The organism is Ruegeria sp. C8, assembly GCF_056537565.1.
On the sequence record NZ_JBQFRV010000009.1, the window covers coordinates 57672 to 113347 of the forward strand.

The 55676-nt window shown below is 58.4% G+C and carries 58 protein-coding genes and 1 riboswitch (2 of these 59 cut by a window edge); of the genes, 32 read left to right on the forward strand and 26 right to left on the reverse strand.

Going from position 1 to position 55676, the window contains the following annotated elements; genetic code table 11:
• Both ACR0KL_RS13155 and ACR0KL_RS13160 read right to left on the reverse strand, forming a co-directional pair.
• Positions 1–416 carry the 5' portion of an SDR family NAD(P)-dependent oxidoreductase gene (locus ACR0KL_RS13155; RefSeq protein ID WP_170680288.1) on the reverse strand. 343 nt of this gene lie to the left of the window's left edge, so the window shows 416 of its 759 coding nt (coding positions 1–416); it begins with the start codon at positions 414–416; its stop codon lies off the left edge, out of view.
• A gap of 132 nt (positions 417–548) precedes the next feature.
• Positions 549–743 carry a SlyX family protein gene (locus ACR0KL_RS13160; protein ID WP_170680290.1) on the reverse strand — a complete coding sequence of 65 codons (195 nt, stop codon included), beginning with the start codon at positions 741–743 and terminating at the stop codon, positions 549–551.
• Between the two features lie 125 nt (positions 744–868).
• Here ACR0KL_RS13160 and hisS point away from each other — a divergent pair, with 125 nt between their 5' ends.
• Genes hisS through hisG form a run of 3 tightly spaced genes read left to right on the forward strand, consistent with a single transcriptional unit; the run spans position 869 to position 4134 of the window.
• The gene (gene hisS / locus ACR0KL_RS13165) at positions 869–2356 is read left to right on the forward strand and encodes a histidine--tRNA ligase (RefSeq protein ID WP_170680292.1); all 1488 of its coding nucleotides are present in this window, start codon (positions 869–871) and stop codon (positions 2354–2356) included.
• Positions 2357–2359: 3 nt separating this feature from the next.
• Positions 2360–3448, forward strand: coding sequence for an ATP phosphoribosyltransferase regulatory subunit (locus tag ACR0KL_RS13170; RefSeq protein ID WP_480777132.1), 1089 nt, complete (start codon positions 2360–2362; stop codon positions 3446–3448).
• Positions 3445–4134, forward strand: coding sequence for an ATP phosphoribosyltransferase (hisG, locus tag ACR0KL_RS13175; RefSeq protein WP_170374507.1), 690 nt, complete (start codon positions 3445–3447; stop codon positions 4132–4134). Before ACR0KL_RS13170 ends, hisG begins: the two co-directional genes overlap by 4 nt.
• Here the strand turns inward: hisG and ACR0KL_RS13180 are convergent, their stop codons facing one another.
• A complete protein-coding gene (locus tag ACR0KL_RS13180; protein WP_480777133.1) occupies positions 4135–4566 on the reverse strand; it encodes a DUF1489 family protein in 432 nt (143 codons plus the stop codon).
• 134 nt (positions 4567–4700) lie between these two features.
• Here ACR0KL_RS13180 and ACR0KL_RS13185 point away from each other — a divergent pair, with 134 nt between their 5' ends.
• On the forward strand, positions 4701–6983 hold the full coding sequence (locus tag ACR0KL_RS13185) for an adenosylcobalamin-dependent ribonucleoside-diphosphate reductase (RefSeq protein WP_480777134.1): 2283 nt from the start codon (positions 4701–4703) through the stop codon (positions 6981–6983).
• A 385-nt stretch (positions 6984–7368) separates the two neighbouring features.
• Here ACR0KL_RS13185 and ACR0KL_RS13190 read toward each other — a convergent pair whose 3' ends face one another.
• Entirely contained in the window at positions 7369–8316 is a 948-nt protein-coding gene (locus tag ACR0KL_RS13190) for an alpha/beta hydrolase (RefSeq protein WP_480777135.1), read from the reverse strand.
• 119 nt (positions 8317–8435) lie between these two features.
• On the opposite strand from ACR0KL_RS13190, the gene ACR0KL_RS13195 reads away from it, so the two are divergent.
• A complete protein-coding gene (locus ACR0KL_RS13195; RefSeq protein ID WP_170680302.1) occupies positions 8436–9026 on the forward strand; it encodes a TetR/AcrR family transcriptional regulator in 591 nt (196 codons plus the stop codon).
• A gap of 159 nt (positions 9027–9185) precedes the next feature.
• Here ACR0KL_RS13195 and ACR0KL_RS13200 read toward each other — a convergent pair whose 3' ends face one another.
• Genes ACR0KL_RS13200 through ACR0KL_RS13235 form a run of 8 tightly spaced genes read right to left on the reverse strand, consistent with a single transcriptional unit; the run spans position 9186 to position 16095 of the window.
• Positions 9186–10124 carry an acetamidase/formamidase family protein gene (locus ACR0KL_RS13200; protein ID WP_170680304.1) on the reverse strand — a complete coding sequence of 313 codons (939 nt, stop codon included), beginning with the start codon at positions 10122–10124 and terminating at the stop codon, positions 9186–9188.
• A gap of 3 nt (positions 10125–10127) precedes the next feature.
• The gene (locus ACR0KL_RS13205) at positions 10128–11156 is read right to left on the reverse strand and encodes a branched-chain amino acid ABC transporter permease (RefSeq protein ID WP_170680306.1); all 1029 of its coding nucleotides are present in this window, start codon (positions 11154–11156) and stop codon (positions 10128–10130) included.
• Complete coding sequence (locus tag ACR0KL_RS13210) at positions 11153–12049, reverse strand: branched-chain amino acid ABC transporter permease (protein WP_170643166.1); 897 nt, start codon at positions 12047–12049, stop codon at positions 11153–11155. The genes ACR0KL_RS13205 and ACR0KL_RS13210 overlap by 4 nt, the downstream gene beginning before the upstream one ends.
• A gap of 1 nt (position 12050) precedes the next feature.
• A complete protein-coding gene (locus ACR0KL_RS13215) occupies positions 12051–12755 on the reverse strand; it encodes an ABC transporter ATP-binding protein (RefSeq protein ID WP_170680308.1) in 705 nt (234 codons plus the stop codon).
• A gap of 41 nt (positions 12756–12796) precedes the next feature.
• The gene (locus ACR0KL_RS13220) at positions 12797–13951 is read right to left on the reverse strand and encodes an ABC transporter substrate-binding protein (protein ID WP_170680310.1); all 1155 of its coding nucleotides are present in this window, start codon (positions 13949–13951) and stop codon (positions 12797–12799) included.
• Positions 13952–13980: 29 nt separating this feature from the next.
• The gene (locus ACR0KL_RS13225) at positions 13981–14691 is read right to left on the reverse strand and encodes an ABC transporter ATP-binding protein (protein ID WP_170374558.1); all 711 of its coding nucleotides are present in this window, start codon (positions 14689–14691) and stop codon (positions 13981–13983) included.
• The gene (locus ACR0KL_RS13230) at positions 14684–15325 is read right to left on the reverse strand and encodes a cysteine hydrolase family protein (RefSeq protein WP_170680312.1); all 642 of its coding nucleotides are present in this window, start codon (positions 15323–15325) and stop codon (positions 14684–14686) included. The genes ACR0KL_RS13225 and ACR0KL_RS13230 overlap by 8 nt, the downstream gene beginning before the upstream one ends.
• Positions 15322–16095, reverse strand: coding sequence for an N-formylglutamate amidohydrolase (locus tag ACR0KL_RS13235; protein WP_170680314.1), 774 nt, complete (start codon positions 16093–16095; stop codon positions 15322–15324). Before ACR0KL_RS13235 ends, ACR0KL_RS13230 begins: the two co-directional genes overlap by 4 nt.
• A 68-nt stretch (positions 16096–16163) precedes the next feature.
• Here ACR0KL_RS13235 and ACR0KL_RS13240 point away from each other — a divergent pair, with 68 nt between their 5' ends.
• The 7 genes from ACR0KL_RS13240 (at position 16164) to rpsD (ending at position 23389) form a co-directional block, all read left to right on the forward strand.
• Positions 16164–17042 carry a MurR/RpiR family transcriptional regulator gene (locus tag ACR0KL_RS13240; RefSeq protein ID WP_480777136.1) on the forward strand — a complete coding sequence of 293 codons (879 nt, stop codon included), beginning with the start codon at positions 16164–16166 and terminating at the stop codon, positions 17040–17042.
• The gene (locus ACR0KL_RS13245) at positions 17039–18352 is read left to right on the forward strand and encodes a type I glutamate--ammonia ligase (protein ID WP_480777137.1); all 1314 of its coding nucleotides are present in this window, start codon (positions 17039–17041) and stop codon (positions 18350–18352) included. Before ACR0KL_RS13240 ends, ACR0KL_RS13245 begins: the two co-directional genes overlap by 4 nt.
• Positions 18353–18466: 114 nt before the next feature.
• Entirely contained in the window at positions 18467–18988 is a 522-nt protein-coding gene (locus ACR0KL_RS13250; RefSeq protein WP_480777138.1) for a GNAT family N-acetyltransferase, read from the forward strand.
• Between the two features lie 119 nt (positions 18989–19107).
• A riboswitch (cobalamin riboswitch) is annotated at positions 19108–19311 on the forward strand.
• A 64-nt stretch (positions 19312–19375) separates the two neighbouring features.
• Positions 19376–20647, forward strand: a complete 1272-nt coding sequence (locus tag ACR0KL_RS13255) for an aromatic ring-hydroxylating oxygenase subunit alpha (protein ID WP_480777139.1) — start codon at positions 19376–19378, stop codon at positions 20645–20647.
• A gap of 5 nt (positions 20648–20652) precedes the next feature.
• Positions 20653–21732 (forward strand): hybrid-cluster NAD(P)-dependent oxidoreductase, encoded by a 1080-nt coding sequence (locus ACR0KL_RS13260; protein WP_170680319.1) that lies wholly within the window; start codon positions 20653–20655, stop codon positions 21730–21732.
• A gap of 261 nt (positions 21733–21993) precedes the next feature.
• Positions 21994–22461: a hypothetical protein gene (locus tag ACR0KL_RS13265; RefSeq protein WP_480777140.1), complete on the forward strand. Its 468-nt coding sequence runs from the start codon at positions 21994–21996 to the stop codon at positions 22459–22461.
• A gap of 307 nt (positions 22462–22768) precedes the next feature.
• Positions 22769–23389 carry a 30S ribosomal protein S4 gene (gene rpsD, locus ACR0KL_RS13270; protein ID WP_170374584.1) on the forward strand — a complete coding sequence of 207 codons (621 nt, stop codon included), beginning with the start codon at positions 22769–22771 and terminating at the stop codon, positions 23387–23389.
• Between the two features lie 36 nt (positions 23390–23425).
• Here the strand turns inward: rpsD and ACR0KL_RS13275 are convergent, their stop codons facing one another.
• Positions 23426–24334, reverse strand: coding sequence for an AraC family transcriptional regulator (locus tag ACR0KL_RS13275; protein ID WP_480777141.1), 909 nt, complete (start codon positions 24332–24334; stop codon positions 23426–23428).
• Between the two features lie 155 nt (positions 24335–24489).
• Between ACR0KL_RS13275 and ACR0KL_RS13280 the strand changes: the two genes are divergently transcribed.
• Positions 24490–25320: an SDR family oxidoreductase gene (locus ACR0KL_RS13280; RefSeq protein WP_480777142.1), complete on the forward strand. Its 831-nt coding sequence runs from the start codon at positions 24490–24492 to the stop codon at positions 25318–25320.
• A gap of 2 nt (positions 25321–25322) precedes the next feature.
• Here the strand turns inward: ACR0KL_RS13280 and ACR0KL_RS13285 are convergent, their stop codons facing one another.
• The gene (locus ACR0KL_RS13285) at positions 25323–25784 is read right to left on the reverse strand and encodes an Lrp/AsnC family transcriptional regulator (protein WP_170374590.1); all 462 of its coding nucleotides are present in this window, start codon (positions 25782–25784) and stop codon (positions 25323–25325) included.
• Positions 25785–25886: 102 nt separating this feature from the next.
• Here ACR0KL_RS13285 and ACR0KL_RS13290 point away from each other — a divergent pair, with 102 nt between their 5' ends.
• The 4 genes from ACR0KL_RS13290 (at position 25887) to ACR0KL_RS13305 (ending at position 30214) form a co-directional block, all read left to right on the forward strand.
• Positions 25887–27302 (forward strand): aminotransferase class V-fold PLP-dependent enzyme, encoded by a 1416-nt coding sequence (locus tag ACR0KL_RS13290; protein WP_170680328.1) that lies wholly within the window; start codon positions 25887–25889, stop codon positions 27300–27302.
• A 64-nt stretch (positions 27303–27366) separates the two neighbouring features.
• Positions 27367–28452, forward strand: a complete 1086-nt coding sequence (gene hisC / locus ACR0KL_RS13295) for a histidinol-phosphate transaminase (protein ID WP_170680330.1) — start codon at positions 27367–27369, stop codon at positions 28450–28452.
• Positions 28449–29369 carry a prephenate/arogenate dehydrogenase family protein gene (locus tag ACR0KL_RS13300; RefSeq protein WP_170680332.1) on the forward strand — a complete coding sequence of 307 codons (921 nt, stop codon included), beginning with the start codon at positions 28449–28451 and terminating at the stop codon, positions 29367–29369. Before hisC ends, ACR0KL_RS13300 begins: the two co-directional genes overlap by 4 nt.
• Positions 29366–30214: an extensin family protein gene (locus ACR0KL_RS13305; protein WP_170680334.1), complete on the forward strand. Its 849-nt coding sequence runs from the start codon at positions 29366–29368 to the stop codon at positions 30212–30214. The genes ACR0KL_RS13300 and ACR0KL_RS13305 overlap by 4 nt, the downstream gene beginning before the upstream one ends.
• Here ACR0KL_RS13305 and ACR0KL_RS13310 read toward each other — a convergent pair.
• A complete protein-coding gene (locus ACR0KL_RS13310) occupies positions 30211–31212 on the reverse strand; it encodes a DUF2125 domain-containing protein (protein ID WP_480777143.1) in 1002 nt (333 codons plus the stop codon). The two genes, ACR0KL_RS13305 and ACR0KL_RS13310, sit on opposite strands and share 4 nt — an antisense overlap.
• Before the next feature lie 67 nt (positions 31213–31279).
• On the opposite strand from ACR0KL_RS13310, the gene ACR0KL_RS13315 reads away from it, so the two are divergent.
• The 4 genes from ACR0KL_RS13315 (at position 31280) to ACR0KL_RS13330 (ending at position 35493) form a co-directional block, all read left to right on the forward strand.
• Positions 31280–31810: a gamma-glutamylcyclotransferase gene (locus ACR0KL_RS13315; protein ID WP_170643156.1), complete on the forward strand. Its 531-nt coding sequence runs from the start codon at positions 31280–31282 to the stop codon at positions 31808–31810.
• Between the two features lie 68 nt (positions 31811–31878).
• Positions 31879–33057 (forward strand): biopolymer transporter ExbB, encoded by a 1179-nt coding sequence (locus ACR0KL_RS13320; RefSeq protein ID WP_170680336.1) that lies wholly within the window; start codon positions 31879–31881, stop codon positions 33055–33057.
• A 3-nt stretch (positions 33058–33060) separates the two neighbouring features.
• Positions 33061–34740, forward strand: coding sequence for a peptidoglycan -binding protein (locus ACR0KL_RS13325; protein WP_170680338.1), 1680 nt, complete (start codon positions 33061–33063; stop codon positions 34738–34740).
• A gap of 111 nt (positions 34741–34851) precedes the next feature.
• Positions 34852–35493: a phosphotransferase gene (locus ACR0KL_RS13330; RefSeq protein WP_170680340.1), complete on the forward strand. Its 642-nt coding sequence runs from the start codon at positions 34852–34854 to the stop codon at positions 35491–35493.
• Between the two features lie 83 nt (positions 35494–35576).
• Here the strand turns inward: ACR0KL_RS13330 and clpA are convergent, their stop codons facing one another.
• Together clpA and gloB are read right to left on the reverse strand one after the other, a co-directional pair.
• Positions 35577–37901 carry an ATP-dependent Clp protease ATP-binding subunit ClpA gene (gene clpA, locus ACR0KL_RS13335; protein WP_170460457.1) on the reverse strand — a complete coding sequence of 775 codons (2325 nt, stop codon included), beginning with the start codon at positions 37899–37901 and terminating at the stop codon, positions 35577–35579.
• Positions 37902–38075: 174 nt separating this feature from the next.
• Positions 38076–38843, reverse strand: a complete 768-nt coding sequence (gene gloB / locus ACR0KL_RS13340; protein ID WP_170680342.1) for a hydroxyacylglutathione hydrolase — start codon at positions 38841–38843, stop codon at positions 38076–38078.
• 62 nt (positions 38844–38905) lie between these two features.
• Between gloB and ACR0KL_RS13345 the strand changes: the two genes are divergently transcribed.
• The 7 genes from ACR0KL_RS13345 (at position 38906) to ACR0KL_RS13375 (ending at position 45264) form a co-directional block, all read left to right on the forward strand.
• A complete protein-coding gene (locus ACR0KL_RS13345) occupies positions 38906–39640 on the forward strand; it encodes a methyltransferase domain-containing protein (RefSeq protein WP_170680344.1) in 735 nt (244 codons plus the stop codon).
• A gap of 300 nt (positions 39641–39940) precedes the next feature.
• Positions 39941–40501 (forward strand): F0F1 ATP synthase subunit delta, encoded by a 561-nt coding sequence (locus tag ACR0KL_RS13350; RefSeq protein ID WP_170374616.1) that lies wholly within the window; start codon positions 39941–39943, stop codon positions 40499–40501.
• The gene (gene atpA, locus ACR0KL_RS13355; RefSeq protein WP_170680346.1) at positions 40502–42040 is read left to right on the forward strand and encodes a F0F1 ATP synthase subunit alpha; all 1539 of its coding nucleotides are present in this window, start codon (positions 40502–40504) and stop codon (positions 42038–42040) included. It abuts the gene before it with no gap.
• 12 nt (positions 42041–42052) lie between these two features.
• The gene (locus ACR0KL_RS13360; RefSeq protein WP_480777144.1) at positions 42053–42931 is read left to right on the forward strand and encodes a F0F1 ATP synthase subunit gamma; all 879 of its coding nucleotides are present in this window, start codon (positions 42053–42055) and stop codon (positions 42929–42931) included.
• 18 nt (positions 42932–42949) lie between these two features.
• Positions 42950–44374, forward strand: coding sequence for a F0F1 ATP synthase subunit beta (gene atpD, locus ACR0KL_RS13365; protein WP_170460468.1), 1425 nt, complete (start codon positions 42950–42952; stop codon positions 44372–44374).
• Positions 44375–44386: 12 nt separating this feature from the next.
• The gene (locus tag ACR0KL_RS13370) at positions 44387–44797 is read left to right on the forward strand and encodes a F0F1 ATP synthase subunit epsilon (protein ID WP_170374624.1); all 411 of its coding nucleotides are present in this window, start codon (positions 44387–44389) and stop codon (positions 44795–44797) included.
• 116 nt (positions 44798–44913) lie between these two features.
• The gene (locus tag ACR0KL_RS13375) at positions 44914–45264 is read left to right on the forward strand and encodes an H-type lectin domain-containing protein (protein ID WP_170374626.1); all 351 of its coding nucleotides are present in this window, start codon (positions 44914–44916) and stop codon (positions 45262–45264) included.
• Positions 45265–45307: 43 nt separating this feature from the next.
• On the opposite strand, the gene rpiB is transcribed toward ACR0KL_RS13375, so the two are convergent.
• Positions 45308–45748 carry a ribose 5-phosphate isomerase B gene (rpiB, locus tag ACR0KL_RS13380; protein WP_170680348.1) on the reverse strand — a complete coding sequence of 147 codons (441 nt, stop codon included), beginning with the start codon at positions 45746–45748 and terminating at the stop codon, positions 45308–45310.
• A 102-nt stretch (positions 45749–45850) separates the two neighbouring features.
• Positions 45851–46870, reverse strand: coding sequence for a ribose-phosphate pyrophosphokinase (locus tag ACR0KL_RS13385; protein ID WP_170637503.1), 1020 nt, complete (start codon positions 46868–46870; stop codon positions 45851–45853).
• A 107-nt stretch (positions 46871–46977) separates the two neighbouring features.
• Between ACR0KL_RS13385 and ACR0KL_RS13390 the strand changes: the two genes are divergently transcribed.
• Entirely contained in the window at positions 46978–47580 is a 603-nt protein-coding gene (locus ACR0KL_RS13390) for a 2-hydroxychromene-2-carboxylate isomerase (protein ID WP_170662254.1), read from the forward strand.
• Positions 47581–47582: 2 nt separating this feature from the next.
• Here the strand turns inward: ACR0KL_RS13390 and ACR0KL_RS13395 are convergent, their stop codons facing one another.
• The 7 genes from ACR0KL_RS13395 to ACR0KL_RS13425 all read right to left on the reverse strand — a co-directional run bounded on the left by ACR0KL_RS13395 (position 47583) and on the right by ACR0KL_RS13425 (position 53857).
• Positions 47583–48617 carry a threonine aldolase family protein gene (locus tag ACR0KL_RS13395; protein WP_170680350.1) on the reverse strand — a complete coding sequence of 345 codons (1035 nt, stop codon included), beginning with the start codon at positions 48615–48617 and terminating at the stop codon, positions 47583–47585.
• Positions 48617–49090, reverse strand: coding sequence for a YcgN family cysteine cluster protein (locus ACR0KL_RS13400; RefSeq protein WP_170680352.1), 474 nt, complete (start codon positions 49088–49090; stop codon positions 48617–48619). Before ACR0KL_RS13400 ends, ACR0KL_RS13395 begins: the two co-directional genes overlap by 1 nt.
• On the reverse strand, positions 49087–50019 hold the full coding sequence (locus ACR0KL_RS13405) for a bifunctional riboflavin kinase/FAD synthetase (protein WP_170680354.1): 933 nt from the start codon (positions 50017–50019) through the stop codon (positions 49087–49089). Before ACR0KL_RS13405 ends, ACR0KL_RS13400 begins: the two co-directional genes overlap by 4 nt.
• A gap of 181 nt (positions 50020–50200) precedes the next feature.
• Positions 50201–50644, reverse strand: coding sequence for a MaoC family dehydratase (locus tag ACR0KL_RS13410; RefSeq protein WP_074736482.1), 444 nt, complete (start codon positions 50642–50644; stop codon positions 50201–50203).
• 101 nt (positions 50645–50745) lie between these two features.
• Entirely contained in the window at positions 50746–51621 is an 876-nt protein-coding gene (locus ACR0KL_RS13415) for a TIGR01459 family HAD-type hydrolase (RefSeq protein ID WP_170680356.1), read from the reverse strand.
• Positions 51622–51850: 229 nt separating this feature from the next.
• On the reverse strand, positions 51851–52771 hold the full coding sequence (locus ACR0KL_RS13420; RefSeq protein WP_170680358.1) for a manganese-dependent inorganic pyrophosphatase: 921 nt from the start codon (positions 52769–52771) through the stop codon (positions 51851–51853).
• A 105-nt stretch (positions 52772–52876) separates the two neighbouring features.
• Positions 52877–53857 (reverse strand): TraB/GumN family protein, encoded by a 981-nt coding sequence (locus ACR0KL_RS13425; protein ID WP_170680360.1) that lies wholly within the window; start codon positions 53855–53857, stop codon positions 52877–52879.
• Between the two features lie 113 nt (positions 53858–53970).
• Here ACR0KL_RS13425 and ACR0KL_RS13430 point away from each other — a divergent pair, with 113 nt between their 5' ends.
• The 3 genes from ACR0KL_RS13430 to groL form a co-directional block, all read left to right on the forward strand.
• The gene (locus ACR0KL_RS13430; RefSeq protein ID WP_170680362.1) at positions 53971–54645 is read left to right on the forward strand and encodes a DUF2161 family putative PD-(D/E)XK-type phosphodiesterase; all 675 of its coding nucleotides are present in this window, start codon (positions 53971–53973) and stop codon (positions 54643–54645) included.
• Positions 54646–54799: 154 nt separating this feature from the next.
• On the forward strand, positions 54800–55087 hold the full coding sequence (groES, locus tag ACR0KL_RS13435; RefSeq protein ID WP_170352338.1) for a co-chaperone GroES: 288 nt from the start codon (positions 54800–54802) through the stop codon (positions 55085–55087).
• 56 nt (positions 55088–55143) lie between these two features.
• Positions 55144–55676, forward strand: partial view of a chaperonin GroEL gene (gene groL, locus ACR0KL_RS13440; RefSeq protein ID WP_170374649.1) — the 5' portion only. 1111 nt of this gene lie beyond the right edge of the window; only the first 533 of its 1644 coding nucleotides appear in the window; the start codon lies at positions 55144–55146; the stop codon falls past the right edge of the window.

Sequence of the window (55676 nt, forward strand, 5' to 3'; positions counted from 1 at the left end):
CTCAGTCCCGAAATCGATGCGATGTTGACGATAGCACCGCGGCTTTTGCGAAGGGCCGGTATAGTCGCCTGGGATACCAGAAACACGCCATCAAGGTTGGTTTCCATAACGCGACGCCACACCTCGAAATCGTGTTCTTCAATTGGTCCGAAATCTGCGACACCCGCGTTGTTCACCACAGCATCAATGCGATTGAACTCGGTGAGAACGGCCTTGACCAGGCTAACAACCTGATTTTGATCTGAAACGTCCGCGACGAACGCAACCGCACCGTCTAGATCCTTTGCGGCAAGAGAAAGCGCCTCAGAGTCACGATCGATCATCGCAACGTTCCAGCCGTTTTGTAGAAACAGTTTTGTTGTCGCCAGCCCGATGCCACGCGCGGCACCTGTGACAAGAGCAAGTTTGTCGGCCAATGAACGTCTCCTGCCAGTGAACTGATGTTAAAGTATTAGCCTACCAACAAGATTTCGGAAGGTAACCCAGTGATTAGTATTGGATGTGACCAGCAAGAACCGGAAAAGCAGGCAGCAACATCGAAATCTGTCTCAATAATGCGGCGGGCGTTCGTCTCCAAACACGACCCCGCCCGAGCCTTCCTGCGGCCGTTCGGCCTCGCGCTGCAGCAGCATTTCGACGCGGCGGGTCAGGCGGTCGATCTCGGATTGCTGGCGTGTGACGACGGTGTTCAGCTCTTCGACCGTGCGGGTCATATGGGCGATCTGTTCTTCCAGATGCTGCATTGGGGTCTCCTTCAGGGACGGTCATAGCGGGTCAGCAAAGCCAAGACCAGCGAAAGCGCGCCTTGCCCCGATGCGGGCCATGGGATAGACCGCGCGCGGAACATGACCCGTGAAGGACGCCCCCGATGGCCAAGCCCAAGAAACAGCCCCGCCCCAAGGCCGTAACGCCGAAAGGGTTCCGAGACTATTTCGGCGAGGAAGTCACGCAGCGCACCGAGATGCTGCGGACGATTGCGGGCGTCTATCATCGGTATGGGTTCGACGCTTTGGAGAGCAGCGCGGTCGAGACCGTCGAGGCGCTGGGCAAGTTCCTGCCCGACGTGGATCGCCCGAACGAAGGCGTGTTCGCATGGCAGGAATTTGACGAAGGCGGCAACGGAGATTGGATGGCCTTGCGCTATGACCTGACCGCGCCTCTGGCCCGCGTCTATGCGCAGCACCGCAACGACCTGCCGACGCCTTACCGCCGCTACGCGATGGGTCCGGTCTGGCGCAACGAAAAGCCGGGTCCGGGGCGGTATCGTCAATTCTATCAGTGCGATGCGGACACTGTCGGCACCGCCTCGATGGCTGCGGATGCCGAGATCTGCGCGATGCTGTCAGACACGCTGGAGACCGTCGGCATTCCGCGCGGCGATTACCTTGTGCGCGTCAACAACCGCAAGGTTCTGAACGGTGTGCTTGAAGCGATGGGTCTGGGCGAAGACGCCGCCGCCCGCGACAACGTTCTGCGCACCATCGACAAGTTCGACAAGGTCGGTGAGGCCGGTGTCCGAGAGCTGTTGACCAAGGGCCGTCTGGATGCCTCGGGTGCGTTTATCGACGGTGTGGGCCTGAGCGAAGATCAGGCCGAACCGGTGCTTGCTTTCCTGACCTCCAAAGCTGCTGATACCGCCGGAACGCTCGCGAACCTGCGTGCTGCGGTTGGCGACAGCAAGATCGGTGCAGACGGCATTGCAGAACTGGAACAGATCGGTTCGCTGCTGGATGCGGGCGGCTACGGTTCGGACCGGATCGAGATCGACCCGTCGGTAGTACGCGGTCTCGGCTACTACACCGGCCCGGTTTATGAAGCCGAGTTGACCTTTGAGATTTTCGACGAAAAAGGCCGCAAGCGGCAGTTCGGTTCCGTCTCAGGTGGTGGTCGTTACGACGATCTGGTCAAGCGCTTCACCGGGCAGGAGGTGCCTGCAACTGGTGTCTCCATCGGTGTCGATCGCCTGTTGGCCGCTCTGCGCGAGAAGGGGCGTCTCAGCGCGCAGGCAACAGGTCCTGTGGTCGTCACTGTCATGGATCGCGACCGTATGGCTGACTATCAGGCGATGGTGGCTGAGCTGCGGAATGCCGGTATCCGGGCCGAAGTCTACCTGGGCAATCCGAAGAACTTCGGCAATCAGCTGAAATATGCGGACAAACGGAATTCTCCCATCGCGGTGATCGAAGGGGGTGACGAGAAGGCCAATGGCATCGTTCAGATCAAAGACCTGATCCTTGGCGCCAAAATCGCCGAAAGTGCCACGCTGGAGGAATGGAAAGAACGTCCCAGCCAATTCGAAGTGCCGCGCGGTGATCTGATCGCAAAGGTCCGTGAAATTCTGGACAGTCAGGACTGAGCCATGGCCAACCGTTCCAAGATACAGGCCCGCGCCGCGATGATGCGCGTCCGGTTCGAGGCGGCAGGTGCGCAGGTGGTCGATACGCCTCTGCTGCAACCGGCCGAGACACTGCTGGACCTCTACGGCGAAGACATCCGCGGACGTGCTTATGTCACGTCGGACGCCCTGCGGGGCGAGCAGATGCTGCGCCCGGATTTCACTCTGCCGGTGGTGCAGATGCACATGAGCGACGGCGCAGAACCCGCGCGCTATACCTATTCCGGAGAGGTCTTTCGCCGTCAGGAGCATGACCCGGACCGGTCGAATGAATATATCCAGGTGGGCTATGAGGTCTTTGATCGCGACGATCCATCCGGCGCGGACGCCGAGGTGTTCTCGCTGTTTGCGTTGCAGTTGCGGGGTCTGCCTTTGCGGGCGGCGACCGGGGATATCGGAATTCTGACCGCAGCCGTCGAGGGCCTTCGCACGACCGAGCGTCGCAAGACCGCTCTGATGCGGCATCTGTGGCGCCCCCGCCGGTTCCGCATTCTTCTGGATCGGTTTGCAGGTCGCAAACCCGGCCCCGAAGGGCGCGACGAGTTGCTGAATGCCGCAGACCCTTTGGACAACGACATTCCGATGATCGGTAAGCGCCGTGCCTCCGAGATCGAGGCGCGGATCGAAGCTTTACGTGAAGATCGCGACACGCCGCCCATCTCAGACAACGAACTGGCCGGGTTGGAGACGCTTTTGAATGTGCGCGAGACCATGCCATTTGCGCTGGAACAGCTGCGCGATGTGGCGGTCGACCTGCCGCAGATCACGCAAGCGCTTGATCGGCTTGAAGCCCGGATCTCAGCGATGCAGGCGCGGGGTGTGGATGTTGAGCGGTTGGATTTTGAGGCTGCGTATGGCCGGACCTCGATGGAGTACTACGACGGGTTCGTCTTTGGCTTCTACGCCGAAGGCCGCCCTGATCTGCCTCCGATCGCGACTGGCGGGCGCTATGATGCGCTGACCCGGCAGTTGGGCAATGGCGAAGAAATTCCGGCTGTTGGCGGTGTCATCCGCCCCGACCTGATGCTCGAGATCGAGGAGGACGCACAATGAGCCTGAAACTGGGCGTGCCCTCGAAGGGCCGGTTGATGGAGAAGACTTTCTCGTGGTTCGAAAAGCGCGGCATCACTCTGTCGCGCAGTGGGTCGGACCGGGAATATGCGGGCAAGGTTGAGGGGATCGATGATGTCTCGTTGATCCTGCTGTCAGCGGGTGAAATCCCGCGTGAGCTGGCCGCGGGTCGTATTCACCTGGGGGTCACGGGTGTTGACCTTGTGCAGGAAAAGCTGCCGCGCTGGGAACAGCAAGTTGAAGAGGTTGCCGCGCTTGGTTTTGGCAAGGCGGATCTGATCATCGCCACGCCTGCTTGTTGGGTGGATGTGGATACGCTGGACGATCTGGATGCAGCCGCCGCTGCGTTCCGCAGAACACATGGTCACCGGCTGCGGATTGCGACCAAGTACCACCGTTTGGTTCGTGAGTTTCTGACCGATGCCGGGGTGGCCGACTATGCTCTGGTTGACAGCCAGGGCGCGACTGAAGGCACCGTGATGAACGAAACGGCCGAGGCCGTTGCCGATATCACCTCGACCGGTGAAACACTGCGGGCCAATCACCTGAAGATCCTCTCGGACGGTCTCATCCTGCAATCGCAAGCGACCCTGTGGCGCAGCCGTGTGGCGAGCTACGATGCTGGCGACAAAGCGGTTCTGTCCGAGCTTTTGGATCGCCTGCGCTGACTACAATATGCCGATTTCGGCCAGAGCGCGGTTCAGATCGTCAGGCAGGGCGTCGTCCTGCTCACGCGATTTTGGAAGATCGGCTGGGGTGTCTTCGGGCTTCAGATAGCGCCATCCCTGAAAGGGGCGCTTAAGAGCGTTCTGGGTGCGATGCAACTCGGGGTCGAGAACAATGGCGCAGCGACGGATGCCGTCCTCACCGCGTACCTCATCAAGGCGCAGGATGCGCTGGCGGCATTGGATCACGCCTTTGATCACCCAATAGATCGAACCTCCGTCCAGGATCTCGGCCTCGCGCTTGGGCCACATGCGCGTCACGTGGCGCGGGCAACCATCTGCATAAAGCGGCTTGCGGCTGTCCTGCCACGCCATCAGCGTGTCAACGCTCTCTGACCCGACCGAAAGTTTGACGAGGTTTACGAATTTATCCACAGTTTACCCACAGAGTCGCCACAAAGGAATTGCTTAAGAAGGTAGGGTTAACGGCCTATTGCATCAAGTCATAGTAGCGCTAGGTGACCAATTTGGTCTATCTTGTATGCCTCGCAGCTGAATAGGAATCACCAATGAGCCGCTTTGCCGCCCCCATCGCCGAGCAGATCTGGGACATGAAATACCGCTTTAAACAGGCGGATGGCACGCCCATCGACCAGACGGTCGAGGACAGCTGGAGACGTATCGCGCGCGATCTGGCGCGGGTTGAGGCTGACCCGACGCATTGGGAAGAAAAGTTCTACGTCGCGCTGGAGGATTTCAAATACCTGCCCGCTGGACGCATCACCGCAGGCGCGGGCACCGCGCGGCAGGTGACCCTGTTCAACTGCTTCGTCATGGGCACCGTGCCCGACAGCATGGGCGGCATTTTCGATATGCTGAAAGAGGCCGCGCTGACCATGCAGCAGGGTGGGGGGATCGGCTATGATTTCTCGACCATCCGTCCCCGCGGGGCGGATGTGAAAGGGGTCGCTGCGGATGCATCGGGGCCTTTGTCGTTCATGGATGTCTGGGACGCAATGTGCCGCACGATCATGTCCGCAGGCTCGCGCAGGGGCGCGATGATGGCGACGATGCGCTGCGATCACCCGGATATCGAACAGTTCATCACTGCCAAGTCTGACCCGGCGCGTCTGCGCATGTTTAACATGTCGGTGCTGGTTACTGACCCGTTCATGGAGGCCGTCAAGGCCGACGGCCCGTGGGAGCTGGTGTTCGGTGGCAAGGTCTATCACACCGTTCAAGCGCGGGACCTGTGGAACAAGATCATGCAGGCGACCTATGACTATGCCGAGCCGGGCGTGATCTTCATCGACCGCATCAACGCGGCCAACAACCTGAGCTATGTCGAAACGATTGCCGCGACTAACCCCTGTGGCGAGCAACCTCTGCCGCCTTATGGCGCATGCCTGTTGGGGTCGATCAATCTGGCCCGGTTGGTGGCCGAGCCTTTCGATGACGCCGCGCATCTGGACGAGGATGCTTTGAAAGAGTTGGTCTCCACTGCTGTGCGCATGATGGACAATGTGGTGGACGCGTCAAAATTCCCTCTGCCCGAGCAGGAGGCTGAGGCGCAGGCTAAGCGCCGCATCGGGCTGGGTGTGACAGGTCTGGCAGATGCGCTGTTGATGTTGGGCCTGCGCTATGGCTCTGACGAGGCGGCGCGTCAGACCGAGCGCTGGTTGCACGCGATCGCCCGCGCCGCGTATCTGGCCTCGGTGCAGTTGGCGAAGGAGAAGGGGGCGTTTCCCTTGTTCGATGCCGAGAAGTTCCTCGCCAGCGGTACGATGCAGCAGATGGATGACGATGTGCGCGATGAAATCCGCGCGCATGGGATCCGTAACGCTTTGCTGACCTCGATCGCGCCGACGGGCACGATCTCTCTCTATGCTGGGAACGTGTCGTCGGGGATCGAGCCGGTTTTTGCCTACGCCTACACGCGTAAGGTGTTGCAGAAGGATGGCTCGCGTACCGAAGAAGAAGTCGTGGACTATGCCGTGCAGATGTGGCGCGACAAGTTTGGCGACAAGGACCTGCCGGAGTTTTTCGTGAATGCGCAGACGCTGTCCCCGTCGGATCACGTCAAGATGCAGGCCGCAGCACAGAAATGGATCGACAGTTCGATTTCGAAAACGATCAACTGCCCTGAGGACATCAGTTTTGACGCGTTCAAAGATGTCTACATGCAGGCCTGGGATCAGGGGTGCAAAGGCTGCACCACCTATCGCCCCAATGACGTGACCGGATCGGTCCTTACCGTTTCCGAGAGTGCGGATACCGCACCGGGCGAAAGCGCCGCCGCCCCGCATGAGGTCGATGGCGGCGACGTCGTCTACATGTCCGAGCCGCTGGACCGCCCGCAGTCGCTGGAGGGGTCGACCTACAAGTTGAAATGGCCCGACAGTGAGCATGCGATCTATCTGACGATCAACGATATTGTCATCGGGGGCCGCCGCCGTCCGTTCGAGGTGTTCATCAATTCGAAGAACATGGAGCATTACGCCTGGACACTGGCGCTGACCCGTATGATCTCGGCCGTGTTCCGGCGAGGCGGGGATGTTTCGTTCGTGGTCGAAGAGCTCAAGGCCGTGTTCGACCCGCGCGGGGGTGCCTGGGTGAAGGGCAAATATATCCCGTCGATCTTGGCAGCGATTGGCGGGGTGATCGAGCAGCACATGGTCAATATCGGCTTTCTCGAGGGAGAGGGGATGGGGCTAAAGTCCGACCCTCAGGCGCAGGTCGTCAACATGGATGCACCACGGGGCAAAGCATGCCCGTCATGTGGGCAGTATGACATGGTGATGATCGAAGGCTGCATGACGTGCAGAAGCTGCGGTCACTCGAAATGTGGCTGAGGTGAGGGCGCGAAACCCGTTGTGAACCGCAAGGCAATAAGAACCCATCTCGTCAGTATTGTCGCCCATACGCAAGGTCATTTGCGCCCACAATCCGAAACTCTTGGGTTTCTAGGGAAGAAATGGCGCCGGGTCTTTGATCGCCGAGACCTTTATGTGCGAGTTGGGAAGTACACACCGAAATCTCGCGAGTTTTGTACCAACAACAGAACATTGGCCAGCTGCTCGGATCGCATCTGTAGGCATCATTCCCTGACGGACTAGCACGTCAACTTGCGGCAGCTTCTGAACTATTTCCTCTTGCTTGTGTCTCTTGTTCGACATTCGCGGTCCACCGTTTCTCAAACAGAACGGTGGACCAAATCAAACGAAGCACTCCATCGCGTCAATTGTTGAAGAACTCTGCCACTGCATCGGTCGACGCTTTCACGGCCTCGGGCTTATAGTAAAAGTCTACGTGGCTGAATTCATCGAATGCCAACTCTTTGTGGTCATTGGTCAGTTTTTCGACAAATGCGGTCGAGCAGATCGCTGTGGAGGCATTTGTGCCGTAGATGGTCAGCGACGGCTGCACGATTTTGTCTGCATAGGCTTCACAAATTGAGAACAAAGACTGCATTGCCTGATCAGCAATGTGCATGTTGGTATAGTTGGGAACTGCAACCGGCCCCTTAGCACCATCACGGCCGTAATAGTCATAGGTTTCGCCAGCCATGTCTGGGTAGGCGGCCGCTTCCGTGAACTCTTCACGAGACATTTCGTCGTTCAAGCCGAACGGTGCAACGTAGTCTGGCTCGCCGGTTTCATATTGCTTCTGCATCGAGGCATTTGCTGCGTCGATCATCTGATTGGCCATATCGCGATCGGTCCACTGGAACGCGTCCGAGGCCATCATACCCGACACCATGGCGATTTTCTTGATACGGTGGTCTGTCACCGCTGCCGATGCGATGGTCTGACCGCCCTGACAGACGCCAAGGCCATAGATTTCTTCGACGAAGGGTAGCGTACCCAGGTACGAAACCGCGTCCCAGGTGTTTTCGATCAGGCGGAAATTGTAGCGCGATTGTTTGAATTCGCCGGGCAGTGCGGGGCTATCGCCCATGCCCAGATAGTCGAAGCCGAGATAGATGAAGCCGCGTGCCGCCATTTCGGGGCCGTAGGTCGCTGGTATTTGATCCTTAACCTGCGGGAACGGGCTGGCTCCCACGATGGCCTTGTAGGTTTTGGTCTCATCAAAACCTTCGGGCAGGTAGAGATCACCGGCCAAATCCACGCCAAAAGATTTAAAGGTCACTGCGTTTTTGCCAGCGATGAAAGTTTGGGGGGTCATGGTTTGGGTCCTTTCGAGGTCGAGCAGGATTGCACCTTGCTAAAGTAAATCGCTTTGTTTACTTATGTTGAGGAGGTGAATTTTGTAAACGCAATTTTTTACTTTTTGAGGCGAAATCCGTGAAACGTACTGAAAAGAAAAGAAAAGATATCATCGATGCAGCAATCGATGAGTTTCGGGAACAAGGATTTCTAGGGGCTAGGACGACCTCAATCGCCCAAAAAGCAAATGTTTCGAGCCGCACGCTCTACAACCACTTCGAAAGCAAAGAGGCCCTCTTCGAAGCAATCTCAGAAATCATGTTGGAGCAGAACCGGAGTATGCAGCCGGTTGCCTATGACCCAAGTCGTGACTTCGTTGAGCAGCTGAAAGACGCTCTTTGGGGGTACATCTCGATCATAACGGAAGAGACAGCAATTGGTCTAAACCGCATGGTCCTTTCAGAGCTGATCCGCGACCTCGATCGTTCTCGGAAATTCTTCACGGAGACAGAAGCGCACGACTACCCAATGACGCAGTTGATCGGTGAAGCCATGGACGCGGGCGTAATCCGAAAAGCCGATCCGGTCTTCGCGACCAACCAGCTCTTGGGGCTTGTCAAAAACTTCTTCTTCTGGCCGGAGTTTTTCCTGGGCGAGAACCCGATCCCCAATGGCGTAATGGACGATTGCATCGCCATGTTTATGGCGCACTACAAAATGGGCAAGTGAACCGCTGGTGAAGCGCTAAGTGCTGGTCGTCACGATGGCAAACAATCGAAGCCGAAGGTCACCCACCGAAAAGATCGCTTATGCGCGGACCTTCTTTAAACGGCTGACGGCTTCCGACATCGATCGCATACCTCCGGTATTCAGAAGTTGCAGCGTTCTTCAGTCCAGAACTGTCTTTGGAAAGTAGAATGAGACCGTCCAGTTTGGGATATCCACGATCTCACTGATGCGCAGATCGCCGCAGACCGAGCAGAGCATGTAGGCATCAAGCGCGGACATCCCCGTCGTGGCCGAGATCCAGTCGACCATGCCCGCCACCGCATCGCGGGCGGCCTGCATGAGATCCTCACCGATGCCTGTCGTCGCCTTGTAGCCGGAGGTATCGAAATGGCGGGTGACGGGACCGTCGGTTTCAAACCGGGGATAGGGCAAGTTCTCGCCTTTGAGAAGGTCGATTTTGATGGCCACGTCCATAGGGCTTTCGATGGCTGTGCCGCAAATCTCGCCATCGCCTTGCGCCGCATGGGTGTCCCCCAGAGACAGCATCCCGCCCGCTACTTCAACCGGGAGGTAAAGCGTTGTCCCTACGCAATTGTCGCGGATGTCCAGGTTGCCCCCAACTCGGCGTGGAGGCACGACGGAATGCAGACCCGGCTCGGCCAGCGCCAGCCCGATTGTGCCGACGAACGGCTTCAGCGGTACCTTCCCGCCGGGGCCGAACAGGGCAGGGGTCATCGCGTTGGCGTCATAGTTCCAGATATGCAGGGCTGCGTCGGGAAACTGATCGGTCAGCAGGCCAAACCCGGGGATGTTGGCGGTCCAACCCCAGCCCGAAGGTTTGAAATCAAGAAAGGTCACGGCAACGGTATCACCGGGCTCGGCCCCTTTGATGTGGATCGGTCCTGTGACCGGATTGACCGCGTCAAAGGACAGCGCACCCAGGTCAGCCACGGTCGAGGAGGCGTTCAACTGCCCGCCCGAGCTGTCGATGGTTTCGACCTCGACGGTCTCGCCGGGGTCGACGCTCAGGACGGGTTCGATGGAGTTGTCCCAGCCGAAATGGTGGTTGTGTTTGTGAATAGTGTGGTTGCAACCCATGACTTACTCCTGTTTTTTCAGAACCAGGTCTTCGATTTCTTGATCACCCATGATACCTCCGGGACGCAGGGCCATAGTCAGTACGATGACAGTTCCCAGTGCAATACCCGACAAGCCGAGCACTTCGGGCAGGTCGATGCCCAGCAAGACCGGGCCGGTTTCCAGCCATCGCACGCATTCCAACCCGAACGAGATCAGAAGCGTGCCCAGAACCGCACCTGTGACTGTCCGCATTCCCCCAAGGATCAGCATGGCGAGTGTCAGAAAGACGTGGTTGAAATAGAAGGGCCGTGCGCTGATCGTGCCAAGGAAATAGGCGTAAGCAATCCCGGCGACCGCAAGCAGGATGGCTGACAGGACCCAGGCAATCAGGCGTAACCGGCGAATATTCACGCCCATTGCGGCGGCTCCGACCTCATCATCGGCGCAGGCGCGTAGTTGGATGCCCCAACGGCTTTCGCGAAACAGGCGCACTACGAAGACAACGAACACGGACAAGATCACGATTGACGTCAGTGAAAACACCTGCGGAATGCCGAAAAACGCTTGGTTTCCTTTGAAAATGTCGGTGCGGTACAGGAATACCGAGTGCACGATGACTAGGACGGCAAGGGAAAAGATGGTCACGCCAGATCCCGTCAGGCGCACGACAAACAGCCCAACGATCAGGGCCAGAACGGCGGTGATCACAATGGCAAGCAGGGCCGAACTGACCGGATCCAGCGAAAAGGCATTCAACCCCCAAGGCGCATCCGGAAGAGAGATGGATTTGACCGTTACCGGCGTCACGCAGATCGCGGCCACATAGGCACCGATCCCCATAAAGGCACTGTGGCTGAGGTTGGTCAGGCGCGCATTGCCCATGAATATCTGCATGGCCAGAACAACCAGTAGGTTCACGTAGGCGCTGTAGACCAGCCGAAGCTGATAGCGAGAGCCGAAATAGGTCACGATCAGCCCAATCGCGATCAATACGGCGGCCAGGATCGCAGCGCCCACCAGCCCGCGTCTCTGACTAGGGTTCAGGATCATATCTTGTCCCCCTTCTCAGTCGGGGGTGACAGGATGCCATCCGGCCTCCAAACCAGAACAAGGGCTATGATTCCAAAGACAAAGGCGTCTTTCATGCCGCCATATTCCTGCGGCAGAAGGACCAGCATCGCGACCTCGATGGCGCCGAGAAGGAAGCCGCCCAGCACGGCTCCGGGCAGGCTGCCGAACCCTCCGACGACGCAGGCCACAAAGGCCTTGAGGACCGGGTTGAACCCTAGGTGCGGATCAACAGACCCGCGCCGCGCCATGATGAAGATACAAGCTAGCCCGGCTAGAAGGCCCGACACCATGAAGGCCACTGCAAACACTCTGTTGGATTTGACGCCAACCATCCGGACCATCTCAAAATCCAGCGAGGCGGCGCGCATGGCCAGACCCAGTGTTGTGCGTTTGAGAAACAGCATCAGTCCGACGATCACCAGCACAGTCGTCACCGCCTCGAACACCTGAAGGGAGGATACCTGAACGCCGAAAAGCTGCACTGGCCAGTCGAGGAAATACAGCGACGTCACAGCCACGGGGCGTGGTGAGACCGCAAGCAAGAACACGTTCTGCAAAATGATTGAGACACCAAAGGCGGTCAGCAGACCCGTTGTTGGATCTGCGTATCGCACGGGTCGGAACGCCACTCGTTCCAGCAACAAGGACATCAGGATCGCAGCGGCGATAGCTCCGCCTATAACGATAAAGGGGTTGTTCAGCGCCAGTGCAGCAAAGGCCACCATCGTGTAGCCACCGACCGCGATCACCTCACCATGGGCAAAGTTCACCAGCCCCATGATCGAAAAGACAATCGCCAGGCCGAGTGCAATCAGCGCATATTCCGCACCAAAGGCGAGCGCGTTCATCATCTGCTGGGCCACATATTCCATGTCAGGCGATCCCCGTCAGTTCCGCCATAAGCGCGCTGCTTTGGCCCAGCGTTTCCTTGGTGCCCTCGGCCACGATCCGCCCGTTATTCAGAAGGTAGGCGTAGTCCGACAGGCGAAGCGCCTGCGTTGCGTTCTGTTCTACCAGCATGATCGTCATTCCCTGCGCCTTCAGCTGTTCGATCATCTTGAAAATCTGGCCTACGATCTTGGGGGCCAGACCCAGGCTAGGTTCATCCAGTAGCAGGATCTTGGGGCGAGTCATCAAGGCGCGGGAAATGGCCAGCATCTGCTGCTCTCCGCCCGACAAGGTGCCTGCGGGTTGGTCTCTGCGTTCGCCAAGGATCGGAAAGGTCTCAAGCCAGTGGGCGATGTCGGCGTCTTTGGCCGCGCGGTCAGATCGCGTGGCACCGCCCAGAACCAGATTTTCTTCGACGCTCAGGTTCGAGAAGATGCGGCGTCCTTCGGGGGCCACGGACATACCCGCCTGTACGCGGGCTTCCACAGGCAACGCAGAGATATCGGCACCGTCAAAGGTGATCCGGCCCGAGGACTTGACCACACCCATCAGTGCCGAGATAGTCGAGGTCTTGCCCGCGCCATTGGGGCCCAGCAAGGACACACAGCGGCCCTTGTCCACGGCGAAAGAGATGCCGTGCACGGCCTCGATCGGACCGTGAGAAACTATTAGGTTTTCAACATTCAGCATGGGATTGGAAACGGGGGCTGGAACCGCCCCCGTCTTTTGGCTCAGTTCCAGTCTTTCGGTGTGTTTTCGGGAATTTCGTTCGAGATCAGAACCCGCTTGCCATCTTTATAGCCAATCACAGGGATTGTGCGCTGGGCGTAGGTTTTCGTGTCTTTGAACGAAATGCTGTCGACTGTCAGCACTGGGATCGAGTCGGCTGTACGGATTGTCTCTGCAATCACCGCCGGATCGCTGCTGCCAGAGGTTTCGACCGCCCAGGCAACGGCCTTGACCGTATCAGCGCCGGTGGCCGGGAACAGGCCGGGCACATCGTGGCCCAATTCCTTGCAGTCCGCCATGAACTTAACCACGGCGCTTTCGTCATGGCTGGGGGCCAGTGTGGCAAAGAACACCTTGTCGAGGATTGCAGGATCATCAGCTGCGACAGCATCCAGGGATGGATCGTCAAACCCATCCGAGCCGACCACCCACGCGTCAATACCTGCGCTGCGTAGCTGTCGGACCAACACACCGATATCGGGCATGATCGAAGAAATATAAACGGCGTCGATCTCTTCACCCAGTGCTTTCATGTCGGCGATCTGAGGTGACCAGTCCGATGTGCCAAAGCTGAAATTCATCTTGGCCAGCACCTTGCCGCCGCCTTCCTCGATCACTTGACCGAACCAAAGCGGGGTACGCGCGGACCACGACCCGCCTTCGTCTGAGGTCAACAGAACCACATTCTTGACCCCTTCGCTAAGCGCGTGGTTGGCAGCTGCCGTTGCCGTGAACGGGTCAGGCGAGACGCCGGTAAAGAAGTTGTCCACGATGCCCGCATGCATCTCGACCTGCGTGGATTGTGGCTGGAAGATGGAAACGCCGTAAGGTTGGGCGATCTGAGCAACCGGGATCATCGTGTCAGAGAACGGCGTGGTCCCCAGCATCACAACGCCTTCGTCCAGAAACTTTTGCGCCAACGAGATCGCCGCCTGCGTATCACCTGCGGAATCCTGAACCAGAACTTCGATCTTCTTGCCGCCAGCACCGCCGTCGGCGTTGATCATATCGGCCATACAGCGCGCGCCCAGGTATTCGGAATAGATGGCCAGATCACCCGTCATCGGTACGCCCAGCCCGATCTTAATTGTATCTTCAGCGACCGCGGGTAGGGCGAGGCTCATGGCGGTCAGAGTCGTAAGGGTCAACTTCTTCATACTTGTTCTCCTGTTGAAAGCCGCCTGCGTCACGCGGCACGTTCATCGGTTTCGCCAAGATAAGCGTCGATAACCTCTTGGTTCTTGGTTATTTCTTCGGGTGCGCCTTCGGCAATGATGGCACCCATGTTCAAAACAGTGATCTTGTCGCAGAGCGACATGATGAATTTAAGATCGTGGTCGATCACCAAAATCGCGCAGTCCGAATGTGTCCGCACCCATGTCAGTGACCGGCCCAGAGCGTCCGTTTCCTGTTCGTTCATCCCCGCGGCGGGTTCGTCCAGCATCAGGACACGCGGGTTCAGGGCCAGCGCGCGAACGATCTCCAGCCGCCGAAGCTGCCCATATGCCAACGACCCGGCATTGTGGTTGAGCTTGTCCGACAGGCCGAACTCGGGGATCGCGGCGTCGACGATTTCGGCGCCGCGGCCAGAATAGCGGGCGACGTCGATGTTTTGCGCGACGCTGAGGCTTGGAAAGACCCGCAGGTTCTGGAACGTCCGCGCCACACCGCGCGCCGCGCGTTCGTGGGCGCGCAGGTTGTCCAGTGGCTCGCCATCCAGCGAAAGGCTGCCTGCCGAGTGGGTCAGCAGGCCAGAGATCAGGTTGACCAGCGTCGTCTTGCCTGCGCCATTGGGGCCGATCAGACCGCGCACCTCGCCCGGTGCGACGGACATGGTCACATCCTCGACGGCGTGGACCCCGCCAAAGGTCTTGGTGATGCCGTTCAGATCAAGCACCGGCCAATTCCTCGACCAGTTCTTTTGTGGTGACCTGTCGGCAATAGCCTTTGATCGCGCGCAGAGAATTGTCGTGCCGGTCCTGCGTATGAGTCAGGCAGGCATCTTCGACCTGAGTGACAAGGTAGCCCAGATCACATGCGTCCCGGATGGCGCTTTCGACGCATTGATCCGTCAAAAGGCCGGACAAAACGACCTGACGAACGCCAAGATTGCGCAGGATGTAGTCAACATGCGTGGACACAAACACTGAAGAGGACGTCTTCGGCAGCACGATCTCATCGCCTTGGGGCGCGATCTGGTCAATGACCTTTCCGTCCCAGCTGCCCTTGGGAACATGAAAACCCGTTATCTTGTAGTCCAGTGACCGGTCCCGCCCGTCGAGCGTCAGGCTTTCGATATTGGTGTACATGACCTCGACGCCGGCAGTGCGGCAGGCGGCCTGTATGGCCTGCATGTTCGGGATCACGCGGGTGTCCAGCTGATCGAAAAACCAGCCGTATTTCTCATTGAATTCGGCCTCAGGCAGTTCTTTGAATTCGGCTCCTTCCCGGTGTGCCGAATAGTTCTGCACGTCGATGAACAACAGCGCGGATTGCGATGGGATAAGTGGAACATTTCGGGTCAAACTCACGTCTTGGTCTCCAATATCCGGGTAAAGGCCTCGGCGAGAAGATGCGCCCAATCCTCAACGCCTTTTGCATCGCGGATCAGGTCATTGCGGATCTCGACCAGCGAATGTGCCAGTCCACGCGGTTCGGCGAAACGCGGTATGAACCAGTCGCTTTCACTGTCGATCTGATAGGGCTGGTTCAACGCCATATGCAGATCGGGACGCAGGGCCGAGATATGGTCGATAGCGGCCTGCCCCGTGGTCGGGTCAACGCGGGTTAGAAATCCGGCGTGCCAAGGCCGCGCCTCACCATCGACCTGTGCGGCGAAGGAATGGATCGACACCGCAAGCACGCGCGGTGCCCGGTCCAGCATATCTTCAATGGCACCGTTCAGTGGGGCCATAATCTCGCGCTGGCGTACAGCGCGATCCGCAGCGGTCAAGTTCAGATTGGCTGGGATCTGCTCTCCAAAGCTGTTTGGCGGAATCGAATCTGGGGCTTCGATCGGGCGGTTGCAATCAATCACAAGGCGGGAATAGCGCTGCAAGACCAAAGGAGCCCGTAGGAGGTCAGCCAATTGCCGGGCCACGGCCTCGGCCCCGATGTCCCAACCGCGATGGCTGGCCTGCACCTCTTCCGAGACACCAAGATCACCGAGCTTTTGCGGGATCGCGCGCCCGGCGTGTTCGCAGAGCAGCGCGATCTTTGCATCACTGTCACGATTCACCCATTCCACCGGGGCGGGATCCCCGGCGACCAGCAATTCTTGGGTTGCGGTTGATGTATTCATGTGGCCCACGTTAGAGAACAAGTTTTTTCAGAGTCAATAAAAAATAGATTGACTGAAATTTTTATTCCATGCGATCCATTCAGATTAGGAGGTGCCGCTTGCTGGTTAGGCAGAGAATTGAAGCGAAGGCGGAAAACATGACGGCGAGCGAGCGCAAGCTGGCCGCTGCCTTGCTCAGCGACTACCCCTATGCGGGTCTGGTCACGATTCAGGAACTCGCGCGCCGGGCCGAGGTCTCGGCCCCGTCGATCTCTCGGTTTGTCACCAAGATCGGACTGGGCGGCTATCAGGAATTCCAACGTGCTCTCTTGTCGGAATTGAAAGAAGGCCAACGCTCGCCCACCGATCTGCACGGGGAAGGGCGCAGTGTTGATGGAGGGTTCTTACGTGATTTCATCGCGCGCGCCTCGTCCCAGATGGCGCTGTCGGCAGAAGGCATCACCGAGGCGCAGTTTCAGCGCATATGCTCGGTACTGAGCCAGCCTAAAAGCGATGTCTATATTTTGGGCGGTCGGATCAGTGATACCATCGCGCAGCACCTGTCTTTTCACCTGCGCCAAACCCGCAGCGGCGTGTATCATCTTCCGGCCAACAATGAGATCTGGCCGGAATACCTGCTGCGGATGAAGCCTGCCGATATCCTGTTTCTCGTCGATTTTCGCCGCTACCAACCTGCGCTGGCGCGATTGGCCGCGACATCCGTGCAGGACCGAGGAGTTCGTGTTGTCCTCATGACAGACAAATGGTTGTCTCCCATATCCCGCCATGCGGCGGAAATCTTGCCAGTTCCGATCGAAAGCGGCACGCTCTGGGATACGTACACAGCGGCCCTTGCCGTCACCGAGGCGCTGGTGACGCGTATTGCCGAAGACAACTGGGACCAGACGAAATCCCGCATCGAAGCCTGGGATGCCATGCGATCCCACAATCAGGACCCCAACCCATGATGCCAAAAACCCCCTTGATGTTTGTCGCCACCTCTGACCTTGCCGGGAAATTGCGAGGCAAGGCCTTTCCGGCGGATCAACTGAACAAGCGGTTGCAGCGTGGGGTCGGGTGGACACCCACGAATGTTCAGATCAACTGCTTTGACGGAATTGCCGAAAGCCCGTTTGGCGCGCTGGGCGATCTTCTTCTGATCCCGGACGCCACGGCCGAGGCAAAGGTCGAGTTCGGCGAAGACTCCGGCCTGCACTTTCTTATGGGCGATATCGTCACTCTGGTCGGAGACCCTTGGGACTTCTGCACGCGCAGTTTGTTGAGGGCGGCGCTGGAGCGGCTGCACGAAGTCTCAGGAGCAAATTTGCTGGCCGCCTTTGAGCATGAGTTCCAGCTGAAAGATCCGCCAAGCCAGGCCAACGAAGCTTATGGCTACCGGGGCTTTGGCCTGCAGCGTGATCTGTGCGAGACCTTGATCAACACGATTTCTCAGGTCGGTCTGAAGCCGGATTCGATCATGAAGGAATATGGCCCAAACCAATATGAGGTCGTCATCGGCCCCGAGCTGGGTGTTCGCGCCGCGGACGCGGCGATCATGGTGCGCGAACTAACCTATGCGACTGCGCAGGCCTATGGCGAGCGGGCCACCTATACCCCTATTCGCGATGTCGCGAGCGTTGGGAATGGAGTCCATATCCACATGAGCCTTGTGGATGATCAGGGAACGCCGCTTACCTACAACGAAGACGGGCCCTGCGGCATGTCGGACCTGACGAGCGCTTTCGCCGCCGGAGTTCTGAAATATCTTGATGCGATCCTGGCTCTGACTGCGCCTTCGGTGATTTCGTATGAACGCCTGACACCGCATCGTTGGTCTGCGGCTTTCAACAATCTGGGTTTCCGTGATCGCGAGGCTTCCTTGCGGATTTGTCCGGTAACCGCAAAAGACCCGACCTCGATCGCGCGGCAGTTCAATGTCGAATACCGTGCGGCGGATGCTGCAGCTTCGCCTTATCTGGCGCTTGCGGCGGTTGTCATGGCCGGGACACAAGGGATCGAAGAGGGGCTACCCGCGCCAATTCCAACCGAGGAAGATCTTTCGCTGTTGGACGTCGCAGAACTGAACCAAAGGGGGCTGGTGCGCTTGCCTCAGACTTTGGAAGATGCGCTCGACCGGTTCGTAAACAACTCAGTCGTGACCCGCTGGTTCCCCGAGGGCTTCGCCGAGGTGTACCAAGCCCACAAACAATCTGAGATCGCGACAACCGCACATCTGGACACAGACGCACGCTGCCGATTGTACGAAGAAACATATTGACCTGGGCGGCTGGTCTTGCCGAAGCTCGCCCAATGCAACCTCTGGTGCGTCGGTCGGGTAATCTCGCGCAGTATGTCGCGGCGCAGGCTGTCTAGCTCAGGATAGGGATGGATAATGAAACGTTCAGAAACCGATGCCATCTTGAATGTGCATAGGCTGGCTTTTGGCGAAGCAGAAGGTAACGAAATCGCTCAACTCGCCGAAGATCTCCTTGAGCATCCGGAAACGATTTCTATCAGTGTGAGGCGTGACGGGCAGATCGCGGGCAATGTCATGTTCACCCCGTTTGTCTTCCAGGATCACCCGGACGTTAAATGCTATCTTCTGGCGCCCTTCGGTGTCTCGCCAGAACATCAAGGTCTCGGAATTGGCAGAGAGATGATGGAGACCAGCATCAACCACTTGAGGTCCATTGGAACAGACGCGGTCTTTGTGTTGGGCGTGCCGACATTCTACCCCTTATTCGGGTTTGTTCCGACCGACAAAGAGACGCCATATCCGAACCTTCTGACGATCCCAGAGGCATGGATGGTGCTTGAGCTCATTGCAGGATCGGTTGAAAAGCTGGGGGGTAAAACACTTGCGATTGCGCCCTTCATGCACGCGCATTTGTGGGACACATCACAACACGGGTGAATTCCGTTTTTTTGTTCTTGCCTCAAGCTGTAGCCCTGTTTCAGGTTTCCATTTCTGCTGGGCATGTCTGTTTTGTTTCTGGAAATGTCGCAAGGCTTTCAGCCGCGAATTCATCCCCGCGTAGGTTGCGCGTGTGAGGTGCTGCTGTCTGATTCTCGGGCGGCAGAGAATTGGGAAGCCGGTGCAATTCCGGCGCTGCCCCCGCAACGGTAAGAAAGGTCAGGTTCGACAGGTAACCACTGGGACGAGGATCCCGGGAAGGTGTCGAAACCGGGCGTAAGCCCCTTTCAAGTCCGGAAACCAGCCTTGCATATATGTCAAACCGCGGGTGGCGGTGGGGGCACAAGTTTCGGACGTGATCCTCGCACGGCTCCGGACTGGCCTCTGATGTCATCTGCCCAAGCTAAGCCGCGGGGCGCGGCAGGAGAGCCAGAAGTGAGCAACGTTCAAAGCCTGTTGGCGCGTCGAAACCCGGCCTATGCCCTTGAACAGGCATTCTATACAGATCCAGATGTATTTCAGGCCGATCTTGAGGCCATCCACTACCGCGACTGGCTATTTGCCATTCCGGCATGTGAACTGGTGAAAACAGGCGACTATGTAACCTACACTGTGGGCGCATACCGCGTGATCATCGTGCGCGGTGCGGACAATCAGATCCGGGCCTTCCACAACACCTGCCGCCATCGCGGGTCGATCATCTGCAAAGCGGCCAAGGGGAACTCGCCCAAACTGGTCTGCCCCTATCACCAGTGGACCTATGAGCTTGACGGCTCATTGCTGTGGGCGCGTGATATGGGGCCTGATTTCGACCCCAAACAACACGGGCTGAAAACCGTCCACTGCAGGGAACTGGCCGGGCTGGTCTATATCTGTCTTGCAGATGTAGCCCCCGATTTCGACACCTTCGCCAATAAAGCACGGCCCTATCTGGAGCCGCATGATTTGAACAACGCCAAGGTCGCCTTTGAAAGCACGATCATCGAAAAGGGCAACTGGAAGCTTGTTTGGGAAAACAACCGCGAGTGCTATCACTGCGGCGGCAACCACCCTTCGCTGTGCCGGACCTTCCCTGATGATCCCTCGGTAACCGGTATTGAAGGGGGTGAAGCCCCGGCCTTCATGCAAGCTCACTTCGACCGTTGCGAGGCTGCAGGGATGCCGTCGCAGTTCTATCTGCATGATGACGGGCAATACCGTCTGGCGCGGATGCCGCTTAAGGAAGGGGCGGAAAGCTACACTCTGGACGGCAAATCTGCGTTGCGCCGCTTTCTGGGCCGCGCGCCCTTTGCCGATGCGGGGACGTTGCTGAAGTTCCACTATCCCAGCACATGGAACCACTTCCTGGCCGATCACTCGATTGTCTTCCGCGTCACTCCGGTCAGCCCGACCGAGACCGAAGTCACCACGAAGTGGCTGGTCAACAAGGATGCGATCGAAGGGGTCGATTATGACGTCAAGCGCCTGACTGAGGTCTGGATGGCCACCAATGATGAAGATCGCCGCGTGGTGGAAGACAACCAGATGGGCATCAACAGTCCGGCCTATGTGCCGGGGCCGTATTCGGGGGTCCAGGAATCCGGTGTTCTGCAATTCACTGATTGGTATTGCAGCGCTTTGGCGCGTCACTTTGCGCCCAACACGATGGCGGCGGAGTGACGGAGATGAAAGACCTGAACGCTGTTGCCTCGATCTGGCAGGATGATGAGAGGCTGGAATGCGTCTCGGTCGTGCCCGAGACGCCAAACACCGCCAGCTTTACGTTCCGCGCCCCGTCCGGGGCTTTGTTTGCCTACCATCCGGGTCAGTTCCTGACGCTCGAGATTCCGGCACCGGGGCAGCCGGGAGGCGTTGTGCATCGGACCTATACGATCTCGTCATCCCCATCACGTCCGCGATCCATTACGATCACGGCCAAGGCGCAGCCGGACAGCATCGGTACTCGTTGGATGCTGGACAATCTGAAGCCGGGTATGCGGATGCGGGCAATTGGCCCGGCGGGTCTGTTCACCAATGCTGAAAGCGTCGCCGCCAAGTATCTGTTCGTCTCGGCGGGGTCGGGCATCACGCCTATGATGTCGATGACAACTTGCATGTGGGACGAAGGCCGCGATCTGGATGTAGTCTTCATCAATTGCGCCAAGCGCCCGTCCGAGATCATCTTCCGCCAACGGTTGGAGCAGATGGCAAGTCGGACGCCGGGTCTGGATCTGAAGTTCGTCGTAGAGGAAGCGGATCGTTACAGCCCCTGGACCGGCTACCAGGGTCAGTTCAACCAGCTGATGCTGGGCCTCATGGCCCCAGACTATCTGGACCGTGAGGTCTATTGCTGCGGTCCGGAGCCGTTCATGCAAGCTGTTCGGGACGCTCTGTCGGGTCTTGGCTTTGACATGGACAACTATCATCAGGAAAGCTTTGGAGCTCCGGTTGAGACCGAAGCGGATCAGCCCGATCTGGATGATATCGTTCCTGACGATGACAGCGCCGCCGAGATCGTGTTTGCGACCTCGGGTGTCACTGCTAAAGTCGCCGAGACAGATACGGTTCTGGCCGCCGCACGTGCCGTCGGGTTGAGCATTGCCTCGGGCTGTACGTTTGGCGTTTGCGGCACCTGCAAGGTCAAAAAGACCTCGGGTGAGGTGCACATGGTTCACAACGGCGGTATCTCCGAGGATGACATCGCAGCAGGCTACATTCTGGCATGCTGTTCAAACCCGATCGGCAAGGTCGAAGTTGAGGTGTGAACGGGAAGTCTCATGCTGAAACTGCAGGACGGCTGCGGCCGCCTGCGGTTTCAGAATTTTAAGTATTTGCATTGATCTCAGATACTTATCGCCCCAATACGCGCTTCGGGAAGTTTGGATAGCACAGGTTCGATCACGGATAGTTGATTCTATTCGGCAACATTCATGTGATTGCTCAAATTCTGTCTCTTTTCCGCCGGAATCTCCCCTGATAAAGCGGGTTGAGTACTGGGTGGGGTGTTGATAAGTGCGAGCAGGTATATGAGAGCCGGATGTAACGGTCGTGTAGCCATTTCATGGAATCAAACCGAGCTTGATGGGCTTGAGGCAGCGCCTTTGGCCTTTTTGGCGGTCGGGTCCGCATGGTCCTGGCGTGGTCAGGCGCTGGTGTTGGGCGAAGTGGCAGAGCAAAATCTTGAGCAACTGGGACATATGGGTGCGACCGCTGTGCGCACCCGCGACGCGTTCTCAGCCCCGCAAGATATCTCGGGCGAGTATTGCGGTACGGTCACATTGACCAATGGGGCGCGACGCTTTGCGGCAGATTTGATCGTAGCAGATGACGAACAATGGCCGACCCTGGTGTTCAACACTGGCTGTCCGCCTCGGGATCAGGATTTCTGGATCAGCGAAGTAACACATGCCGGTGTCGACCTGCAGAGCGTACCGCAACCGACTGCACAGGTGGTGGCGTTTCCGGGAAAATCCGCGCCGGGTTTCTTTTCATAGGTTTGGTTACCTAGCTGGCGCTGAACCCGTTGGCCTAAAAACCCTTCAAGAATTTTGAGCAGGGGCGTCGGGACGTGTTGACTCTGACAGTTCCGCAGATATAAGCGCGGCTTCATTGGTGTTGGTGGCCCCCGCAAGGGGATGCCTGTCATGGGGGAAACCTCAAGAGGACAACGCCCTTTATAACCCGGCACCACGCCTGGTCTGAACTGGAACTGCCCGGTCCGAGCGGAGACGCTATTTCGGCCCGAAAAGTGGGAACCGGTTTTCGGATCAAGCTGAAATGCCACTTTAAAGGAGATCAGCCGTGACCAAACGCACGTCTGCCAAGTACAAAATCGACCGCCGGATGGGCGAAAACATCTGGGGTCGTCCGAAATCCCCGGTCAACCGTCGTGAATATGGCCCCGGCCAGCACGGCCAGCGCCGCAAGGGCAAACTGTCGGACTTCGGTCTGCAGCTGCGCGCCAAGCAGAAGCTGAAAGGCTACTATGGCGACCTGACTGAGAAGCAATTCCGTCGCATCTACGCCGAAGCTGAGCGTGTAAAAGGCGACACCGGTGAAAACCTGATCGGTCTGCTGGAGCGCCGTCTGGACGCCGTTGTCTACCGCGCCAAGTTCGTACCGACTGTTTTTGCTGCACGTCAGTTCGTGAACCACGGCCACGTCAAAGTGAACGGCAAGCGGGTCAACATCCCGTCCTACCGTGTCAAAGAAGGCGACGTAATTGAAGTACGTGACAAGTCCAAGCAACTGGCTGTTGTTCTGGAAGCTGTTGCTCTGGCCGAGCGCGATGTGCCTGACTACATCGACGCCGACCACTCGAAAATGACCGCGACCTTCGTACGCGCACCGGGCCTGAGCGATGTGCCTTACCCGGTCATGATGGAACCGAACCTGGTTGTCGAATTCTACGCGAAGAACTAATCTTCGCTAGTACCCGAGATTACAAAGGACGCGCTTTCAGCGCGCCCTTTTTAGGTTCTCAGCTATGCATTTTGACCCGATGTCCTGACGAGGCGGCACTCCGAATTTGCGCGAGTATTCCCGACTAAACTGGGTCGGGCTTTCATAGCCAACCTCAAAAGCCGCCTGCGATACACTCAGCGAACCGTGCGACAAAAGCCTTCGGGCTTCCAGTAGCCTAAGGTCTTTTTGGTATTGTAGCGGCGAGGTGGCTGTTACCGTTTTGAAATGGGCGTGAAAGGCAGAAACGCTCATCCCAGCGCTTTGTGCCAGATCGCAGACGGGCAGGGCTGTTCGAAAATCCGCGCGAATGATGTCTATTGCGCGCGCGATACGGCTGGCGGCACTGTCGCGCCATAGCATTTGCCGTAACATGCCACCGTGATCTGCTTGTAGGAGTCGGTAGTGGATTTCACGGCTGATCATCGGTGCGAGAATTTTTGCGTCCGTAGGGTTTTGACTGGCGTGAAACAGGCGAGCCATGGCGTCAATCAGATCGGGCGAGGCTTTTGATGCGGCAAGGCTTTGGACTGTTTCGATTTCAGTAGGTTCTGAGCCGACAGAGTCGTAGAGACCACGTAAGATGGTCAAGTCCAAAGAGAATACGAGGCCGACATAGGGCTTTTCCCGACTTGCTTCGGTGACAGCGGCCAAAACCGGAAGTGAATGGCTGACGATCAGAGAGTCGCCTGCACCGAAGTGAACAAGGCGATCGCCGATACGTGTTTCTTTCTTCCCCTGTAGAACTAGGCAGACAATAGGTTCATACACCTGCGCTTCTATTGATTTCGTTTTGACATCATGAAGAAGGCCGAAACCGTCCAATGCGGTCGGGTAGAAAGCAGCGTGTTCTGCCCGTCCGCCCACAGCTTCGCAGATTTTTTCAACTAAATCATGTTGTGTCATGGTATCCCCACTGCCTCATTCAGCATATTTCGCGCAAGAGGTCAGTGCTAGCCAGAATCCTGACGGTCAGAGAATTAGGCAGATATTGAGGAGAATTCGGCAGGCGCATCGCGGTTTTCTAACCTATCTAGTGGTCAGGCTAACAATTGCGGAGAATGACCTTGGCACAGACTATCCTCATAACTGGCGCTTCATCGGGTATTGGCAGAGTTACGGCTGAGCTGTTTCACAGGCGGGGCTGGAATGTCATTGCCACCATGCGCAACCCCAGCAAGGAAGCTGAGCTTACGCAATTCGAGAATGTTCTGGTCACACGTCTTGACGTCACCGAGGAGGGTTCAATTGCGGCCGCAGTTGCCGGGGGGATTGAACGGTTTGGTCAGATTGACGTTCTTTTGAACAACGCCGGCTACGGCGCTTACGGCCCGCTAGAAGCCTTCCCGATGGAGCGTATCCGGCGGCAATTCGATACCAATGTCATCGGGTTGTTGGCTGTGACAAAAGCCGTTCTACCGCATATGCGCGCAAATGGTTCGGGCTGTATCGTCAATATCTCGTCCATTGGTGGACAAATTACCTTCCCCCTTGGAACGCTTTATCACGGCACAAAATTCGCGGTTGAAGGCCTGTCAGAGTCTCTGCACTACGAGCTTGCTGCGGCAGGTATAAAGGTCAAGATTGTCGAGCCTGGTCTGATTGCTACCGATTTTGGTGGCCGCTCGTTTGATTTCGTCAATGACGAGAGCATGGCCGAGTATCAACCTGTCGTGCAGGCCTTGTTCAGCGCGTGGGGCTCGGAAGAGATGGCAGCGCGAACGTCGCCGCCGAGTGTTGTCGCCGATGTCATTTTGACCGCCGTGACGGACGACACTGACACTTTGCGCTATCGGGCCGGCGAAGATGCCGTTGAATACCTGGACAACCGCAAGGCTTTGGACGACGCAACTTTTATCGGCGGCATGAAAGCGATGCTTGGTTTGGCATGAGTTCAGATCGGAAGTGGTCGCCCTTCGGCGATCGCTTCCATCGCAAAATAAGAGGTCACGCTGTCCAGCTCGACCTTCTCGATCAGGCGTTGGTAGACTTTGTCATATGAGGCCATATCCTGGGTCACGACTTTCAGTTGATAGTCATAGTCACCGCCGATCCGATGGAAATCCACAACCTCGGGGATGGTCAGAACATGGCGGCGAAACGCCTGCAGCCACTCGGCTGAATGATGTCGGGTGCGCAGCATGACGAAGACAACGAGGTTCAACCCCAAAGTCTCGCGCGCAATGCGCGCAGTTGACCCGATCAGAACCCCGTTTTCGTTCAGCGCTTTCAACCTGCGCCAACACGCGTTCTGGGACAGCCCGACCCGATCGGCCAGCTCGCGCTGCGAAAGGGTGGCGTCTTTTTGAAGCTCTCTCAGGATGTGAGTGTCTATTTGATCTAAGTTTTGACTCATATCTAATCATATGACACAAAATTTTTGATTTCTACGCAAAGAATGATAATGTTTCCACAGTTCGAATGGATCACATTGGACTTACAGTAAGGAGCCAATGCTATGACCCTGTCCAAATTTCGTGCGGATCTTTGTTCCACCACTCACAATTTCCACCTGCGCGACGGGCTGATCGGAGAGAATGTTCTGATCCCGGGTCTGCAGGGGGACGTGCCGCTTGTCTATGCGGATTACGTTGCTTCGGGTCGCGCGTTGCGACAGGTCGAAGGCTTTGTGGCCGATCACGTGTTGCCATTTTATGCCAACAGCCACACCGAAGCCTCCTTCTGCGGGTCCTACATGACCCGCCTGCGTCGCGAAGCGCGCGATGAGATAGCCCGCCTTGTTGGCGCGAGGGGAGAAGACGCGGTGATCTTTACCGGGTCCGGTGCCACGGCGGGGCTCAACCGGTTGGTCAGTCTGCTCGGGGTGGCGGAAGCTGATCAACCGGTTGTCCTAATCGGTCCCTATGAGCATCACTCGAACATCTTGCCATGGCGCGAGAGCAAGGCTCTGGTGGTTGAGATTCCGGAAGCGGCTGAAGGGGGCGTTGATCTGCGCGCGCTGCAGGAGGCGCTGAACACTTACGCCGATGCGGATCTGGTGATCGGGTCATTTTCAGCTGCGTCCAATGTGACGGGGATCATCACCGATCCCGATCCGGTGACGCGTTTGCTCAAGTCTCATGGCGCTTTGGCCGTTTGGGACTATGCCGGGGGCGGGCCTTACCTGCCGATGGACATGGGGCCTGCGGATGCGCGCAAAGATGCGATCGTGGTGTCTCCGCACAAGTTTCCGGGCGGGCCGGGGGCGTCGGGCGTGCTGGTCGTGAACCAGAGCGTTGTACAGCGTCGTTGTCCCAGTTGGCCAGGCGGAGGGACGGTGAGTTTCGTCTCGCCTTGGCGTCACGACTATAGCGAAAACCTGTCAACGCGAGAGGAAGCGGGAACGCCCAACGTGATCGGGGATATCCGCGCGGCACTAGCCTTCATCGTCAAGGATGTCGTCGGAACAGATGAGATCGCCTGCCGCGAAGCGCAATATAACCAAATGGCGCTGGAGGGGTGGAAGGACAACCCGAACCTGACATTGCTTGGGGTGGAAAATGCACATCGACTGCCGATCTTTTCCTTCCTAGTGCGCGACAATGCAGGGCTACCGGTGCACCAGCAACTGTTCACACGTATGCTCAGCGACATATACGGCATTCAGGCGCGCGGAGGGTGCGCCTGTGCTGGGCCATACGCGCATCGGCTTCTGGGTATAGATCGCGCCGCGTCAGAGGAGCTGCACGCCGCTCTGACCGCCGGTGAAGAGATGAAAAAGCCCGGATGGGTGCGTCTGAACTTCTCGTATCTGATGCGCCAGGAAACGGTTCAGTTCATCATCGACAGCGTCAATGACCTGTCCCGCCGGACCGAAGAATTCGCGCCGTTCTACAATGCCGACCCGGCGACTGCGCGCTTCAAAGCCGCATGATGGAATTGCTGCTTTTCTGAAAGCGTTGAGACAGGTATGAGAGGCCCAATAAACGGAGCCTCTCATGACCAAGATTACCCCTCAACCCGGCATTATGGACATTGCGCTGTATCAAGGCGGCCAGTCGCATGTGGCGGGTGTTGAGCATGTGATCAAGCTGAGCTCCAACGAAAACCCGTTTGGTCCAAGCCCCAAAGCGATTGAGGCGGTGCGCGACAGCGCCGCCACCTTGCATCGCTATCCCAGCACCGACCACGCCAGCCTGCGCAAAGCGGTGGGCGCTCGTCACGGTCTGGACCCGGCGCGGATCATATGCGGTGTGGGCAGTGACGAAGTGCTGCAATTCATCGCTCAGGCCTATGCAGGGCCGGGGGATGAGGTGATCTATACGGAACATGGGTTTTCCATGTATCCGATCATCGCACGGATGGCGGGCGCCACGCCGGTCATGGTGGCCGAGCGCGAGCGCAAGGTCGATGTGGATGCCATTTTGGCAGCCATTACAGCGCAGACGCGGATCGTGTTTGTTACCAACCCCGGCAATCCAACCTCAACCATGATCTCGCAGCAGGAACTTGAGCGTTTGGCGCAAGGTCTGCCGGATAGTTGTCTGATGGTAATCGACGGGGCCTATGCCGAGTTTGTCGACGGGTTCGATGGCGGGGCGTCTCTTGTGGATGACCATGAGAACGTCATCATGACCCGGACCTTCTCAAAGGTTTATGGGCTGGGCGGAATGCGCGTGGGCTGGGGTTATGCGCATCAGTCGATCATCGACGTGCTGAACCGGGTGCGCCAACCGTTCAACCTGTCTTTGACCGCGCTGGCTGCGGCCGAAGCGGCTGTGAATGATGTCGAATTCCTGTCCTTCTGTCAGGCTGAAAACGCGCGCCTGAGGGTATGGTTGTCGGATGAGCTGGCCAAGATTGGCGTCCCGTCGGATCCGTCTTTCACCAACTTCATCCTCGCGCGCTTTGCCGATCAGGCCGAGGCTGAGGCTTGCGATGACTACCTAAAATCGCAGGGTTTGATTGTGCGGCGCGTTGCGGGCTACAACCTGCCAAACGCGCTGCGGATCACCGTGGGCGATGAGGAAGCTTGCCGCCGTGTCGTCGCGGCCATCACCACATTCAAAGAGGGTGCAGCATGAGCCAGATTTACGACCGTGTTGCGCTGATCGGGCTGGGCCTGATCGCCTCATCCATGTTCTGGGCCATCAAACGCGCAGGTCTGACTGGTGAAGTTACCGGCTACGCGCGCTCTGAGGCCACCCGAGACACAGCCCGCAGGATCGGCTTGTGTGACCGGGTTTGCGACACCGCGCAAGAGGCGGTAGAGGGCGCGGATCTGGTCGTCCTCTGTGTGCCGGTCGGCGCGATGGGCGCGGTCGCACAGGACATCGCCCCGATGCTGAAGCCGGGGGCAACGGTGACGGATGTCGGCTCTGTCAAACGTAGCGTGATCGAGGCCGTGTCGCCCCATATCCCCGAAGGCGTGCATTTCATCCCGGCGCACCCTTTGGCCGGGACCGAGCATTCGGGGCCTGAGGCCGGGTTCGCCGAGCTTTATGACAATCGCTGGTGTCTGCTGGTGCCGGTCGAAGGATCGGACCCAGACGCAATCGCCCAGTTGCGGGCGTTGTGGGAAGGCATGGGGGCCAATGTCGATGAGATGGACGCGGATCATCATGATCTGGTTCTGGCCGTGACATCTCATGCACCGCACCTGATTGCCTATACGATGGTGGGTGTTGCCGATGATCTGCGTCGGGTGACCGATAGCGAAGTCATCAAATACTCGGCTGCGGGCTTTCGGGATTTCACCCGCATCGCGGCCTCGGACCCAACCATGTGGCGCGACGTGTTCCTGACCAACAAGGACGCGACGCTTGAGATTCTGGGCCGCTTCACCGAAGAGCTTTTCGCCCTGCAGCGTGCGATCCGCACCGGGGACGGAGAGCATCTGTTCGACTATTTCACCCGCACCCGTGCGATCCGGCGTGGGATTATTGATGCGGGTCAGGATACCGACGCACCGGACTTTGGCCGGGGAAAGGCAGGGTCATGAAACAGGTTTTGCGATATGCATTTGTGGCCGCGCTTTGGACCACATCCACCCAAGCCGCAGCACCCGAGCAATCGCTGTATCCAATTGCGCGCCCCAGCGCAGCAGTCGAAACTGCTGGCATCGTCGCGATCTCCAGCCGGGCCGCAGCGCCTCTGACCATCCCGAACCTGCGCCCCGAAACACGGCCCGAGTCGCCTCAGCTGATCGCTGCAGCAGCGCGTCCGGCGGATTTGCCGCTGCTCGGTCCCGATACCTCTTTGATGCCCTATCTCAGACCCAAATCATTGGAGCAGGAGGTGCTGTTCAAAAAGCGCAAACTGCGCAAAGGGTCGGTCTGCGGTGATATAGCGATACAAGGCAAACCTGTCGGGCGTGTCTCCAGCAAAACAAAGGCCTGCGGGGTCAAAGATGCGGTTCAGATCACCTCGGTCTCAGGGGTGACGCTGAGCCGGGCTTCGACGATGGATTGCGGCACGGCCATTGCGTTGAACAAATGGGTCGACAAAACCGTCAAACCGACGTTCAAGCGTCGTGGTCCTGTGGTCCAGCTGCAGGTTGCTGCGCACTATGCTTGCCGGACGCGCAACAACCAAAAAGGCGCGCGAGTCTCTGAGCATGGCAAGGGCCGCGCCATAGATATTTCCGGCTTTGTCATGGCGGATGGAGAGGTCGTGACCGTCCTAAACGGATGGCGCAAGAACCCCTCACAAAAGCAACTCAAGAAGATATGGCGCGGGGCCTGCGGGCCGTTTGGCACCGTGTTGGGACCCAATTCAGACAGGTATCATCGGGACCATTTTCATCTGGATACGGCGCGGTATCGCAAGGGCTCCTACTGCCGCTAGCGCAGGATAAGACGTGGGGCCGGGCCAAGAGGGAGCGGCCCCAGAGCCACGAACCCGTCACGGAAATTTAGTTGCAGGTCCAGCGCGTTCGGGTTGCCGCCCAGTCCGGCCAGAAAGTTGAGCGCGCGGGTCACCGGGTCAACGGCTTGATCGGGCAGGGCGCCAGCTGCATTTGCCATTGCGATCATGTCGCGCCAATTCTCGGCCTTGATCGCAATCTCTCCGGTCGGGATACCCTGTGAGTCTACATCCAACTCACCGGCTGCAAACAGGCGCAACTCACCCCATTTGACCTCGGCCAGGTTCAGGTCGATGGCGACGGGCTGAGGGCGGCTGTCCTCTAGCGCACTCCGGTTCCAAGGCTTGTCGAAGGTGGTCAGCATATCCAACTGCAACGTCTCGAACCGCTGGGGGAGCGAGGTCGCCGATTGCATCAGCGCACGCAAATCCTCACCGGGGGTGAATCCGTCAATTTGCGCCGTGATCGCATAAGCTTCGGGCGCAGTGGTCTGCTCCATGATGACGCTGAGGGTACCACCGCCCGCCAGTGCCTCATTGTCTTCGCTGATCAGCCAGGGGCCAGCGGTCAGGGCCATCTTCTCAAGCACCAATGCGACACCGGGTTGTAGTTCCAACTCGGCCTGCAAAGCCTTGGCCTCGATCGTCGCGGTCTGGTCGAAATAGGATAGGCGCTGAGGCGTATCGGCAAAGCTCAGGGTTTGACGACCGGGCCAGATTGCGGGGCTTTGAAACTCGATCCAATCGGCGCTCCAGGCGGTGCCGTTGACTGGATCGGCCAGCGCCGGGTTGTTTAAGCGGGTGGTGTGATGTGTCGGGTAGCCCGCCGTTTCAACGCCTGAGAATTCGGCTTGCCAGCCGCGCGCCTGCTGGGCATCGAACCAGCTGGTGATCGCATTGCGCAGACCATAGCCCGCGATGAACCAATAGGCGCTCCATGCGATGGCGATAAAAATGAACACTCGTATCAGACGACGCATGAGCATTGGCCCTTTTTCCTGCCTCGGATTTGATGTTTATAGGCCCAAACGGGCAAGGACCAGAGCAATGACGATGTGGGTTTTCGGATATGGATCGCTACTGTGGAACCCGGGCTTTCCCGTGGCACGCACCGAGCTTGCGATGCTGCACGGATATGCGCGCTCTTTCTGCATGAGTTCGATCCACCATCGCGGCACCGAGGACCACCCCGGCCTTGTGCTGGCTTTGGACGAACAGCCTGAGGCGCAGTGCAAAGGTTTGGCGCTGGCCGTGGAAGCTGGGCATGAGGACCGCACCCTACACGAACTGCGTGAGCGCGAGCTGATTTCGTCGGCCTATGTCGAAAAGATGCTGGACGTGCATTTGGACAATGGTGAGGTCGTAAATGCCGTGACCTATGTTATTGATGCAGATCACGTTCAATATTGCGGCGGCATGCCCTTGGAAGAACAGGCGCAGATCATCGCTCATGCCGTTGGCGGGCGCGGTCCCAACACTGAATATCTGTATAACACCACCGAGCATCTGGCCGAGATCGGCCTGCACGATCCCGATCTTGAGTGGTTGTCGCAACGGGTGCGCAGCATCACCGCATAAACCCTTGGCGTCATCGGCGTCTTTTCGCTAGATTCAGGCCAGAGCAGGCAGAACCAGGAATAACGCGCATGGCGCAGGCACAACAGGGCGCGAGACCGCATTTCTCGCAACCGATCAGGCAGATTCTTCTGATGCTGATCGCAATCGGCCTGTCGGGCCTCGGGGTGTTTCTTGCGCTGCCCTATGTGCTGCCGGTCTTCTTTGCGAATCCCTATCTGAACGGCTTCATCTTGCTGGTGTTCATCATCGGCGTGTTTGCCTGTTTCTATCAGGTCGCGCAGCTGATCGGCTCGGTTCGCTGGATCGAGGCCTTTGTGGGCGGCGTGGTGCATGAGGATGCGCGCACCCCTCAATTGCTTGCGCCATTGGCCTCGCTGCTGCGGGAACGCGGTGCGCGGTCGCAGATCAGTTCCACCTCGACCCGGTCCATTCTGGATTCGGTGGCGGAACGGGTAGAAGAAGAGCGTGAGATCACGCGCTACATCACCAACGTTCTGATCTATCTAGGCCTCTTGGGGACGTTCTTTGGCCTCGCTACCACGGTGCCCGCCATTGTCGACACCATCCGCAGCCTGAACCCGCAAGAAGGGGAAGAGGGGCTGGCCGTTTTCAACCGTCTGATGACGGGCCTTGAGGCGCAACTGCAGGGGATGGGCGTTGCGTTTGGCTCCTCCTTGCTGGGCCTTGCCGGGTCATTGATCGTGGGCCTGTTGGAGGTCTTCGCTGGCCACGGACAGAACCGTTTCTACCGCGAGCTTGAGGAATGGCTGTCGGGCATCACCCGGGTCGGATTCGCCTCGGGCGAGGACGGTGGGGCTGAGGTCGCCGTTCTGGCGCCTGTTCTGGACGCCATGTCGGATCAGATGAACGCACTACAGGATCTGTTCTCGGCGCAGGAGGCCGAGCGGGCCGACGTGTCCAATAAGCTTGGTCAATTGGTCACTGTCATAGGGCAAATGAACCAGCGTCAGGCGGATAACGAAGGCGTTGCTGCCGCGTTGGAGCGTGTTGCGTTGGGGCAGGACGCCTTGCTGGATCACATGCGCGAACATGGGGCGGGCGAGGGCGTCGATGCAGAAAGCCGGATGCGCCTGCGGTCGATGGATGTTCAGTTGCTGCGCATCCTCGAAGAGATCTCTGCCGGTCGTCAGGACAGCATGAACGAATTCCGCAAGGATATCGAACTGCTAGTGAAGGCTCTGACCCTGCCACGCGGCGCAGTTCGAACCACGCACGAGGGGGAATAACCAATGGCCCTCTCCCGCCGCACTGGTCAACGGTTCCAGGGCTCTGTCTGGCCCGGTTTCGTCGATGCGATGACGGGTCTGTTGATGGTTCTGACCTTCGTGCTGACCATCTTCATGGTCATCCAATTCGTGCTGCGTGAGACGATCTCGGGTCAGGAGGATGAGCTGACGACCCTCGCGGATGAAGTTGCTGCGCTGGCTGGTGCTTTAGGGTTGGAAGAGCGTGAGAATAGCCGCCTGCAAGCGCGGTTGGGGGCCTTGAATGCCACACTGACCGAAACGGAAGATAGTCTGGCTGAGGCGCAAAGCCAGATTACCGGATTTGAGGCTCAGGTTGCGGCGCTGTTGGCTGACCAGGCGCGGGCGCAAGACGCGATTGCGGCGCTTGAGACGCAACGGGCGGATCTTTTGGGCGAACGCGAAAGTCTGAATCAGGCCTTGGCGCAAAGCCGCGAAGAAATCGACGCCCAAGCCGAAGCCGCCCGCCTTGCTGCAGCCCGCCGTGAGGCGCTGGAGGCTCTGGTCGCAGATTTGGAACAAAGCGGTGAGGAACGCGCGGCGCAGATTGCTCAACTCGAAGATCAGCTAAGTGCAGAAGAGGCTGGCAGGCTGGCAGAGGCCGCCGCTGCCGAAGCTCTTAGGGATCGCCTGCAGAACGCCGATGCGGAACTGACCGCCATGACCCTAGCGCTTGAGGCGCAGCGCAAGGAGGCTGAGGATACCCTGACCCTTTTGGCCGCAGCAAATGCAGCCCGCGCAGAACTGGAACGACAGTTTGGCGAGTTGAATGCGGAAGAGCTGGAGGCCCAGTTGCAGGCCGCTCTGGCAGCGCAGGCCGAGGCGCAGGAAGACGCAGCATCCCAGCGTTCCTTGGCGGAACAGCGCGATGCATTGCTGGCCGTGGCTCGCGAGACGCTTTCGGCGGAACAAGCGGTCTCAGAAAAGGCGCAGCGCGAGGCCGCTTTGTTGAACCAGCAAATCGCAGCATTGCGCGGACAATTGGGATCGCTTCAGGCGCTGCTGGATGACTACGAGGACCGCAATACGGCCGCTGAAATTCAAATCCAGTCTCTGGGGCAGGACCTGAACGCGGCTCTGGCCCGCGCCGCATCCGAGGAACGCCGCCGCCGCCTGCTGGAAGAGGCCGAGCGTCAACGCCTAGAGGCTGAGGCCGAAGCACTGGCCGGACAGAATGAGGAACTCGCGGCGCAGGCCGAGGATTTGCAACGCTACCGGTCGGAATTCTTCGGCCGCCTTCGCGATGTGTTGGGTGATCAGGATGGCGTGCGGATCGAAGGCGACCGGTTCGTGTTCTCCTCTGAGGTGCTGTTCGCCACAGGTTCTGCCGTGTTGTCGCTGGAAGGCCGGCAGGAGGTCGCCAAAGTCGCTGAGATCCTCCGCACAGTTGCTGCCGAAATCCCGGAAGGTCTGAACTGGGTGATCCGGGTGGATGGCCACACCGACAACGTGCCCTTGGCCGGGTCGGGTCGGTATCGCGACAACTGGGAACTGAGCCAGGGGCGGGCGCTCTCCGTCGTGCGCTATATGGTCGAAGCGCTGGGCATTCCACCCAATCGCTTGGCCGCCAACGGGTTCGGAGAGTTCCAGCCTGTCAACCCGGAAGACACGCCCGAGGCGCGGGCACAGAACCGGCGAATTGAGTTGAAACTGACTGAGCGCTAAGGCCCTCGCGTGGCGAAAAACCGCCTTTGCGATCTGGATTTGCCGCCTGCACCCGATGAAACACACCCACCTCAAACCTAGATTACTGTCATAGGTTGAGAGGAGACGCGCGTGGCCCATAGGGTAGCAGACCTGTACCAAACGGTTGAAACGGTTTTGCGAGCTTCATACCGACGGGTGGTGTTGTGCCAGACCGCGGGCGGAGACAAGTTCTGGCTTAAACGGGTTGAGCGCTTTGCACCCCTTCTCTGGCTGGTCAAAGGCTGCCCTCAGGCGGCGTTTGCCAGGGATCGGACGTCGCATCGCTATTTGTGGAACAAAGGCGTGCCGGTGCCGCGCATCTTGGCCGAGGGTTCGGATTTCATCGCCGTCGAGGATGCGGGTCTCAGCCTGACCCGGTTTTGCGGTGATCGTTCCCGTGAGCTTTTCAAAAAACAAACAGCCTGTCGCGCCGCAGGCCGGGCCTTGGCGCGGCTTCATGCGTCAGATATTGCCCATGGCCGCCCTGCCTTTCGCGATATGTGCTGGGACGGGCAGCAGATCAGGTTCATCGATTTTGAGTACTTTAGGCCGACCAAAGCGGGGAGGCTGCGTAAAGCCCGCGATCTGAGCATCGCTGTGCTGTCGGCGTTGTTTCAAGGTCAGCTAGGAATGCGCCATGCGTCCAGCCTGCTATCCGGCTATTGGGCGGTTCGGGGAAAATGGGCCGTCGCCAATACTGCTTCAGCGCGTCAAATCCAAACTGGGCTGTGACAAACGGACTTTGACCACAAGGGTTTTCGACATGAAAAAACCCGCCAAACACTGGCGGGTTTTTCTGATTCGATGATCTGCAATCAATCCGCCGTCAAAAGTGGAGGCTTGTTGCCCGGAATACGCGGCTGATCGGGGCCGAGGATATCCAAGTGTAGATCGCCTTTCTTGACCGAGACACGAACAACACCGCCCTTGGCGAGTTTGCCAAACAGCAACTCTTCGGCCAGAGGCTTCTTGATGTGTTCCTGGATCACGCGGCCCAGAGGACGGGCGCCCATCTTGTCGTCATAGCCTTTGTCGGCCAGCCATGCGGCGGCCTTGGGCGTCAGGTCGATAGTCACGCCGCGATCCAGAAGTTGCGCCTCAAGCTGCAGAACGAACTTCTCGACCACCTGCAGGATGACCTCTTTCGGTAGCGGCGCGAACGAGATCACCGCGTCCAGACGGTTGCGGAATTCCGGCGTAAACGTCCGCTCGATCGCGGCGGTGTCTTCGCCCTCGCGACGGTCACGGCCAAAGCCGATGGCGGCCTTCGCCTGTTCCTGTGCACCCGCGTTCGAAGTCATGATCAGCACCACGTTACGGAAGTTCACTGTGCGGCCATTGTGATCGGTCAGCTCGCCATGGTCCATCACCTGCAACAGGATGTTGAACACGTCCGGATGCGCCTTCTCGATTTCATCGAGCAGCAGTACACAATGCGGATGTTGGTCGACGCCGTCGGTCAGTAGACCGCCCTGGTCGAACCCGACATAGCCCGGAGGCGCCCCGATCAGACGGCTGACCGCGTGTTTCTCCATGTATTCCGACATGTCGAAGCGCAAAAGCTCCACGCCCAGATTGTCGGCCAGCTGTTTGGCCACTTCGGTTTTACCCACACCGGTCGGACCGGCGAACAGGTAGTTGCCGATGGGCTTTTCAGGTTCCCGCAGCCCGGCGCGCGCCAGTTTTATCGCGCTGGCCAAGGCCACAATGGCGTCATCTTGTCCGAAGACCACCCGTTTCAACGAAGCTTCGAGGTCTTTCAGAACCACCGCATCGTCCTTGGTGACGTTCTTCGGCGGGATACGGGCGATCTTGGCGACGACGGCCTCGATTTCCTTCACACCGATTGTCTTGCGACGCTTGCTTTCGGCCAGCAAATGCTGCGCGGCACCCGCTTCGTCGATGACGTCGATCGCCTTGTCCGGCAGTTTACGGTCATTGATATAGCGCGCCGAGAGTTCCACAGCGGTTTTGATCGCATCCGCTGTGTATTTGATGGCGTGATGCTCTTCAAAATAGGGCTTCAGACCGCGCAGGATCTTCACGCTGTCTTCAACCGAAGGCTCGTTCACGTCGATTTTCTGGAACCGACGGCTCAACGCGCGGTCTTTTTCGAAGTGTTGACGGAATTCTTTGTAGGTAGTCGAACCCATAGTGCGCAGCTTGCCCCCCTGAAGCGCAGGCTTCAGCAGGTTGGATGCGTCCATGGCCCCGCCCGAGGTCGCCCCGGCACCAATCACGGTGTGGATTTCGTCAATGAACAGCACCGCATCGGGGTGATCTTCCAACTCGGTCACGACCGCTTTGAGACGCTCTTCGAAATCGCCGCGATAGCGGGTTCCGGCCAACAAAGCGCCCATATCGAGCGAGTAAATGGTGGTGTTCGACAGTACATCAGGGGCTTCGCCCGCAACGATCTTATGCGCCAGACCTTCGGCAATCGCCGTCTTGCCCACGCCGGGGTCGCCTACCAACAGCGGGTTGTTCTTCCGGCGGCGGCACAGCACCTGAATGCAGCGCTCGACCTCATCGGCGCGACCGATCAGCGGGTCCACATCGCCTGCGCGCGATTTGGCGTTCAGATCGACGCAATATTTACCCAAGGCGCTTTCTTTTTGATCTTCGTCGCTGGCAGTGGCTTGCACTTCATCTTCGACCTGATCCGCGCCTGAGACCGAGCGGCTTTCACCATAGGCCGGGTCTTTCGCGACGCCGTGCGCAATGAAATTGACCGCGTCATACCGGGTCATGTCCTGTTCCTGCAGGAAGTAAGCGGCGTTGCTTTCGCGTTCGGCGAAGATGGCGACCAGTACGTTCGCGCCTGTGACCTCGGTCCGACCCGAGCTTTGCACGTGAATGGCCGCGCGTTGGATGACGCGCTGGAATGCTGCCGTTGGCACGGCCTCGGACCCGTCGATATCGGTGACGAGGTTCGACAGATCCTCATCAATGAATTCGACCAATGTGCTGCGCAATTCGTCCAGATCGACGCTGCAGGCTTTCATGACCCGGATTGCGTCAGGCTCTTCCAATAACGCCAGTAGTAGATGCTCTAACGTAGCAAACTCATGTCGCCGTTCATTCGCCGCTGCCAGAGCTGCGTGAATGGCTTGTTCCAAAGTGCTCGAGAATGAAGGCACGCGGGTGCTCCTCTGTCTTGGGTCAGAAGGGGGCAGGCTTGCGGCCGGATCCCCATCCCAACCATGTCCTCATACTATTAGAGTTTGGTTGATCGACGCCCGGCTTCAAGGGTTTTCTTTCACTTGACAGTCACATTTGTTGTGAGAGTGGCCGTGAGGATGGTCAAATAGGCATCAAAATTTGTCTTTTCTACCCCTGATCTCGGCAAAAACAGCAACCGGGTCCGCGCCTTCCATGCCCAAATGGGCCAGAATCGCCGGATCTTCGGCTCGAAGGAACGGGTTGGTTGCTTTTTCCAGACCCAGTTTCGAGGGCACCGTGGGCTGCCCCGCGGCGCGCGCGCGGTCGATATCGACGACGCGCTGTTGTAGCGCCGTGTTGGTTGGGTCGACAGTGACGGCGAATTTGGCGTTAGACTGGGTGTACTCGTGGCCCGAACAGACCAGCGTGTCATCCGGCAGCGCCGCAAGCTTGCTGAGTGATCGCCACATCTGCTCTGGCGTGCCTTCGAATAAGCGCCCGCATCCCAGCGCCATCAGGCTATCCGCAGTGAAGACAGCGGCACTTTGCGGCATGTAATAGGCGACGTGACCCAAAGTGTGCCCCGAGACATCTATTACCTGAACTGGCTCACCTGCGATCTCAAAGTTCTCACCGTCGCTGACTTGTTGGTCGAGCGGGGGCAGGCGGTGTGCATCAGCTGCTGCTCCGATCACCTTGGCCGGGTGTTTTTCAAGAATTCCGGGCAGCCCATCGACGTGATCCCAGTGGTGATGGGTCAGCAAGACATGGCTGAGGGCCCAGCCGCGCGCCTCCAACTCGGCCAGGATGGGCCCGGCTTCGGGTGCGTCGATCAGCGCGGTCGCGCCGCTCTGGGCATCATGCGCAAGAAACGCGTAATTATCGCTGAGACATGGGATGGTTACGATCTCAAGAGGCATGGCCTTTTGCCCTTTCGTTGCTAGACTGCGCCTCAGCTAAGCCGATTGACCGGGTGTCCGCAATGCATCTTGATGTGCAGGATCTGAGGAATTTCTACTATCGCAGCACGCTGGGCCGTGCGGCGCAGGCTGCGATTCGTGGTCGGCTGATCGACCTCTGGCCCGAGGCGAAGGGCCAGACGGTGGCCGGATTTGGCTTTGCGGTCCCTCTTCTGCGGCCCTACCTCGCCGACGCGCGGCGGGTTGTCGGATTGATGCCGGGTCCTCAGGGGGTGATGCCCTGGCCTGCCGGGATGCCCAATGTCTCGGTCCTGACCGAAGAGACGCTTTGGCCGATTGAGACGGGCCACGTGGACAAGCTGGTGGTGATGCACGGGCTTGAGACCTCGGAACAGCCCAGCAAGGTGCTTGAGGAATGCTGGCGCGTGTTGGGGCCGGGGGGCAGAGCGCTTTTTGTAGTGCCGAACCGGGCGGGGCTGTGGTCGCGGTCCGACCGGACACCGTTCGGATTTGGTCACCCATATTCGGCCACGCAACTCGAGAACCTCCTGCGCAGCCATCATTTCGTGCCTGAAAACCACTGTTCCGCGCTGTATCTTCCGCCCTCGTTCCGGCGGTTTTGGCTAAAATCGGGTAGCCTGATCGAAAAAACCGGCCAGCGCATTCCCACCGTAATGGCCGGAGGCGTGCTGATGGTTGAGGTCAGCAAGCTGATCCGCCCGCCAAGCGGTACGGTCACCAAAGACAAGGTGAAACGTCCGATCAAAGCGCTGGACGGTTTGCTGAAGCCGGCGTGACGATTCCGCGCAGTCATCGGGAAAAAATGCGGGAAAAAAGTCACAGGAATCGCAAAAACCTGCAAATCAGTAACATTTTTCAACTGCGCCGAGGGGTCCAAACGGTCGCACTTGGGTTAAGCTTATGAAAACTAACGATTTGTGGATAATTCAGTTACCGCTATCGCGTATTGCTTGGTGGAAGCACCTCTGATACATCCCCGGTGATTTTGATCCCCGCCCTTCAAGGACGGGGTATCTTCACGCCCCCGGGTTGGCTGCGCGCGCGGTTTTCGGGGCCTAAGTATCGGAAGGGTGGACGTGTCCGAACCAGCTTCGATTTCCACAGGCATCGCCGAGCGCTATGCCACCGCGATTTTCGAGATCGCAAAAGAGAACAAAGACCTTGCAGGTCTGGAATCCGGCATCAATGATCTTGCAGCAGCACTGGGCGAAAGCGCCGATCTGCGCGACCTGATCGCATCTCCGCTGGTTTCCCGCGCCGAACAGGAAAACGCCATTGCCGCTGTTGCTGACAAGATGGGGCTGAACGCCATCCTGCGCAACACGCTGGGTCTGATGGCACAGAAGCGTCGCCTGTTCGTCGTGCCGCAGCTGGTGCAGGTCCTTCGCGACATGCTGGCCGAAGAGCGCGGCGAAGTAACCGCCGATGTCGCCTCGGCCAAGGCACTGACCAAGACGCAAATGGAAAAACTGTCCAAAACGCTGTCTGAGCGTGTGGGCAAGACCGTGACTATCAATGCGACCGTGGATGAAAGCCTCATCGGCGGTCTTGTCGTTAAAGTGGGCTCGAAAATGATCGATAGCTCGATCCGTTCGAAGCTCAACTCCCTACAGAATGCAATGAAAGAGGTCGGATAAATGGGAATCCAAGCTGCAGAGATTTCTGCAATCCTGAAGGACCAGATCAAGAATTTTGGTCAGGAAGCCGAAGTGGCCGAGATCGGCCGCGTGCTGAGCGTCGGTGACGGGATTGCCCGTGTATACGGCCTGGACAATGTGCAAGCCGGTGAGATGGTAGAATTCCCCGGTGGCATCATGGGCATGGCTCTGAACCTGGAAAGCGACAACGTTGGTGTCGTTATCTTCGGTTCTGACCGTGACATCAAAGAAGGTGACACTGTTAAGCGCACCAACTCGATCGTGGACGTTCCGATCGGTGATGAACTGCTGGGCCGCGTTGTGGACGGTCTGGGCAATCCGCTGGACGGCAAAGGCCCGATCAATGCTTCCAAGCGTGGCATTGCAGACGTTAAAGCCCCTGGCATCATCCCGCGTAAATCGGTGCACGAGCCGATGGCAACCGGCCTGAAATCGGTCGACGCGATGATCCCGATCGGCCGTGGCCAGCGGGAACTGATCATTGGTGACCGTCAGACCGGCAAAACTGCTGTGGCTCTGGACACCATCCTGAACCAGAAAGTCTATAACGACGCAGCAGGCGACGACGAGTCGAAGAAACTGTACTGCGTTTACGTTGCGGTTGGTCAGAAGCGTTCGACCGTTGCACAGCTGGTGAAGAAGCTGGAAGAGTCTGGCGCGATTGAATACTCGATCGTTGTGGCCGCAACCGCGTCCGACCCGGCGCCGATGCAGTTCTTGGCACCTTACGCTGCGACCGCGATGGCAGAATACTTCCGTGACAATGGCCGCCACGCGCTGATCATCTACGATGACCTGTCGAAACAGGCTGTGTCCTATCGTCAGATGTCCTTGCTTCTGCGCCGCCCGCCGGGCCGCGAAGCGTATCCGGGTGACGTTTTCTACCTCCACTCCCGTCTGCTGGAGCGTTCGGCGAAGCTGAACGAAGATTTCGGTGCAGGCTCGCTGACCGCTCTGCCGGTTATCGAAACTCAGGGTGGTGACGTTTCGGCGTTTATTCCGACCAACGTGATCTCGATCACCGACGGTCAGATCTTCCTGGAAACCGAACTGTTCTACCAGGGCATCCGTCCTGCTGTGAACACCGGTCTGTCGGTTTCGCGTGTGGGCTCCTCGGCTCAGACCAACGCGATGAAATCGGTTGCTGGTCCGGTTAAACTGGAGCTGGCTCAGTACCGCGAAATGGCTGCGTTTGCGCAGTTTGGTTCTGACCTCGACGCCGCAACTCAGCAGCTGCTGAACCGCGGTGCGCGTCTGACCGAGCTGATGAAACAGCCGCAGTACTCGCCGCTGACCAACGCGGAAATCGTCTGCGTCATCTTCGCCGGCACCAATGGTTACCTCGACAAGATCGACGTATCGGATGTTGGCCGCTATGAGGCCGGTCTGCTGGCGCACCTGCGCGGCAAGCATGCTGACCTGCTGACATGGCTCACCGACGAAGATCCGAAGATCAAAGGTGAAGCGTCCGACAAGATCAAGGCAGCGATCGACGAATTTGCCGCGACCTTCGCATAAGAGGAGGTTCCGATGCCTAGTCTGAAGGACCTTAAAAATAGGATCGAGTCGGTCAAATCGACCCGCAAGATCACCAAGGCCATGCAGATGGTCGCGGCTGCAAAACTGCGCCGCGCCCAGGAATCTGCCGAAGCCTCGCGCCCCTATGCCGAGCGGTTCAATGCCGTGATGGCGGGGCTGGCGGCTTCGGTCGGGGGCAGCGAAAGCGCCCCCAAGCTGCTCCGTGGTACGGGCAGTGACGATGTCCATCTGCTGGTTGTGATGACAGCTGAACGCGGCCTGTGTGGCGGCTTCAACGCGAACATCGCCAAGCTGGCCCGCGCCAAAGCGGAAGAGCTGCGCGGCAAAGGCAAAACGGTCAAAGTTCTGACCGTTGGCAAAAAAGGCCGCGACGCGCTCAAGCGCGATCTGGGCGATTTGTTCGTAGGTCATGTCGACCTGAGCGAAGTCAAACGTATTGGCTACACCAATGCGCAAGACATCGCGAAGGACGTCCTGTCTCGCTTCGATGCGGGTGAGTTCGATGTTGCCACGATCTTCTATTCGAAGTTCGTCAACGTTGTGACCCAGATCCCGACGGCACAGCAGGTTATCCCCGCCTCGTTCGAAGACGAAGCGGCAGGTGACGACAGCGGTGCCATCTTCGACTACGAGCCCAGCGAAGAAGCCATTCTGGCCGACCTGCTGCCCAAGGGGGTTGCGACCGCGATCTTCTCGGCTCTGCTCGAAAACGGAGCGTCTGAACAGGGTGCACGGATGTCCGCGATGGACAACGCGACACGCAACGCGGGTGAAATGATCGACAAGCTGACGATCCAGTTCAACCGCTCGCGTCAGGCCGTGATCACCAACGAGCTGATTGAAATTATTTCCGGCGCCGAAGCGCTGTAAGAAAACCGGAGACGAAACATGGCGAATGCAAAAGGCAAAGTCACACAGATCATCGGGGCCGTCGTCGACGTGCAGTTCGAAGATCAGTTGCCTGAAATTCTGAACGCGCTGGAAACCACCAACAACGGCAAGCGCCTAGTGTTGGAAGTTGCTCAGCACCTGGGTGAAAACACTGTCCGCACCATCGCGATGGACGCAACCGAAGGTCTGGTCCGTGGCGAAGTTGTAACCGACACCGGCGCACCGATCTCGGTTCCGGTTGGTAACGCAACTCTGGGCCGCATCCTGAACGTTGTCGGCGAGCCGATTGACGAAAAAGGCCCGGTTGAAGCAACTGAAGCCCGCGCGATCCACCAGCCCGCACCTGAGTTCGACGAACAGTCGACCGAGTCGGAAATCCTGGTCACCGGCATCAAGGTTGTTGACCTGCTGGCCCCCTACGCCAAGGGCGGTAAAATTGGCCTGTTCGGCGGTGCCGGCGTTGGTAAAACCGTTCTGATCATGGAACTGATCAACAACATCGCAAAAGTGCACTCGGGCTTCTCGGTGTTCGCGGGTGTTGGTGAACGGACCCGTGAAGGGAACGACCTTTACCACGAGATGATCGAATCGAACGTTATTAAGCCTGACAACCTGTCGGAATCGCAGGTTGCGCTGGTTTACGGTCAGATGAACGAACCTCCGGGTGCGCGTGCACGTGTTGCTCTGACAGGTCTGACCCTGGCCGAGCAGTTCCGCGACCAGTCCGGTACCGACGTTCTGTTCTTCGTCGACAACATCTTCCGCTTCACGCAAGCGGGCTCCGAGGTTTCGGCTCTGCTGGGTCGTATTCCTTCGGCGGTGGGCTACCAGCCGACACTGGCGACCGACATGGGTGCTCTGCAAGAACGCATCACCTCGACCAAGTCGGGCTCGATCACCTCGGTGCAGGCGATCTACGTTCCTGCGGACGACCTTACCGACCCCGCGCCGGCCACCTCGTTTGCTCACTTGGATGCGACCACCGTTCTTAACCGTGCGATCTCGGAAAAGGGTATCTACCCGGCTGTTGACCCGCTCGACTCGTCGTCGCGTCTGCTGGACCCGGCCATCGTTGGTGAAGAGCACTACGCGGTTGCGACCGACGTTCAGCAGATCCTCCAGCGCTACAAGTCGCTGCAGGACATTATCGCCATCCTCGGCATGGACGAACTGTCGGAAGAAGACAAACTGACCGTTGCCCGCGCCCGTAAGATCGAGCGCTTCCTGTCGCAGCCGTTCGACGTTGCCGAAGTCTTCACCGGTTCGCCGGGCGTTCAGGTTCCTCTGGACGTGACCATCGCATCGTTCAAAGCTGTTGTGGCCGGCGAATACGATCACCTGCCCGAAGCGGCCTTCCTGATGGTTGGTGGGATCGACGAAGTGATCGCCAAAGCGGAGAAGATGGCCGCAGAAGCCGCCTAAGGAGTATCCCTGATGGCAAATACAATGCAATTCGACCTCGTCAGCCCCGAGCGGAGCCTCGCTTCGCTCGCGGCCACCGCGGTCCAGCTACCCGGCGCGGACGGGGACATGACGGCAATGCCCGATCATGCCCCTACGATCACGACGCTGCGCCCGGGCATCCTGAAGGTCGACGCGCCCGAAGGCACCAGTGAATATCTGGTGACCGGCGGGTTTGCTCAGATCAACGGTGATGGCCTGTCGGTTCTGGCCGAAAAGGCCATTCCGGTTGCCGAAGTGACCCGGTCGCATCTCGATGACCTGATCGCCGACGCGCGTGCCTCGCATGATGCGGCCAAGGAAGGCGATGATCAGTCCATCGTCGACGAAGCCGCCAAGCTGCTGGCCGATATGGAAGCCCTTGGAACGCATATGAGCCTGTAACAGGTTCACCTGCAGAAGAATTGAACGGCCTCGCTTTTGCGGGGCCGTTTTTTTGTCGTGATTGTGAGATAACTGTGGAATAAGTTCCGGTAATTACGAGTTAAAGACGTAATAATATGAAGACTTTTCGAACCCATCCTATAGGTATTGACCAAGGCGAGACGGTTCTGTTCTCGGACTTTTCGAACGGCGGCGACATGTGGACGGGCAATGGTCCGCGTGAGCGTCGTTCCCCGGTGAAATTCAGCCAGTCGTTCCGGTCAGCTCCGTTGATCCAGATCGGAGTGTCTTTGTGGGATGTGGATACTTCCTCGGCCCTGCGCGCCGAGGTGCAGGCCGAAGAGATCACGGCCGAAGGGTTCACGGCTGTGTTTCGAACTTGGTCCGACACGAAGATCGCGCGTATCCGCGCCTCATGGACGGCTATTGGTGAAGTTGCCCATGAGGATGATTGGGACATCTCATAAGGCCGGTGCCATGGCCCGCAGGTCATGCGGGCCAATGCTTTGATCAGTCTTCGATCATGTCCACGCGTGTTGCATGGCGGCCGCCTTCGAACTCGGCCGTCAGAAACGCGTCTACGATATCGAGGGCCTGACCCTCGCCAATGACGCGCGCACCGATGGACAACATGTTGGCGTTGTTGTGCTGGCGGATCATCCGGGCCGAGAACGAATCCGAGCAGACGCCACAGCGGATACCCGGAACCTTGTTCGCTGCCATCATGATCCCCTGGCCTGTGCCACACAGCAGAATACCCAACGCACAATCGCCCGAGGCGACACGTTCAGCCGCAGCCTTGCCGTGCAGAGGGTAATGCGTGCTTTCAGGCGTGGTGGGGCCGATATCGACGACCTCCCACCCGGCTTGGGCGATATGTGCGGCTAGGGTCTGACGCAGGTCGATGGCGGCGTGGTCGCTGGAAAGAACGACGCGTTTGGTGTCAGTCATAAGAACGCTGTCCCGCTGTATGGTGGTAGAGAAAGGGCAGGGGCGTCCTAATCTGCCGCTGCTAAAAAGAAAAGGGCGGCTATCGCAAGCCGCCCTGTCAGGTCAGTCCATCTGGTACATGGATTCGTAGATCGGGGTCAGGGTCTTGTCCTCGAACAGGGACGAGACGCTGGTACCGTTCCAAATGTTCAGGATGGCCTGGGTAAAGATCGGCGCGGTCGGCACGATGCGGATGTTTTTGGCTTTCAGGATCGCATCTGTCGGCTGGATCGTGTCGGTCAGAACCAGAGATTTCATCACCGAATTCGTCACACGTTCAACCGCGGGTCCGCTCATGACGCCGTGAGTGATGTAGGAGTGGACCTCTTTCGCGCCGTTGTCCAGCAGCACCTGCGCCGCTTTGCACAGGGTGCCAGCAGTGTCGCACATGTCATCGACGATCAGGCAGATCTTGTCTTTGACATCGCCGATGACGGTCATCTCAGCCACTTCACCGGCCTTTTCGCGGCGTTTGTCGACGATCGACAGGGGGGCTTCGATCCGCTTGGCCAGTTCGCGTGCACGGGCCACGCCGCCGACGTCGGGTGAGACCACCATGATCTCATCCATATTGTCTTTGAACTGGTTTTTCACATCCAGGGCAAAGATCGGCGACGCATAAAGGTTGTCCACCGGGATGTCGAAAAAGCCCTGGATCTGGGCCGCGTGCAGGTCCATGGTCAGAACCCGCTCGATCCCTGCGCCGGTCAGCATGTTGGCGACCAGCTTGGCCGAGATCGGTGTGCGCGCTTTGGTGCGGCGGTCCTGACGGGCGTAGCCAAAGTAAGGGATCACGGCGGTGATGCGCTGCGCAGACGAGCGGCGTAACGCGTCGGCGATGATCAGCAGCTCCATCAAGTTGTCATTCGCCGGGTTTGAGGTCGGCTGGATGATGAACATATCCTCGCCACGGACGTTCTCGAATACCTCGACGAAAATCTCGCCGTCGTTGAAGCGCTCGACGCGGGCATCGACCAGGCCCTGATCAACGCCACGATACAGGCTCATGCGGCGTGAAATGGTTTCGGCAAGCGGAAGGTTAGCGTTCCCAGCAATCAGCTTGGGTTCGTGGAGTGTCGGCATCGGCTGGAGTCCCCGGGCAGCGTTGGCAATGTGACAGATTCGTGATGTTGACACCGCTTAGCATGGCCTTACCGTTCCGCAAAGACAACGCAGCGGAGAAAGTGCATATGACCCAGATTGACTACTATTTTGCGACAATTTCACCCTATACCTATCTGGCGGGCACACGGCTGGAGGAGATCGCAGCCAAGCATGGCGCGACGATCAATTACAAACCGCTGGACATCATGGCGCTGTTCGGGCGCACGGGCGGGACGCCACCAAAAGACCGGCATATTTCCCGTATTGAATACCGCGCACAGAATTTGGTGCGGGTCGCGAAAAAGTTAGGCGTACCGTTCAACCTGAAACCGGCGCATTGGCCGACCAATATGGCTCCGTCCTCTTACGCTGTGATTGCGGCGGCCAAAGATGGATCGGGGGATGTGGGTAAACTATGCCAATCCCTGCTGCGGGCCTGTTGGGCTGAAGAGAAAGACGTTGCGCAGGACGACGTGATCCGTGACTGTCTGACGCAAGCCGGGTTCGATGCCAATCTGGCCGATAGCGGTCTTTTGGTGGGGGCCGAGACCTACGCTGCCAATTTGGAAGAGGCTGTGGAGAGCGGCGCTTTCGGCGCTCCGTTCTACATCACGCCGGATGGTCAGCGGTTCTGGGGGCAGGACAGCCTTGACGACCTCGACCAACATTTGGCCGAGTTGAAAGGCTGAGCCTACAGATGGGATAGAAACTGGTCGATCTGTTCATGGCTGATCGACCAGTCGCAGACCAGACGGCAGGGCAGAGGCTCTGACTCATCTTCGCCTTCCAACTGCGCCCCCCACAGGTGATAGACCGCGCCCGCCGCATGAAGCTGGCGGTGTTTGGCGCGCGGGAAGGAGGCGAAGATCATGTTGGCCTGCGGCTCATGCAGGAAATCGGCTCCTTTCGCCCGAAGACCCTCAGCCAGACGAGCACAGTTTGCATTCGCCTGACGGGCAGATGTCAGCCAAAGATCATCGTCCAGATAGGCTGCCATCTGGGCAGACAGATACCGGTGCTTCGAGAACAAATGCGCCCCGCGTTTGCGGCGCAGCTCGAACTCCCAGGCTTTGGATTCGTCGAAGAAGATCACCGCCTCGACCCCCATCAACCCGTTCTTGGTGCCGCCAAAGCTGACCGCATCCACGCCAGCCTTCCATGTCATCTCGGCCGGTGAACATCCCAACGCGACCAGAGCGTTCGTGAACCGCGCCCCATCCAGATGCACCGGCAGGTCATACTCCTTCGCAACCGCACACAGCGCTTGCAATTCGTCCAGCGAATAAACCGACCCTCGCTCGGTCACTTGTGTGATGGACACCGGTCCTCGTTGCGGTCCATGCACACCACGTGTTTCTTCTACCGAAATCGTTCGGTGCAGGGCCTCGGGGGTCATCTTGTCGGAGCCGGGTACTAGGGTCAGCTTCGCTCCGCTATAGAATTCGGGCGCATTGCATTCATCCTCGTGGATATGCGCGACCGGAGAGCAGAAGATCGTCTCCCACGGGTTGGAGAGGGTGGCCAGCGCCAGTGAATTCGCTGCCGTTCCGGTCGCCACCAGATAGACCGCCGCGCCGGGGGCTTCGAAAATGCTGCGAAGGCGGTCTCGGACCTCATTCATCAGCGCGTCAGCCCCATAGGCCATCTGATAGCCCTGATTGGCCTCGGCCAGTTTTGCCAGTACCTGCGGATGGACAGGCCCGGAATTATCGGAAGCGAAATACATCAGGTCGGCTCCTCAATGATATAGTCTTCCCACTCTTCCATGGGGGTCTCGAACTCGGACACGGTACGCCCCTGAACCGAGACGCCGGCGGCATGAACGCTATCGGCTGTGCCAGACAGCAAGGGGTGCCAATCATAGAGAGGCTTACCCTCCCACAGTAGGCGATAGGCGCAGGTTTGGGGTAGCCAGTAGGCGTGCGAGTCGATGTTTTCTGGCGTCATGACGATGCATTCGGGCACGAACTGGTGCCGGATGTCATACTGGGTGCAACGGCAGCTTTCATCGTCCAAAAGACGGCAGGCAACACAGGTCAGCGCGACCTCGCCCGTGTCTTCGTCTTCCAGCTTGTTCAGGCAACATTTGCCGCACCCATCGCAGAGCGCCTCCCACTCGCGCTGGTTCATCCTGCGCAGTGGTTTGCGCTCCCAAAAACGCGGGGGCAGGTCCGCGCGGTTGATCGGATCCACGCTCATCGAGCCGCCAGAATCTCGCGCGACTTCGCGCAATCGGCATCCATCTGGGCGATCAGCCCGTCCAGACCATCGAACTTCATTTCAGGCCGCAGGAACTCGACCAATCCGACCGAGAGGGTTGCACCGTAAAGATCGCCGGAGAAATCAAACAGGAAGGTCTCTATATTGGGGACCTCACCATTGAACATGGGCCGCACGCCAATCGACGCCGCGCCTTGGTAGGAGCCCTTGTTGGGGCCGTCCAAAACATCAACCAGTACCGCATAAACACCGAATTTCGGCGGGTGCAGGCCCTCGATCGACATGTTTGCAGTGGGAAAGCCCAGCTCGCGCCCGCGCTGCTCGCCGCCGATGACCTCGCCTTCGATGCGGTGCCAATGGCCCAGCATCGTCGCCGCATCGCCAGGTCGGCCTTCGCTGAGCGCGGTGCGGATCGCGGTCGAAGAGACGACGTTCTCGGAACGCTCCATCAAGGGGGCGATGGTCACACCGAACCCCATTTGCTCGCCAAAGCGCACCATATCCTGCGCCGTTCCAACCCGCCCTTTGCCAAAGCAGAAATCGGCACCCACAACGATATGAGACAAGCCCAAACCGTCGCAGATCACATTGCGCGCGAATTCCTCGGGGGTCAGCCCGGCCAAAGCGGCATTGAAGGGCAGTTCATAGAGCTTTTGCACACCCAGCTTCTCAAGCCGGTGTGCCCGCGCGTTCCCGCGCATCAATCGAAACGGAGGCGTATCGGGCGCAAAATACTCACGCGGATGCGGTTCAAACGTCAGCACGCCCAGAGGTGCATTCGGAGCCGCATTGCGCGCCAGCTCGATAACCGACTGATGCCCCACATGGACGCCATCAAAGTTCCCGATCGCCACGCTGGCGCCGCGATCTTCTGGCTCGATATACTGGAAGTCCCGGATGATTTGCATGCGCTTTGGGTACTGTTCATCAACAGTATGTTCAAGCGTGACCTTCGAGAATTTCGGACAATTCGTCCCGCTTAGATGGTGAGTGGCAGAGCGTCATTCGGTTCAGCGATGACCGTTTCAGCGCGCTAGTCATCGCTGCAGGGATTAAAACCCTCTGCGACAGGGATGCGTGTCTACTCGTTCAGTCGAACTTACGCGATGGGGCAAGGACCATGGCTTCGCCGACCAGAACCTTCTTGCCATCGACCGCGCAGTGACAATCCAGCTTCACGCGGCGTTTGGCAAAATCAATGTCGATCACCTTGACCTCGGCATAGACCATGTCGCCAGGGCGCACGGGGGCCAGGAACTTCAGCGACTGACCCATGTAGACCGTCCCGTGACCGGGCAATTGCTCGCCAATCACGGCCGAGATCAACCCGGCCGTCAGCATTCCATGCGCAATGCGGCCTTCAAAGATCGTATCGCGGGCGTAGTCATCGTCCAGATGCACAGGGTTCCGGTCTGTCGAGACCTGGGCGAACATCTCGATATCTTCATCCGTCACCACTTTGCGCAGGTGGCGGGACATGCCCATCTCGATGTCTTCAATACAGATCGTTCCGCGTGGAAGATTGTCCAACATGGTGCCCTCACTTGAAATCTGCCGAGTAATAAAAGTCTACCACCGGACATTAGTTGGCAACTTTATTACTTCGCAACTGCAGAAAATCAAGTGAAAAATGACTAACGCAAACGCCCGATTGTATAGGTGGGATTGATCTTTTCCCTTTCTATGTAGTCGTTTAGGGATTCTGCGTGGGGGTGGTGCGACGTTTTCGTCTCGGCCGCGGCTAACCCGCCTGAAATAAAGAGCGTATCGATTCCCTCTCCCATGCCGCCAAGGATGTCGGTATGCGGGCCGTCACCGATAGCCAGAATGTCGCTGTCCGAGACGTCAACATCCATTTCCTGCACACGCCGACGCGCCAGATCGTAGATCGGAGGATGGGGTTTGCCGAAATACAGGCTCTCGCCACCCATCTCGGTGTAAAGCTTCGCCAAAGCGCCCGCGCACCATTCCCGTACTTCGCCTCGATCGACCACGATGTCAGGGTTCGCACATAGCAGCTTCATGCCTTTTTGCTTGGCATAGAGAAAGTCCGGACGATTGACGTCAGGGTCCGCCATCGTGTCGAACGGCCCGCAGCATACGATCCCCTCGGCCTGATCCAGAGGGACGCGCTCGATATGAACAGGATGGTCCAACAGCTTCAGAGGCTCAAAAAACCCCGCATCGCGGTCCCATTCGCCCATGAAGTAGACCTTCTCGCCGACCGTTCCGCGGAACATGGCTGAACGGGCTGAATCTCCGCTTGTGGCGATGGTGTCATAGGCGTCGGCGGGGACGTTGAACTGCGAAAGCTGCGCGGCGACGCCCGCGCGTGGCTTCGGAGAGTTTGTCACCAGAACAACGAAACCGCCTTTCGAGCGGTAGGTCTGCAGCGCGGCAACCGCTTCTGGATACGCAGTGATCCCATTGTGAACACAGCCCCAAAGATCGACAAAAAGTACTTTGTAACGGTCGGAGATCTCGTGGAGGGCGGAGATGATCTGGGTCATGGGATTCCCTTTGGCATGGTCTGCGGACAGCCAAGCCTATGGCAGAGCTTGGCAGGTTTTGCCAGAGGGGGCGCTGCCCCCGCCGCGGCAAGCCGCGACTCCCCTGAGGTATTTTGAAACAGAAGAAGCAGGGGATCCGCACTTCATCTGGCTAAAAATATCCCGGAGCGCGAGGCAGAGCCTCGCACAAAGAAAAAGGCGCCCGCTTGGGGCGCCTTAGAGTAAGGTCTCAGACCTTGAGGTTCGGAATGATCTGCTTTTTCCGGCTCATGATGCCGGGCAGGACCACAGCGTCGCCGTCGACCGATGCACCGAAGCTTTTCTCGGCAACGGTTTTGACCAATTCATTTGGGACCAGCAGGGTGGCTTCTTCGTTCAGGATGTCGACGACGAACAGCAGCACCTGATCGACGCCGTCTTCTTTTGCTACGTTAACCATCGACGCGGCCAAGCTGCCCTTGCGGTCCAGAACAACGCCCGGAGCAGTGGTTTCCAGAACCGAGACACGGAACTTGGTGCCGTCAACTTCGTATTCCTTGCTATCCATGCGGATCAGTTCGGCATCCGAGAACGAGGACACATCCGATTTTGCCGCGAACATGTCCGCCGCATAGGCCGAGACATCCAGACCCAGTTCTGCGGCCAGTTTCTCGGCCACTTCGCGGTCATGCGCGGTGGTGGTGGGCGAGCGGAATTCCAGCGTATCGGACAGGATGCAGGTCAGCGCTGCGCCTTTGATGGCTTCAGGCATCTTGGCGGCGTCGTCACCCATCAGGTCGACCATGATGGTCGCAGTACAGGCCAGAGGGCGAACGGTGATATCGATAGGGCCTTTGGTTTCCAGACCTCCAACCAGTTTGTGGTGGTCGATGATGGCACGGATGTCGGCGCTGTTGACGCTGGCGGGCAGCTCGGCCGGGTTGTTGGTGTCGACGATAATAACCGGAGCGTCCGCTTCCACGTCTTCGATGATGCGCGGCTTGGGCAGGTCCCAGCGCTGCAGCATGAAAGCGGCTTCGGTGTTGGGCTCGCCCAGCAGCACGGGTTCAGCCTGCTCGCCTTTGACTTCGTTCAGGTACCACGACCACAGGATCGGAGAGCCGGTGGAATCGGTGTCGGGAGATTTGTGACCAAATACTAGGGTTGTCATGTCAGCGTCCTGCGGATTGGAAATTTGCGCGCCTTATAGGGCGCAAGTCATGGCTTGTCACCCGCTTGCTGGCCCATGCGACTGAAGGTCTGACATGCTGAGAATTCAGAACGGCGCCCTCGTCAGTGTGTAGCCTTCCTTTTCCAGAAGCGAGAGCAAACCGTATGTCTGGCTGAGATGCCCGGCACCAACAGCGATCACGGCCGTTTGGTCTTGAATACGCAGGATGTGGTCCATCCAACTGTTATTGCGATCTACCAGCAATTGTTGTTCGAACTGCGCCCATTCGGCGTCGTAATCCTTTTGCGACAGGCCGGAGGCTTCAAAACCCTGAATCCGGGCTAGTTGCAGGATCTGCGCGTGTTTCTCCTCGAGATACGCATTGGCCATCGTGGCGAGGTGGTTTGCATCGGCCTGCATTGCTCCGGACAGGCGGACCAGCGAGTCGACCTGTTGTTCCAGTGAAAGCGTGTCGAACATCGCCATCAGGTCTTCGATCCGCTCCAGCGAGTGTTGCGGAATCCCGTGCGCCTCGGCCACGTCCGTTAGGCGGGCATCCATTCCATGGTTCGCATCCGGGTTCTGCATCAGGCAGGGCGGGATGCCCAGCATCATGCTCAGAAACCAGGGCCGCATTTTGGCTGCCATCCAGCTGGGAATGCCGCGCTCGGCCAAAGAAGTCGAAAGGGCCGCCCAGTCCTCGGCGCTCATCAGGTCGATCAGGGTGGGACCCTCGGTGATCATCACGGGGCTCAGGTCATTGGCCAGGCCTTGCTCGAACGCTTCCATTTTGGCCTCGGTGACCTCGAAATAGATCGCGTCTGCATGGGCTACGATGGGTGTCAGCCGTTCGACGACCGGCCCCATCCGTGCATCGTTTGTGTGCAGTGTTCCGATCAGGTGCAGGGTCGTGTCGCCCTTGGTGGCGATCCAGTGATTGCCCGTGGGGTAAGGGACCGAGGCAAGGGATTGTTGCAGGGCGGCCTGATCCTCTTCCGACATCAAGGGCCGCAGGTCGTGACCTTCGCAGGCGGCATGTGCGGTCAGGGGCAGAAGCAATAGTCCAAAAAGGGCCATCAGGCGCATAGGCGGTCCTTCCTCGGTTGGTCAAACAGACGACATAAGATTTAGGCATCCAAATACAGCATATTCAAGGCGACCCATCTGGTATTTCGACACGAAACGCATAGCATTGGGCCATGGAGCGCGAGCAGGATCTTTATCCCCCCATCAAGGCATTGTTCGAGAGGCAGGGTTATACCGTGAAAGGTGAGGTTGGCGCAGCCGACATCATGGCGGTGCGCGACGGGTCTGAGCCGGTGATTGTCGAGTTGAAGCTGCGCTTTTCGCTGGCTTTGTTCCATCAGGCCGTCGCGCGACTCAGGATCACGGATCAGGTCTATCTAGGGGTGAGCAAGCCAATCGGACGCACCGCGCGTCGTGCGTTGCGGGACAATCTGGCGCTCTGCCGCAGGTTGGGCTTGGGCCTGATCACCGTGCGCGCGGACGGAGCGGTCGAGGTGCAATGCGATCCCGGCTCCTATGCGCCGCGCAAGAACAAGGCCAAAGCGGGTCGGATGCTGCGAGAGTTTGATCGGCTGCAAGGCGACCCGAACTCTGGCGGCGCGACGCGGCACGGCATTGTCACCGCCTATCGCCAGGATGCTTTGAAATGCGCGGCCCATCTTGCCGAACATGGCGCCTGCAAAGGGGCCGAGGTCGCGAAGTCGACAGGCGTAGCCGAGGCCACTCGGCTGATGCGCACCAATCACTACGGGTGGTTCGACAAGGTCGAAAAAGGTGTTTATGCCCTGACGGATGCGGGGCGGGAGGGCTTGAAGCACTGGGCCTATAGTTGGGACCAGCCTGATTGAGGGTCTTGGTCGAAAAAAATCCATCACAGCTTGTTGACTCGGGGAATTGCACCCCCTAGCTATGCGTCGTTATCACTCTCTACCCTTGAGTGCTAACGCCTCGCCAGTCGGCGGGGGGAGGATAGATAAACTTTGAGCCCAAGGAGCTGCAAAGATGGCATTGAAACCGCTTCATGACCGTGTGCTGGTTCGCCGTACAGAAAGCGAAGAGAAAACCGCAGGCGGCCTGATCATTCCTGACAGCGCAAAAGAAAAGCCCAGCGAAGGCGAAGTCGTCGCAACCGGCGAAGGCGCACGCAAGGACAGCGGCGAGCTGATCGCGATGGCGGTCAAAGCTGGCGACAAGATCCTGTTCGGCAAATGGTCGGGCACCGAAGTTCAGGTCGACGGCGAAGAGCTGCTGATGATGAAAGAAAGCGACATCATGGGGATCATCGAGTAAGCCGCCGCGCTTCACTCTGATCTTCATTTACAACTTATTTCTCAAGGAGAAACGACATGGCTGCAAAGGACGTCAAGTTCGACACCGATGCCCGTAACCGCATGCTGGCAGGTGTGAACATCCTGGCCGACGCTGTTAAAGTGACCCTGGGCCCCAAAGGGCGCAACGTGGTTCTGGACAAATCCTTCGGCGCACCGCGCATCACCAAAGACGGTGTATCGGTTGCCAAGGAAATCGAACTGGAAGACAAGTTCGAAAACATGGGCGCGCAGATGGTGAAAGAAGTCGCCAGCCGCACCAATGACGAAGCCGGTGACGGCACCACCACCGCAACCGTTCTGGCCCAAGCCATCGTTCGCGAAGGTCTGAAGCAGGTTGCTGCTGGCCTGAACCCGATGGACCTGAAGCGCGGCATCGACCTGGCGACTGCCAAAGTTGTTGCAGGCATCAAAGACGCGTCGCGTGAAGTCAAAGACTCGGCCGAAGTTGCTCAGGTTGGCACCATCTCGGCCAACGGCGAAGCTGAAATCGGCCAGCAGATCGCAGACGCGATGCAGAAGGTTGGCAATGAAGGCGTTATCACCGTCGA

Bases quoted from the DNA above. Each gene is read 5' to 3' on its own strand.
- ACR0KL_RS13160 (WP_170680290.1), bottom strand. From the start codon at position 743: ATGCAGCATCTGGAAGAACAGATCGCCCATATGACCCGCACGGTCGAA.
- hisS (WP_170680292.1), top strand. From the start codon at position 869: ATGGCCAAGCCCAAGAAACAGCCCCGCCCCAAGGCCGTAACGCCGAAA.
- ACR0KL_RS13170 (WP_480777132.1), top strand. From the start codon at position 2,360: ATGGCCAACCGTTCCAAGATACAGGCCCGCGCCGCGATGATGCGCGTC.
- hisG (WP_170374507.1), top strand. From the start codon at position 3,445: ATGAGCCTGAAACTGGGCGTGCCCTCGAAGGGCCGGTTGATGGAGAAG.
- ACR0KL_RS13185 (WP_480777134.1), top strand. From the start codon at position 4,701: ATGAGCCGCTTTGCCGCCCCCATCGCCGAGCAGATCTGGGACATGAAA.
- ACR0KL_RS13190 (WP_480777135.1), bottom strand. From the start codon at position 8,316: ATGACCCCCCAAACTTTCATCGCTGGCAAAAACGCAGTGACCTTTAAA.
- ACR0KL_RS13200 (WP_170680304.1), bottom strand. From the start codon at position 10,124: ATGGGTTGCAACCACACTATTCACAAACACAACCACCATTTCGGCTGG.
- ACR0KL_RS13205 (WP_170680306.1), bottom strand. From the start codon at position 11,156: ATGATCCTGAACCCTAGTCAGAGACGCGGGCTGGTGGGCGCTGCGATC.
- ACR0KL_RS13210 (WP_170643166.1), bottom strand. From the start codon at position 12,049: ATGGAATATGTGGCCCAGCAGATGATGAACGCGCTCGCCTTTGGTGCG.
- ACR0KL_RS13215 (WP_170680308.1), bottom strand. From the start codon at position 12,755: ATGCTGAATGTTGAAAACCTAATAGTTTCTCACGGTCCGATCGAGGCC.
- ACR0KL_RS13220 (WP_170680310.1), bottom strand. From the start codon at position 13,951: ATGAAGAAGTTGACCCTTACGACTCTGACCGCCATGAGCCTCGCCCTA.
- ACR0KL_RS13235 (WP_170680314.1), bottom strand. From the start codon at position 16,095: ATGAATACATCAACCGCAACCCAAGAATTGCTGGTCGCCGGGGATCCC.
- ACR0KL_RS13240 (WP_480777136.1), top strand. From the start codon at position 16,164: ATGCGATCCATTCAGATTAGGAGGTGCCGCTTGCTGGTTAGGCAGAGA.
- ACR0KL_RS13245 (WP_480777137.1), top strand. From the start codon at position 17,039: ATGATGCCAAAAACCCCCTTGATGTTTGTCGCCACCTCTGACCTTGCC.
- ACR0KL_RS13250 (WP_480777138.1), top strand. From the start codon at position 18,467: ATGAAACGTTCAGAAACCGATGCCATCTTGAATGTGCATAGGCTGGCT.
- ACR0KL_RS13255 (WP_480777139.1), top strand. From the start codon at position 19,376: ATGTCATCTGCCCAAGCTAAGCCGCGGGGCGCGGCAGGAGAGCCAGAA.
- ACR0KL_RS13260 (WP_170680319.1), top strand. From the start codon at position 20,653: ATGAAAGACCTGAACGCTGTTGCCTCGATCTGGCAGGATGATGAGAGG.
- ACR0KL_RS13265 (WP_480777140.1), top strand. From the start codon at position 21,994: ATGAGAGCCGGATGTAACGGTCGTGTAGCCATTTCATGGAATCAAACC.
- ACR0KL_RS13275 (WP_480777141.1), bottom strand. From the start codon at position 24,334: ATGACACAACATGATTTAGTTGAAAAAATCTGCGAAGCTGTGGGCGGA.
- ACR0KL_RS13280 (WP_480777142.1), top strand. From the start codon at position 24,490: ATGACCTTGGCACAGACTATCCTCATAACTGGCGCTTCATCGGGTATT.
- ACR0KL_RS13285 (WP_170374590.1), bottom strand. From the start codon at position 25,784: ATGAGTCAAAACTTAGATCAAATAGACACTCACATCCTGAGAGAGCTT.
- ACR0KL_RS13290 (WP_170680328.1), top strand. From the start codon at position 25,887: ATGACCCTGTCCAAATTTCGTGCGGATCTTTGTTCCACCACTCACAAT.
- hisC (WP_170680330.1), top strand. From the start codon at position 27,367: ATGACCAAGATTACCCCTCAACCCGGCATTATGGACATTGCGCTGTAT.
- ACR0KL_RS13300 (WP_170680332.1), top strand. From the start codon at position 28,449: ATGAGCCAGATTTACGACCGTGTTGCGCTGATCGGGCTGGGCCTGATC.
- ACR0KL_RS13305 (WP_170680334.1), top strand. From the start codon at position 29,366: ATGAAACAGGTTTTGCGATATGCATTTGTGGCCGCGCTTTGGACCACA.
- ACR0KL_RS13310 (WP_480777143.1), bottom strand. From the start codon at position 31,212: ATGCGTCGTCTGATACGAGTGTTCATTTTTATCGCCATCGCATGGAGC.
- ACR0KL_RS13315 (WP_170643156.1), top strand. From the start codon at position 31,280: ATGACGATGTGGGTTTTCGGATATGGATCGCTACTGTGGAACCCGGGC.
- ACR0KL_RS13320 (WP_170680336.1), top strand. From the start codon at position 31,879: ATGGCGCAGGCACAACAGGGCGCGAGACCGCATTTCTCGCAACCGATC.
- ACR0KL_RS13325 (WP_170680338.1), top strand. From the start codon at position 33,061: ATGGCCCTCTCCCGCCGCACTGGTCAACGGTTCCAGGGCTCTGTCTGG.
- gloB (WP_170680342.1), bottom strand. From the start codon at position 38,843: ATGCCTCTTGAGATCGTAACCATCCCATGTCTCAGCGATAATTACGCG.
- ACR0KL_RS13345 (WP_170680344.1), top strand. From the start codon at position 38,906: ATGCATCTTGATGTGCAGGATCTGAGGAATTTCTACTATCGCAGCACG.
- atpA (WP_170680346.1), top strand. From the start codon at position 40,502: ATGGGAATCCAAGCTGCAGAGATTTCTGCAATCCTGAAGGACCAGATC.
- ACR0KL_RS13360 (WP_480777144.1), top strand. From the start codon at position 42,053: ATGCCTAGTCTGAAGGACCTTAAAAATAGGATCGAGTCGGTCAAATCG.
- atpD (WP_170460468.1), top strand. From the start codon at position 42,950: ATGGCGAATGCAAAAGGCAAAGTCACACAGATCATCGGGGCCGTCGTC.
- ACR0KL_RS13370 (WP_170374624.1), top strand. From the start codon at position 44,387: ATGGCAAATACAATGCAATTCGACCTCGTCAGCCCCGAGCGGAGCCTC.
- ACR0KL_RS13375 (WP_170374626.1), top strand. From the start codon at position 44,914: ATGAAGACTTTTCGAACCCATCCTATAGGTATTGACCAAGGCGAGACG.
- rpiB (WP_170680348.1), bottom strand. From the start codon at position 45,748: ATGACTGACACCAAACGCGTCGTTCTTTCCAGCGACCACGCCGCCATC.
- ACR0KL_RS13385 (WP_170637503.1), bottom strand. From the start codon at position 46,870: ATGCCGACACTCCACGAACCCAAGCTGATTGCTGGGAACGCTAACCTT.
- ACR0KL_RS13390 (WP_170662254.1), top strand. From the start codon at position 46,978: ATGACCCAGATTGACTACTATTTTGCGACAATTTCACCCTATACCTAT.
- ACR0KL_RS13395 (WP_170680350.1), bottom strand. From the start codon at position 48,617: ATGTATTTCGCTTCCGATAATTCCGGGCCTGTCCATCCGCAGGTACTG.
- ACR0KL_RS13400 (WP_170680352.1), bottom strand. From the start codon at position 49,090: ATGAGCGTGGATCCGATCAACCGCGCGGACCTGCCCCCGCGTTTTTGG.
- ACR0KL_RS13405 (WP_170680354.1), bottom strand. From the start codon at position 50,019: ATGCAAATCATCCGGGACTTCCAGTATATCGAGCCAGAAGATCGCGGC.
- ACR0KL_RS13410 (WP_074736482.1), bottom strand. From the start codon at position 50,644: ATGTTGGACAATCTTCCACGCGGAACGATCTGTATTGAAGACATCGAG.
- ACR0KL_RS13415 (WP_170680356.1), bottom strand. From the start codon at position 51,621: ATGACCCAGATCATCTCCGCCCTCCACGAGATCTCCGACCGTTACAAA.
- ACR0KL_RS13420 (WP_170680358.1), bottom strand. From the start codon at position 52,771: ATGACAACCCTAGTATTTGGTCACAAATCTCCCGACACCGATTCCACC.
- ACR0KL_RS13425 (WP_170680360.1), bottom strand. From the start codon at position 53,857: ATGCGCCTGATGGCCCTTTTTGGACTATTGCTTCTGCCCCTGACCGCA.
- ACR0KL_RS13430 (WP_170680362.1), top strand. From the start codon at position 53,971: ATGGAGCGCGAGCAGGATCTTTATCCCCCCATCAAGGCATTGTTCGAG.
- groES (WP_170352338.1), top strand. From the start codon at position 54,800: ATGGCATTGAAACCGCTTCATGACCGTGTGCTGGTTCGCCGTACAGAA.